The 54,620-nt window shown below is 66.8% G+C and carries 59 protein-coding genes (2 of these 59 running past the window's edge); 9 read left to right on the forward strand and 50 right to left on the reverse strand.

Annotation, left to right across the window (positions count from 1 at the left end; all coding sequences use genetic code 11):
- A protein-coding gene (locus CDA09_RS19230; protein ID WP_121430115.1) for a hypothetical protein crosses the window boundary here: on the forward strand, window positions 1-203 show its final stretch. Its footprint begins 628 nt before the window's first position; only the last 203 of its 831 coding nucleotides appear in the window; its start codon lies beyond the left edge, outside the window; its stop codon occupies window positions 201-203.
- Window positions 204-343: 140 nt separating this feature from the next.
- Here the strand turns inward: CDA09_RS19230 and CDA09_RS19235 are convergent, their stop codons facing one another.
- From CDA09_RS19235 to CDA09_RS19250, 4 genes are read right to left on the reverse strand one after another with little or no spacing between them, the layout of a single operon-like run.
- On the reverse strand, window positions 344-1,741 hold the full coding sequence (locus CDA09_RS19235; protein ID WP_121430116.1) for a sigma-54-dependent transcriptional regulator: 1,398 nt from the start codon (window positions 1,739-1,741) through the stop codon (window positions 344-346).
- Complete coding sequence (locus CDA09_RS19240) at window positions 1,738-3,306, reverse strand: sensor histidine kinase (protein ID WP_121430117.1); 1,569 nt, start codon at window positions 3,304-3,306, stop codon at window positions 1,738-1,740. Before CDA09_RS19240 ends, CDA09_RS19235 begins: the two co-directional genes overlap by 4 nt.
- Window positions 3,307-3,308: 2 nt before the next feature.
- Complete coding sequence (locus tag CDA09_RS19245; RefSeq protein WP_121430118.1) at window positions 3,309-3,563, reverse strand: PP0621 family protein; 255 nt, start codon at window positions 3,561-3,563, stop codon at window positions 3,309-3,311.
- 52 nt (window positions 3,564-3,615) lie between these two features.
- Complete coding sequence (locus tag CDA09_RS19250; RefSeq protein ID WP_121430119.1) at window positions 3,616-4,773, reverse strand: pyridoxal phosphate-dependent aminotransferase; 1,158 nt, start codon at window positions 4,771-4,773, stop codon at window positions 3,616-3,618.
- A 253-nt stretch (window positions 4,774-5,026) separates the two neighbouring features.
- Here CDA09_RS19250 and mtnA point away from each other — a divergent pair, with 253 nt between their 5' ends.
- Entirely contained in the window at window positions 5,027-6,094 is a 1,068-nt protein-coding gene (gene mtnA, locus CDA09_RS19255; protein ID WP_121430120.1) for an S-methyl-5-thioribose-1-phosphate isomerase, read from the forward strand.
- Window positions 6,091-6,744 (forward strand): class II aldolase/adducin family protein, encoded by a 654-nt coding sequence (locus CDA09_RS19260; RefSeq protein ID WP_121430121.1) that lies wholly within the window; start codon window positions 6,091-6,093, stop codon window positions 6,742-6,744. The genes mtnA and CDA09_RS19260 overlap by 4 nt, the downstream gene beginning before the upstream one ends.
- Before the next feature lie 145 nt (window positions 6,745-6,889).
- On the opposite strand, the gene CDA09_RS19265 is transcribed toward CDA09_RS19260, so the two are convergent.
- Entirely contained in the window at window positions 6,890-7,768 is an 879-nt protein-coding gene (locus tag CDA09_RS19265; protein WP_121430122.1) for an NAD(P)-dependent oxidoreductase, read from the reverse strand.
- On the reverse strand, window positions 7,768-8,652 hold the full coding sequence (locus CDA09_RS19270) for a 2-hydroxy-3-oxopropionate reductase (protein ID WP_121430123.1): 885 nt from the start codon (window positions 8,650-8,652) through the stop codon (window positions 7,768-7,770). The genes CDA09_RS19265 and CDA09_RS19270 overlap by 1 nt, the downstream gene beginning before the upstream one ends.
- Before the next feature lie 49 nt (window positions 8,653-8,701).
- Between CDA09_RS19270 and ybiB the strand changes: the two genes are divergently transcribed.
- Complete coding sequence (ybiB, locus tag CDA09_RS19275) at window positions 8,702-9,622, forward strand: DNA-binding protein YbiB (protein ID WP_121430124.1); 921 nt, start codon at window positions 8,702-8,704, stop codon at window positions 9,620-9,622.
- Between the two features lie 127 nt (window positions 9,623-9,749).
- On the opposite strand, the gene CDA09_RS19280 is transcribed toward ybiB, so the two are convergent.
- Together CDA09_RS19280 and CDA09_RS19285 are read right to left on the reverse strand one after the other, a co-directional pair.
- A complete protein-coding gene (locus CDA09_RS19280; protein WP_121430125.1) occupies window positions 9,750-10,643 on the reverse strand; it encodes a pirin family protein in 894 nt (297 codons plus the stop codon).
- Between the two features lie 101 nt (window positions 10,644-10,744).
- A complete protein-coding gene (locus tag CDA09_RS19285) occupies window positions 10,745-11,344 on the reverse strand; it encodes an FMN-dependent NADH-azoreductase (protein WP_121430126.1) in 600 nt (199 codons plus the stop codon).
- A gap of 248 nt (window positions 11,345-11,592) precedes the next feature.
- Here CDA09_RS19285 and CDA09_RS19290 point away from each other — a divergent pair, with 248 nt between their 5' ends.
- Window positions 11,593-12,096: a disulfide bond formation protein B gene (locus tag CDA09_RS19290; protein WP_502697096.1), complete on the forward strand. Its 504-nt coding sequence runs from the start codon at window positions 11,593-11,595 to the stop codon at window positions 12,094-12,096.
- Window positions 12,097-12,116: 20 nt separating this feature from the next.
- Here the strand turns inward: CDA09_RS19290 and CDA09_RS19295 are convergent, their stop codons facing one another.
- From CDA09_RS19295 to CDA09_RS19320, 6 genes are all read right to left on the reverse strand, one after another.
- Entirely contained in the window at window positions 12,117-12,428 is a 312-nt protein-coding gene (locus tag CDA09_RS19295) for a PilZ domain-containing protein (RefSeq protein ID WP_121430127.1), read from the reverse strand.
- A 99-nt stretch (window positions 12,429-12,527) separates the two neighbouring features.
- Window positions 12,528-12,752, reverse strand: coding sequence for a YgaP family membrane protein (locus tag CDA09_RS19300; protein ID WP_121430128.1), 225 nt, complete (start codon window positions 12,750-12,752; stop codon window positions 12,528-12,530).
- Complete coding sequence (locus CDA09_RS19305; RefSeq protein ID WP_121430129.1) at window positions 12,749-15,997, reverse strand: efflux RND transporter permease subunit; 3,249 nt, start codon at window positions 15,995-15,997, stop codon at window positions 12,749-12,751. Before CDA09_RS19305 ends, CDA09_RS19300 begins: the two co-directional genes overlap by 4 nt.
- Window positions 15,998-16,007: 10 nt before the next feature.
- The gene (locus tag CDA09_RS19310; RefSeq protein WP_121430130.1) at window positions 16,008-17,072 is read right to left on the reverse strand and encodes an efflux RND transporter periplasmic adaptor subunit; all 1,065 of its coding nucleotides are present in this window, start codon (window positions 17,070-17,072) and stop codon (window positions 16,008-16,010) included.
- A 54-nt stretch (window positions 17,073-17,126) separates the two neighbouring features.
- On the reverse strand, window positions 17,127-17,513 hold the full coding sequence (locus CDA09_RS19315) for a sirohydrochlorin chelatase (RefSeq protein WP_121430131.1): 387 nt from the start codon (window positions 17,511-17,513) through the stop codon (window positions 17,127-17,129).
- Window positions 17,510-18,331 carry a tRNA threonylcarbamoyladenosine dehydratase gene (locus tag CDA09_RS19320; protein ID WP_121430132.1) on the reverse strand — a complete coding sequence of 274 codons (822 nt, stop codon included), beginning with the start codon at window positions 18,329-18,331 and terminating at the stop codon, window positions 17,510-17,512. Before CDA09_RS19320 ends, CDA09_RS19315 begins: the two co-directional genes overlap by 4 nt.
- A gap of 102 nt (window positions 18,332-18,433) precedes the next feature.
- Between CDA09_RS19320 and CDA09_RS19325 the strand changes: the two genes are divergently transcribed.
- Window positions 18,434-19,099: a tetratricopeptide repeat protein gene (locus CDA09_RS19325; protein ID WP_121430133.1), complete on the forward strand. Its 666-nt coding sequence runs from the start codon at window positions 18,434-18,436 to the stop codon at window positions 19,097-19,099.
- Between the two features lie 7 nt (window positions 19,100-19,106).
- Here CDA09_RS19325 and CDA09_RS19330 read toward each other — a convergent pair whose 3' ends face one another.
- Window positions 19,107-20,072 (reverse strand): MBL fold metallo-hydrolase, encoded by a 966-nt coding sequence (locus tag CDA09_RS19330; RefSeq protein ID WP_121430134.1) that lies wholly within the window; start codon window positions 20,070-20,072, stop codon window positions 19,107-19,109.
- 114 nt (window positions 20,073-20,186) lie between these two features.
- Between CDA09_RS19330 and CDA09_RS19335 the strand changes: the two genes are divergently transcribed.
- Entirely contained in the window at window positions 20,187-21,356 is a 1,170-nt protein-coding gene (locus CDA09_RS19335) for a MalY/PatB family protein (RefSeq protein WP_121430135.1), read from the forward strand.
- Window positions 21,357-21,453: 97 nt separating this feature from the next.
- Here CDA09_RS19335 and CDA09_RS19340 read toward each other — a convergent pair whose 3' ends face one another.
- From CDA09_RS19340 to CDA09_RS19400, 13 genes are all read right to left on the reverse strand, one after another.
- Complete coding sequence (locus CDA09_RS19340) at window positions 21,454-23,499, reverse strand: sigma-54-dependent Fis family transcriptional regulator (protein WP_121430136.1); 2,046 nt, start codon at window positions 23,497-23,499, stop codon at window positions 21,454-21,456.
- A 363-nt stretch (window positions 23,500-23,862) separates the two neighbouring features.
- Window positions 23,863-24,510 (reverse strand): CoA transferase subunit B, encoded by a 648-nt coding sequence (locus CDA09_RS19345; protein ID WP_121430137.1) that lies wholly within the window; start codon window positions 24,508-24,510, stop codon window positions 23,863-23,865.
- Window positions 24,511-24,513: 3 nt separating this feature from the next.
- On the reverse strand, window positions 24,514-25,212 hold the full coding sequence (locus tag CDA09_RS19350; protein WP_121430138.1) for a CoA transferase subunit A: 699 nt from the start codon (window positions 25,210-25,212) through the stop codon (window positions 24,514-24,516).
- Window positions 25,213-25,234: 22 nt separating this feature from the next.
- Window positions 25,235-27,223, reverse strand: coding sequence for an AMP-binding protein (locus tag CDA09_RS19355; RefSeq protein WP_121430139.1), 1,989 nt, complete (start codon window positions 27,221-27,223; stop codon window positions 25,235-25,237).
- A 129-nt stretch (window positions 27,224-27,352) separates the two neighbouring features.
- Complete coding sequence (locus tag CDA09_RS19360; protein WP_121430140.1) at window positions 27,353-28,678, reverse strand: DUF1329 domain-containing protein; 1,326 nt, start codon at window positions 28,676-28,678, stop codon at window positions 27,353-27,355.
- Between the two features lie 21 nt (window positions 28,679-28,699).
- Entirely contained in the window at window positions 28,700-30,325 is a 1,626-nt protein-coding gene (locus tag CDA09_RS19365; RefSeq protein ID WP_121430141.1) for a DUF1302 family protein, read from the reverse strand.
- An 85-nt stretch (window positions 30,326-30,410) separates the two neighbouring features.
- A complete protein-coding gene (locus tag CDA09_RS19370; RefSeq protein ID WP_121430142.1) occupies window positions 30,411-32,786 on the reverse strand; it encodes an efflux RND transporter permease subunit in 2,376 nt (791 codons plus the stop codon).
- 10 nt (window positions 32,787-32,796) lie between these two features.
- Entirely contained in the window at window positions 32,797-33,816 is a 1,020-nt protein-coding gene (locus CDA09_RS19375; protein WP_121430143.1) for a WD40/YVTN/BNR-like repeat-containing protein, read from the reverse strand.
- Window positions 33,817-34,019: 203 nt separating this feature from the next.
- Window positions 34,020-34,526 (reverse strand): acetone carboxylase subunit gamma, encoded by a 507-nt coding sequence (locus CDA09_RS19380; protein ID WP_121430144.1) that lies wholly within the window; start codon window positions 34,524-34,526, stop codon window positions 34,020-34,022.
- Window positions 34,527-34,548: 22 nt separating this feature from the next.
- Window positions 34,549-36,873, reverse strand: a complete 2,325-nt coding sequence (locus CDA09_RS19385; protein WP_121430145.1) for a hydantoinase B/oxoprolinase family protein — start codon at window positions 36,871-36,873, stop codon at window positions 34,549-34,551.
- A gap of 11 nt (window positions 36,874-36,884) precedes the next feature.
- Entirely contained in the window at window positions 36,885-39,038 is a 2,154-nt protein-coding gene (locus CDA09_RS19390; RefSeq protein WP_121430146.1) for a hydantoinase/oxoprolinase family protein, read from the reverse strand.
- Between the two features lie 414 nt (window positions 39,039-39,452).
- On the reverse strand, window positions 39,453-39,935 hold the full coding sequence (gene ssb, locus CDA09_RS19395; RefSeq protein WP_121430147.1) for a single-stranded DNA-binding protein: 483 nt from the start codon (window positions 39,933-39,935) through the stop codon (window positions 39,453-39,455).
- A gap of 24 nt (window positions 39,936-39,959) precedes the next feature.
- Window positions 39,960-41,144: an MFS transporter gene (locus CDA09_RS19400; protein ID WP_121430148.1), complete on the reverse strand. Its 1,185-nt coding sequence runs from the start codon at window positions 41,142-41,144 to the stop codon at window positions 39,960-39,962.
- A 135-nt stretch (window positions 41,145-41,279) separates the two neighbouring features.
- Between CDA09_RS19400 and uvrA the strand changes: the two genes are divergently transcribed.
- The gene (gene uvrA / locus CDA09_RS19405; RefSeq protein ID WP_121430149.1) at window positions 41,280-44,114 is read left to right on the forward strand and encodes an excinuclease ABC subunit UvrA; all 2,835 of its coding nucleotides are present in this window, start codon (window positions 41,280-41,282) and stop codon (window positions 44,112-44,114) included.
- Between the two features lie 110 nt (window positions 44,115-44,224).
- Window positions 44,225-44,524: a hypothetical protein gene (locus tag CDA09_RS19410; protein WP_121430150.1), complete on the forward strand. Its 300-nt coding sequence runs from the start codon at window positions 44,225-44,227 to the stop codon at window positions 44,522-44,524.
- Window positions 44,525-44,683: 159 nt separating this feature from the next.
- Here the strand turns inward: CDA09_RS19410 and rplQ are convergent, their stop codons facing one another.
- From rplQ to rpsC, 22 genes are all read right to left on the reverse strand, one after another.
- The gene (rplQ, locus tag CDA09_RS19415; protein WP_121430151.1) at window positions 44,684-45,094 is read right to left on the reverse strand and encodes a 50S ribosomal protein L17; all 411 of its coding nucleotides are present in this window, start codon (window positions 45,092-45,094) and stop codon (window positions 44,684-44,686) included.
- 27 nt (window positions 45,095-45,121) lie between these two features.
- Complete coding sequence (locus tag CDA09_RS19420) at window positions 45,122-46,102, reverse strand: DNA-directed RNA polymerase subunit alpha (RefSeq protein ID WP_121430152.1); 981 nt, start codon at window positions 46,100-46,102, stop codon at window positions 45,122-45,124.
- 39 nt (window positions 46,103-46,141) lie between these two features.
- A complete protein-coding gene (rpsD, locus tag CDA09_RS19425; protein WP_121430153.1) occupies window positions 46,142-46,771 on the reverse strand; it encodes a 30S ribosomal protein S4 in 630 nt (209 codons plus the stop codon).
- 14 nt (window positions 46,772-46,785) lie between these two features.
- Window positions 46,786-47,175: a 30S ribosomal protein S11 gene (rpsK, locus tag CDA09_RS19430; RefSeq protein WP_121430154.1), complete on the reverse strand. Its 390-nt coding sequence runs from the start codon at window positions 47,173-47,175 to the stop codon at window positions 46,786-46,788.
- Between the two features lie 12 nt (window positions 47,176-47,187).
- Window positions 47,188-47,550: a 30S ribosomal protein S13 gene (gene rpsM, locus CDA09_RS19435; RefSeq protein WP_121430155.1), complete on the reverse strand. Its 363-nt coding sequence runs from the start codon at window positions 47,548-47,550 to the stop codon at window positions 47,188-47,190.
- 53 nt (window positions 47,551-47,603) lie between these two features.
- Window positions 47,604-47,717: a 50S ribosomal protein L36 gene (gene rpmJ / locus CDA09_RS19440; protein ID WP_076603157.1), complete on the reverse strand. Its 114-nt coding sequence runs from the start codon at window positions 47,715-47,717 to the stop codon at window positions 47,604-47,606.
- A 21-nt stretch (window positions 47,718-47,738) separates the two neighbouring features.
- Window positions 47,739-47,957: a translation initiation factor IF-1 gene (infA, locus tag CDA09_RS19445; protein WP_015437563.1), complete on the reverse strand. Its 219-nt coding sequence runs from the start codon at window positions 47,955-47,957 to the stop codon at window positions 47,739-47,741.
- 3 nt (window positions 47,958-47,960) lie between these two features.
- Window positions 47,961-49,286 carry a preprotein translocase subunit SecY gene (secY, locus tag CDA09_RS19450; protein ID WP_121430156.1) on the reverse strand — a complete coding sequence of 442 codons (1,326 nt, stop codon included), beginning with the start codon at window positions 49,284-49,286 and terminating at the stop codon, window positions 47,961-47,963.
- A 15-nt stretch (window positions 49,287-49,301) separates the two neighbouring features.
- Complete coding sequence (rplO, locus tag CDA09_RS19455; protein ID WP_121430157.1) at window positions 49,302-49,739, reverse strand: 50S ribosomal protein L15; 438 nt, start codon at window positions 49,737-49,739, stop codon at window positions 49,302-49,304.
- Between the two features lies 1 nt (window position 49,740).
- On the reverse strand, window positions 49,741-49,923 hold the full coding sequence (gene rpmD, locus CDA09_RS19460) for a 50S ribosomal protein L30 (RefSeq protein WP_015437566.1): 183 nt from the start codon (window positions 49,921-49,923) through the stop codon (window positions 49,741-49,743).
- 3 nt (window positions 49,924-49,926) lie between these two features.
- Window positions 49,927-50,451 carry a 30S ribosomal protein S5 gene (gene rpsE / locus CDA09_RS19465; RefSeq protein ID WP_121430158.1) on the reverse strand — a complete coding sequence of 175 codons (525 nt, stop codon included), beginning with the start codon at window positions 50,449-50,451 and terminating at the stop codon, window positions 49,927-49,929.
- A 12-nt stretch (window positions 50,452-50,463) separates the two neighbouring features.
- Complete coding sequence (rplR, locus tag CDA09_RS19470) at window positions 50,464-50,817, reverse strand: 50S ribosomal protein L18 (RefSeq protein ID WP_121430159.1); 354 nt, start codon at window positions 50,815-50,817, stop codon at window positions 50,464-50,466.
- Between the two features lie 12 nt (window positions 50,818-50,829).
- Window positions 50,830-51,363 (reverse strand): 50S ribosomal protein L6, encoded by a 534-nt coding sequence (rplF, locus tag CDA09_RS19475; protein ID WP_121430160.1) that lies wholly within the window; start codon window positions 51,361-51,363, stop codon window positions 50,830-50,832.
- A 9-nt stretch (window positions 51,364-51,372) separates the two neighbouring features.
- Window positions 51,373-51,768, reverse strand: a complete 396-nt coding sequence (gene rpsH / locus CDA09_RS19480; RefSeq protein ID WP_121430161.1) for a 30S ribosomal protein S8 — start codon at window positions 51,766-51,768, stop codon at window positions 51,373-51,375.
- Between the two features lie 12 nt (window positions 51,769-51,780).
- On the reverse strand, window positions 51,781-52,086 hold the full coding sequence (rpsN, locus tag CDA09_RS19485; protein ID WP_121430162.1) for a 30S ribosomal protein S14: 306 nt from the start codon (window positions 52,084-52,086) through the stop codon (window positions 51,781-51,783).
- Window positions 52,087-52,093: 7 nt separating this feature from the next.
- Complete coding sequence (gene rplE, locus CDA09_RS19490; protein WP_121430163.1) at window positions 52,094-52,633, reverse strand: 50S ribosomal protein L5; 540 nt, start codon at window positions 52,631-52,633, stop codon at window positions 52,094-52,096.
- A gap of 9 nt (window positions 52,634-52,642) precedes the next feature.
- Window positions 52,643-52,960, reverse strand: coding sequence for a 50S ribosomal protein L24 (gene rplX / locus CDA09_RS19495; protein ID WP_121430164.1), 318 nt, complete (start codon window positions 52,958-52,960; stop codon window positions 52,643-52,645).
- 12 nt (window positions 52,961-52,972) lie between these two features.
- The gene (gene rplN, locus CDA09_RS19500) at window positions 52,973-53,341 is read right to left on the reverse strand and encodes a 50S ribosomal protein L14 (RefSeq protein ID WP_121430165.1); all 369 of its coding nucleotides are present in this window, start codon (window positions 53,339-53,341) and stop codon (window positions 52,973-52,975) included.
- Between the two features lie 146 nt (window positions 53,342-53,487).
- The gene (gene rpsQ, locus CDA09_RS19505; protein ID WP_018987831.1) at window positions 53,488-53,757 is read right to left on the reverse strand and encodes a 30S ribosomal protein S17; all 270 of its coding nucleotides are present in this window, start codon (window positions 53,755-53,757) and stop codon (window positions 53,488-53,490) included.
- Window positions 53,754-53,948, reverse strand: a complete 195-nt coding sequence (gene rpmC, locus CDA09_RS19510) for a 50S ribosomal protein L29 (RefSeq protein WP_121430166.1) — start codon at window positions 53,946-53,948, stop codon at window positions 53,754-53,756. The genes rpsQ and rpmC overlap by 4 nt, the downstream gene beginning before the upstream one ends.
- A gap of 2 nt (window positions 53,949-53,950) precedes the next feature.
- Window positions 53,951-54,364: a 50S ribosomal protein L16 gene (rplP, locus tag CDA09_RS19515; protein ID WP_121430950.1), complete on the reverse strand. Its 414-nt coding sequence runs from the start codon at window positions 54,362-54,364 to the stop codon at window positions 53,951-53,953.
- Window positions 54,364-54,620, reverse strand: partial view of a 30S ribosomal protein S3 gene (gene rpsC / locus CDA09_RS19520; RefSeq protein WP_121430167.1) — the end only. 538 nt of this gene lie beyond the right edge of the window; only the last 257 of its 795 coding nucleotides appear in the window; its start codon lies beyond the right edge, outside the window — the gene reads right to left on this strand; its stop codon occupies window positions 54,364-54,366. The genes rplP and rpsC overlap by 1 nt, the downstream gene beginning before the upstream one ends.

Raw genomic sequence — 54,620 nt, forward strand, 5'->3', positions numbered from 1 at the left:
AAGCCGAACAGCGCGGGAACAGTGATGCCGCCGCACGCGCGGAGCGCGCGGAGAAGGCGGAGCGCCCGTCGCGTCCCGAGAAGGTCGAGCGCGTGGAGCGCGCAGAACGTGTGGAACGCCCCGAACGGCCGGAGCGCCCGGAAAGGATCGAGCGCCCGGAAAGGGTCGAGCGGCCCGAAAAAGTGGAACGCCCCACCCGTTGATGTGCCGCGGCGCGCACATGGAACAGGGAACGGGGCGCAGGAAACCCGTTCTCCTCACCCTCTGCGGGCGGACGTGCGCGCCCATGATTCGGTCCACCGCCTGTCGGGACGCTACGGCGCCCCCGGCACCATGAAGGCGGCTATTCCATCCCCCACTTCTGCAGCCGGTAGCGCAGCTGCCTGAGTGTCATCCCCAGGCGCCGCGCGGCCTCCGAACGGTTCCAGCGTGTGTCGTCGAGCATGCGCAGGACCCGGATGCGTTCGTCGTCGGTGGCACCGTCGGCATCCTCGTCGCCGTCGAACGACGGCTGTGCCGGACTCCCGTACGGCGAAGCGGGAAGGGGCCTGGCGGCATCCTCGCTGCGCTGGAGGTCGATGTCGCCGATGCCGATCTCGTCGCCGTCGCACAGCGCGCAGGCGCGCTCGAGCAGGTTCTCCAGCTCGCGGACGTTGCCCGGAAAGGGATGGCGGGACAGCGCCGCCGTGGCCTCGGGCGACAGGCGGTGCGGCGGCACGCGGTCGCGCTCGGCGAGCCGGGCGAGGACGTGCGTGGCGAGGCTGGCGATGTCCTCGGGCCGCTCGCGCAGTGGCGGCACGCGCAGGGTGATGACGTTGATGCGGAAATAGAGGTCCTGGCGGAACTTGCCTTCGGCGACCAGTTGCGCGAGGTCGCGATGCGAGGCCGAGAGGATGCGCACGTCGACCGATTCCTCGGCGTGGGCGCCGACCGGGCGCACGGCGCGCTCCTGGATCGCGCGCAGCAGCTTCACCTGCATCGCCAGCGGCAGGTCGGCGACTTCGTCGAGGAACAGGGTGCCGCCGCGCGCGGCCTGGAAGAGGCCGTCCTTGTCGAACACGGCGCCGGTGAAGGCGCCCTTGCGGTGGCCGAAGAATTCGCTTTCCATGAGTTCGGGCGGAATCGCGCCGCAGTTCACCGGCACGAAGGGCGCGGCGGCGCGCGGGCCGAGCTCGTGGATCAGGCGGGCGATGACTTCCTTGCCGGTGCCGGATTCGCCCTGGATGAAGACCGGCGCCTGGTTGCGTGCGAGCTTGGCGATCTGGGTGCGCAGGTGTTCGAGGGCAGGCGAGTTGCCGATGAGCGGGCGCGTGCCGTTGCCGTTGCCCGGCGCGGGCGCGCTGGGCGCCTGGAGTTTCAGGGCGTGATTGACGAGTTCGCGCAGGGCCTTGAGTTCGACCGGCTTGGTGACGAAATCGAAGGCGCCGCATTTCAGCGCGCGGATCGCGGTCTCGATGCTGCCGAAAGCGGTGATCACCGCGACCGGCAGGCCGGGCGCGTGCGACTGGATGTGCGCGACGAGCTCGAGTCCGTCGCCGTCGGGCAGGCGCATGTCGGTGAGGCACAGGCGGTAGGTCTTCTCGCCGAGCAGGCGGCGCGCTTCCTCGACGGTCCCGGCGGTGTCGCAGGCGAGGCCCATGCGCAGCAGCGAGAGTTCCAGAACTTCGCGAATGTCTTCCTCGTCGTCGATGACGAGGACGTCGACACCGGCGGGGCGGCTGCGTCGTTCGGATGTGTTCATGGCTGACTCCGTCCGGTGAGCACGAAATGGGCGCCGGGCGCATTGTCGCGCAATTCGAGCGTCGCGCCGTTGGCCTCGGCCAGCTCGCGCGAGATGTAGAGGCCCAGCCCGGTGCCCTTGGGGTGCGTCGTGAAGAAGGGTTCGAACATGCGCGGGAGATCCGATTCGGCGATGCCGGGGCCGTCGTCGCTGATATGCACGGCCGTTCGTCCGCCTGGCTCGACGCTGGCGAGCACGCGCACCGAACCGGGACCGCCGGAGCAGTAACGCCGCGCGTTGGTGATCAGATTGTCGAGGATCTGGTGCATGTGCGCGCGGTCGATCGCGAAAGTGACGTCGTCGGGAATGTCGATCGCAAAAATCGCGCGCTCGGCGCCGCCGCGCAGCGCGAACTCGTCGATCAGGCCGCCAGCGAAGGACGCCAGCGGCAGCGCCTCGGGCAAGGTTTCGTCGCGACGGCCCAGGGCAAGCACGTCCCGGATCATGCGTTCGATCCGGCGGGCGTTGTCGTTGATGATGCGCACGAGGCGCAGCTGCAGGTCACCGCGCTTTTCCTCGGTGAGCAGTTCCGCGGCCTGCGTCACCGCCGACAGCGGGTTGCGGATCTCGTGCGCCATGCTCGCCGTGAGGCGCCCCAGCGCGGCGAGCTTGAGCTGCTGGATGTGAGTCTGGATTTCCTCGAAATCGGTCAGATAGACGAGCGTCTCGCACGCCGCCGCGCCCGGTCCGCCGCCTTCGCCCGGCGCCCCCACCGCCCGGCAGCGCAGCAGTTTGCCGCCCGGCCCGAGGCGGCGCAGGCTGCCTTCCGGGCCGCTGCAGCACACCGGCACGTCGGCAAAATTCTCATCGACGTCGATCAGGCGCAGGCCGTCCACGCTCATCAGCCCGAGCAGTTCGGCCGCGCGCGGATTGGCCTGGCGGACGATGCCGTCGGCCCCGACCACCAGCACGCCGTCCTGCATGTCGCGGATGATGCGCTCGTTGACCGCCTGCTGCTTGACGAGCGCCTCGCCGCGCTGCACCGCGAGAAATTCGTTCGCCTTGGCGCGCAGTGCGAGAAAGCGCGCCGTGATCGCGATGCCGAAAAAGGCCGTGCAGACGAAGGCGACCTGCACGAAATCCGCCGACCGACCGCCGGTGACCAGGCGCCAGACGTTCTCCGCCAGGACCGCGACGGTCGCGAGCGCGGCGTAGAACAGCACCATGCGCCCTTCGGCGACGAGGCCAGCGCCCGCGAGCACGACCATCATCAGCACCGGCAGGCCGCTGCGATAGCCGCCGCTCGCCCACATCATCACCGTGAGGACGGCGATGTCGATGACGGCCTGGGCAGTGATGACGCGATCGATACCGAAACGCCGCGCCGCATCGGGAAAACCCAGCGCCAGCACGGCGGCGAGATAGGCGAAGGCAGCGGCATTGAAGACTTTCGGCGCGTCCCCGCCGAGGTTGAGCTCAAGCCCCGCGACGACGAAAAGCCCCGCGAGGATCAGGCGAAAGAGGTTCAGGTAGCGCAGCGGGCCCCGGCGCGCCAGGTTGCGTCTCTCGTCCGCATCGGCGCGCATCCTCAGGATTCCCGGCGCTGTACGCCCAGACGGCGGTGCTCCTCGCAGCAGAAGAACCGGTCGCCGTCGCGCACGCCCTCGCTCTCGGGCACGTGGATGCCGCAGTGGTCGCAGCCGACCATGCGTTCAGGCGAATTGCCGCGACCCGCACCGCGCCCCCCGCCCGCGGTGTCGCCCCCGTCGCTTGGGCGGTTCAGGGCGCGTCGCACCCACCAGATGCCGATCAGGACGAGGACGAATAAGAGCAGGTTGCGCACGATGGACGATGTAGGCGGTATATCAGCCGCAGGAGTTTAGCACGTGCCGGTGTCACACCTGCCGCAGACGCTCGCACGCGGCCGCGAGCGTCGCTTCGTTCTTGGCGAAGCAGAAGCGGATCACCCGCTCGTCGCGGCCGTCGGCGAAGAAGGCCGACACGGGAATCGCCGCGACGCCCGTCTCGCGCGTGAGCCGCTGCACGAAGGCGGTATCGGCCTCGTCGGAGATCGCGCCGTAGCGCGCGAGCTGGAAATAGGTACCCGACGACGGCAGCAGCTCGAAGCGCGAGCCGGCGAGCGCACTGCGGAAGAAGTCGCGCTTCGCCTGATAGAAGGTCGCGAGCCCCTCGTGGCGGGACGCATCCGCCATGTAGTCCGCCAGCGCGAGCTGCACCGGCGTATTCACCGTGAACACGTTGAACTGGTGCACCTTGCGGAACTCCGCCATCAGCTCGCGCGGCCCGACGACGTAGCCGACTTTCCAGCCGGTGATGTGATAGGTCTTGCCGAAGCTCGACACGATCAGGCTGCGCGCGGCGAGTTCGGGGTGGCGGGCGCAGCTTTCGTGGCGCAGACCGTCGAAGACGATGTGCTCATAGACTTCGTCCGACACGATCACGATGCCGGTGCCGTGCGTCAGCGCCGCCAGTCGCGCCATGTCGCCGGCCGTCCACACCGTCGCGGTGGGATTGTGCGGACTGTTGATCATGATCATGCGCGTGCGCGGCGTGATCGCCTCGGCCACCGCGCCCCAGTCCGGCCGGTAGTCCGGCGCCGTCAGCTGCATGCGCACGACGCGCCCGCCCTGCAGCTCGATCGCGGGCGCATACGAGTCGTATACCGGCTCGAACACGATGACCTCGTCGCCGGGATGCACCAGGGCGGCGATCGCCGTGAACAGCGCCTGCGTCGCGCCGGCCGTCACCGTGATCTCGGTTTCGGCATCGTAGTCCGCGCCGTACAGGCCGGAGACCTTGCGCGCGATCGCCTCGCGCAGCGGCGCCACACCCCCCATCGGCGCGTACTGGTTGTGGCCCGCGCGCATCCAGTGCGCGACGCGTTCGAACAGCACGTCCTCGGCGTTGAAGTCCGGGAAACCCTGCGACAGGTTGATCGCCCCGCACTCCTGCGCGAGGCGCGACATCACGGTGAAGATCGTCGTGCCGACATGCGGCAGGCGGGATTCGAACGGGGCGGGGAAATGCGGCATGGCTTCAGGCTCTGGTTCGGCGAATCGGGGCATTCTGGCAGAGCCCGTCACATTCACCAATCAAGCCACACATGCAGCTTGGCACGCGGCTTACCCGTGGGGGCGCGTTTGTCCGCGGGGCTGTCCGCGAGCGCCTGCCCGGCGGACAAACGCGCCCCCGCGTCGGGAACGGTTCCGCGAACGCGGACACCTTCCGGCGTGCGGGAGATCCCGGACTCAACAGTCGCACCGCCCGCCCGGCTAAAATACCCCGATGTTTACCCAGCCCATTGCCACGATCCGCCGCGACGGCGACGCCGTCGTGATCCTCGACCAGACCCTGCTGCCGCACGCGTGCGAGCTACGCCGCCTGGGCACGCTCGACGAAGTCGCGACGGCGATCCATTCGATGCAGGTGCGCGGCGCCCCGCTCATCGGGGCGACCGCCGCGTACGGCGTCGCGATCGCGCTCGCCACCGATGCCAGTGACGCCCGCCTCGATCAGGCGCTGACGACCCTCGCCGCGACCCGCCCGACTGCCGTGAACCTGCACTGGGCCCTCGGCCGGATGCGCGACCGCCTGCGCCCGCTGCCCGCCAGCGAACGTCCCGCGGCGGCATGGCGCGAAGCCGAGGCGATCCACCGCGACGACGCCGAAATGTGCGCGGCGATCGGAGCGCACGGCTTCGCGATCCTCGAACGCCTCGCCGCCGGACTCGACCGCCCGCTGCGCGTGATGACCCACTGCAACGCCGGCTGGCTCGCCACCTGCGGCGCCGGCACGGCGCTCGCGCCCGTGTATGCGGCGCAGGCGCGCGGCCTCGCGGTCGAGGTGTGGGTCAGCGAGACGCGGCCGCGCAATCAGGGCCTCCTCACTGCGTGGGAACTGCGCGAAGCCGGCGTGCCGCTGCGCCTCATCGCCGACAACGCGGCGGGCATCCTGCTCGCACGCGGCGAAGTCGACGTCGTGATCACCGGTGCCGACCGTGTCGCGGCCAACGGTGACGCGGCGAACAAGGTCGGCACCTACCTGAAGGCGCTCGCCGCGCGCGAGCATGGCGTGCCCTTCTACATCGCGGCGCCGTTCTCGACCGTCGATTTCGGTTGCGCCGACGGCAGCGCGATCCCGATCGAGGACCGCGGCCCGGCCGAGGTCTGTACAGTGATCGGGCAAGACGGCGACGGCGCCGTGAAGACGCTGCGCCTCGCGCCCGAAGCCACCGCCGCGGCCAACCCCGCCTTCGACGTGACGCCCGCCGGCTGCATCACCGGCCTCATCACCGAACGCGGCGTGTGTGCGCCGGACCGGCTGCACGACCTGTACCCGGAAGCGGCGCGATGAGCCTCACGGTCGATTCGGGGCTGCGCGAAAGACTCCTCGCGACCGCGCACGCGATGAGCGCCGCCGGGCTCAACACCGGCACCGCGGGCAATGTCAGCGTGCGCATAGCCGGCGGCATGCTGATCACCCCCAGCGGCATGCCGCCCGCCGCCTGCACGCCCGACAACATGGTGATCGTCGCGGAGGACGGCACGGCCACGGGACGCCTCGCGCCGTCGAGCGAATGGCGCTTCCACCACGACCTCTACGCGCAACGTCCGGAAGCCGGCGCGATCCTGCACGCGCACGCGCCGTTCGCGACCTCGCTCGCGTGCCAGCGCATCGAGATCCCGCCCTTCCACTACATGATCGCGCGCTTCGGCGGCAACACCGTGCGCTGCGCGCGCTACGCGACCTTCGGCACGCAGGCGCTCTCGGACCACATCGTCGCCGCGATGGAGGGCCGCTCCGCCTGCCTGATGGCGAACCACGGCATGCTCGTGTTCGGGCGCGATCTCGACAACGCGCTCGATCTCGCGATCGAATTCGAGACGCTGTGCGAACAGTACTGGCGCAGCTGCCAGATGGGCGAGCCGGTGCTGCTGTCGGAGGCGGAGATGGCCGAGGTGGTCGAGCGCTTCCGCTGGTACGGCAAGCCGAGGGCGAGCTAATACGCGATTAGCAGGTTCCTTCCCCTTCAAGGGGGCGAGGGCGGGGTTTCGCGCATGGGTTTCTTACAGGCGCAGTGGAGTCCCCCCATCCCTACCCCAACCGGGAGCCTGCGCTTCGCCCCACTCCCCTCGCTTCGTGTGCGCCTTATGATCGTCTGCCCGCGCTCACCTCCAACACGCGCAACAGGCTCGACGTGTCGTCGTGCGCCCCGCCTTGCGACATCAGCGCGTTGAGCTGCTGCCACACCTGTGCCGCGACCGGCAGCGGCGTGCCCAGACGCGCCGCCTCGTCCATCAGGATGCCGAAATCCTTGTGATGCAGACGCGCCTCGATGCCGGCGGCGAAGTCGCGCCGGATCATGCGATCCCCCATCATGTCGAGCATGCGCGACGACGCCGAGCCGCCCATCAGGGCCTCGCGTACGCGCGACGCATCGACGCCATGCGCCTGCGCGAGCAGCATCGCCTCGGCGCAGGCCTGGATCGCCGCGACCATGATCATCTGGTTGCACGCCTTCGCGACCTCGCCTGCGCCGTTGTCGCCGACATGCACGATCGCCTTGGTGAAGCACGCGAGCAGCGGGCGCACGCGCTCGAGCACCGCCGCGTCGCCGCCGACCATCATCGCGACCGTCCCGGCTTCCGCCGCGACCGAGCCGCCCGACACCGGCGCATCAAGCATCGCCGCGCCACGTCCGGCCAGCGCGGCGGCGATCCGGCGCGTCGTGCCCGGCGCGATCGTGCTCATGTCGATATGCACCCAACCCGGCCGCGCGCCTTCGACGAAGCCACCTTCGCCCAGCGCGACGCGCTCGACGTCCGCGCTGGTCGTGATGATCGTGAAGGCGGCGTCCGTTGCGGCGGCAAGCTCGCCCGGCGTCGCATGCACGACCGCATCCGTGCCTGCGAAGGGCGCGACGCTCTCCGGACGCCGCGCCCACAGGTGCAGGCGATGGCCGGCGCGCTGCAGGTGCTGCGCCATCGGGCGCCCCATCGCGCCCAGGCCGACGAATCCAACCTCCATCAGTCCTGCCCCTCGCCGCCGCTCATGCGTTCGAGGAGCTTCAGCATCGCGATCGAGTCGTTCTCGCCCAGCCCGCTGCCGACCATCGCGTTGAGCATCTGCGCGGTCGCGGCCGAGGTGGGCAGCGCGAGGCCGAGGCGGTGCGCCTCTTCCATGACGATGCGCAGGTCCTTCTGGTGCATCCACGCCTTGAAGCCGGGCTTGAAGTTGCGGTCGAGCATGCGCTGGCCGTGGTTTTCCAGCACGCGCGAATAGGCGAAGCCGCCGAGCAGCGCCTCGCGCACCTTCGCGGCATCGACACCACTCTTCTGCGCGAAGTTCATCGCCTCGGCCACCGCCGCGACGCCGACGCCGGTGAGGATCTGGTTGCACGCCTTGGCGACCTGGCCCGCGCCGCTCGCGCCGATCAGCGACACGGTCTTGCCCATCGCCTCGAAAAGCGGCTTCACGCGCGCGAAGGCGGCCGCATCGCCGCCGACCATGATCGTCAGCGTCGCGTTGATCGCGCCGATCTCGCCGCCCGACACCGGCGCGTCCAGCATCTCGATGCCGCGCGCCTTGAGCTTCGCGGCGATGGCCTGCGCCGCCGCCGGGGCGATGGTGCTCATGTCGACGAAGATCAGGCCGGGACGCGCGCCGTCCGCGACGCCCTGCGGCCCCAGCGCGACGTGCTCGACGTCGGGCGCGTCCGCGACCATGCTGATGACGACCTCGGCACGCGAGGCGACCTCTGCCGCGCTCGCGCAAGCGCCCGCGCCCGCGTCGAGCAGCGGCTGCATCGACTCGCGCCGGCGGCTCCACACCTGCACCTTGTGCCCGGCCTTCATCAGGTTCAGCGCCATCGGGCGCCCCATCAGGCCGAGGCCGACGAATCCGACTTCCATTTCGATTCTCCTGTGGCTGGAACGCACATGGCGACGCATAATCGTCACCATGACCTACGCCCCCATCATCAAGGAAATCGGCCGTGGCGCCAAGGGCGCGCGCGACCTCGACGCCGCGCAGGCGGAGCAGCTCTTCGGCGACATGCTGGACGGCAAGGTGCCGGACCTGGAGCTCGGCGCGATCGTCGTGTCGCTGCGCCTCAAGGGCGAGTCACGCGACGAACTCCTCGGCTTCAAGCGCGCGATCGACGCGCGCTGCCCGCAGCTCGCGGTGCCGCCGGGCCCGCGCTGCGTGATCCTGCCGACCTACAACGGCGCGCGCCGCCAGGCCAACCTGATGCCGCTGGTCGCGCTGCTGCTCGCGCGCGCAGGCGTGCCGGTGCTGATCCAGGGGCGGCACGACTTCGAGTCGCGCGTGAGCCCGTTCGAACTGCTTGCGGCACTCGACATCCATCCGGCGCTTGGCATCGGCGATGCACACCGCGAGCTCGCCGAAAAGCGCATCGCCTGCCTGCGCCTCGACGAGCTGCTGCCGGGGCTCGATCGCCTGCTGAGCCTGCGCCTGCGCCTGGGCGTGCGCGGCAGCGGCCACACGATGGCGAAACTGGTCGACCCGTGCCTCGGGCGCAGCGTGCGCGTCGTCGCGGTCACGCACCCGGAGTACCTCGAGCGCATGAACGAATTTCTCGTCGCGGACGGCGGACGGGCAATGCTGATGCGTGGCACCGAAGGCGAAGCCTACGCGAACCCGCGGCGGCGGCCGGCGATGCAGGTGTTCCGCGATGGCGTCGCGGAACTCGGCTGGCCCGCGGCGGAAGGGGGTGCCCCGCCGGTCGAAGGGCTGCCCGACACACCGGGCGTGGAGGAGAACGCGGCGCTGATCCGCGCGATGCTCGCCGGCAAGGTCGCGTTGCCGCAGCCGGTGCTCGATCAGGCCGCGCTGCTGGTGCGGCTGGCGACCGAAGCCTGAACCCGCATCGACAAAATCCTGCGCCCGACAGGAGAGACCTCAACCACGGCGAGAGCTCAGGGAGGGGAAACTCCCGCCGTGGCTAAAGCCTCTCCTGTCGGGCGCAGGATCGGTTTGCGAAGCGAAATCAGCTGGCGATCGGGGCGAACCGCCCGTCGCGATAATCGGCCAGGGCCTCGTGGATCTCGGCCTGAGTGTTCATCACGAAGGGGCCGTATTGCGCGATCGGCTCGCCGAGCGGCCGGCCTGCGACCAGCAGCACGCGCGCCGGGGCCTCGCCCGCTTCGATCACGACGCCATCCGCGGCCGCCTCGTTCGCAAGAATCGCCATGCGCTGCACCGCCACCGGCGTACCGGCGACCGTGACGGCGCCGCGATACACGTAGAGGAAGGCGTTGTGCCCCGCCGCCAGGGTCTGCGCGAAGCGGGCCCCCGCTGGCAGATGGATGTCGAGGTACAGCGGCGCCGTCGCGTCGCGCGTCACCGCGCCGGCAACGCCGTGGCTCCCGCCGGCGATCACGGTCACCTCGGCGCCCGCCTCGGTCGTGAAGGACGGCAGATCGCCTGCGCCGAAGTCCCGGTACCACGGCGCGCACATCTTGTCGCGTCCCGGCAGGTTGAGCCACAGCTGGAAGCCTTCCATCACGCCCTCTTCCTGCTCGGGCAGCTCCGAATGGATCACGCCGCGGCCGGCCGTCATCCACTGCACGCCGCCATTCTCGAGCAGGCCTTCGTGGCCGGCGCTGTCGCGGTGGCGCATGCGCCCGGCAATCATGTAGGTGATGGTTTCGAAGCCGCGGTGCGGGTGATCCGGGAAGCCGGCGAGGTAGTCGTCAGGGTCGTTGCTGCCGAAGGCGTCGAGCATCAGGAAGGGATCGAGCCGGCGCTGCAGCGGCTGGGTCAGCACGCGGGTGAGCTTCACCCCCGCCCCGTCGGACGTGGCCTGCCCGGCCACGAGCCGCTCGACGCTGCGCGAGCGGGCGACGGCTTCACTGCGGCGTTGTTGATGCTTGTCGGACATGGTCCTGTCCTCCGTGTTGGGGTCGGGGGGCTCTCTGTATGTTCTTGCCCGGCGGCCGGATCCATCGTCCGGCCGTCCGGGTGTGCGAGGTCGCGGGACGCTTACGCGAACGCCGCCTCGATGTCGCGTTGGGCTTCGGCGAAGCCCTGTTGTTCCGCTTCCGGGCCCATCGCCAAGCCTTCGGCGAAGACGAAGCTGATGTCGGTCATGCCGAGGAAGCCGAGCACGGTCTTCAGGTACGGCACCTGCGAGTCGCCTTCCGTGCCACGATAGCGGCCGCCACGTGCAAACGCGACATACACTTTCTTGCCCTTCAGCAGGCCTTCGGGACCGTTCGCGGTGTACCGGAAGGTCACATTGGCGCGGGCGATCGCGTCGATCCAATTCTTGAGCTGTGCCGGCACGCCAAAGTTGTACATCGGCACACCCAGCACGACGGCGTCGGCGGCCTGGATTTCGGCGATCAGTGCGTCGTCGAGCGCGACACGGGCAGCCTGCGCCGGCGTGCGCTGCTCGGCGGGGGTGAAGAGTGCGCCCAGCGCGGCTTCGTCGAGGACGGGATGCGGGGTGCTCGAGAGGTCGCGGACGGCCAGGGTGGCACCGGGGTTCTGGGCGCGCAGGCGCTCGACGATGCTGTTGGCGACGCGGGAGGAAGCGGAAGCGGCGGCACGGGCGCTGGAATTGACTTGCAGGATTTTCATCTGGCTCTCCATCGATGTGGTTTGTCGATGGGGTGACTTTAGGGGAAGCATTGTTGCGGAAAAATCCGGAAAGCTGCACAACACTATTGCTCGATCCGCATCAAATGACTTTTTCCCTTTTTCCTATGCATTTCGCCGGCATTTCATCCGGGCCGACCGGCACGCGCCACTGAACTTTTCCGCGCCGCAGCGGACGAATGCGCCGGACTGACCTACAATCGCGCCAAGTTCACCCTGCCATGCCCATGATGAATTCATTTGCACCATCCTCCCGCACACTCTTCCTCGGCCTGTTCGCCGCCTGCGTCGGCCTGCTCGGATTCGGCCTGTACCTGCAGCATGTGGTCGGCCTGGAGCCCTGCCCGATGTGCATCATGCAGCGCTATGCCTTCGTCGCGGTCGCGCTCATCGCCCTCGTCGGCGGCCTGCACAACCCGGGGCGCACCGGCACGCGCGCGTATTCCGCGCTGATCCTCATTGCCGCGCTGGTGGGCGCGGGCGTGGCTGCGCGCCAGACGTGGATCCAGATCTATCCGCCGGAAGTGGCCGAATGCGGCCCCGACCTCGAGTTCATGCTCGACAGCTTCCCGCTGGCCGACGCGCTGCCGATGATCTTCCAGGGAGCGGGCGACTGCTCGAAGGTCGACTGGAGCCTCCTGGGACTGTCGATCGCGAACTGGTCGCTGCTGACGCTGACGCTGATCGCGATCGGCGCGATCGTGCTGATCGTGCGCGGAAAGCTCCGCGGCTGAAATGCCCGGCGGCTCGCGCGTCAGCCGACGACGCGCACCGTCGTGCCGCCGATCTCGTACAGGCCCTGCCCCAGCGCGTGGCAGCGCTTGACTGCCAGCCTGGCGACGAGCGGCGGGCGCGCGACCGATCCGCTGCCGGGCACGGCGACCATCACTTCGAGCACCTCGGCCTCGCCCGGCACGTAGGGCGCGCGCAGCGTCATCCCGCCGACGCCGATCTCCACGCATTCCCCGCGAATCGTCTCGCCCGTCTTCAGGCGGATCACCGCCGGACAGCCGAGCGGAATGCGGCGGTCGAGCCGGCGGTCGATATGGGATGCGCGATCGTTCATGGGCCGGACGGGCGGCGAGGTCGATGACAGGCCGATTGTAGCCCTCCGCCGTCATCGGCGCCGGGCCTTTTGCCGCACCGACTGCGGCGCCGAAGCGGCTCAGCGACAGCCCGCGCTGTCCTGCACGCCGGCCTTGCGCAGGAAGATCTCCAGCGGGCAGAAGCGCGTGAAACCGCTCTGGAACAGGTTGGCGCCGACGAAGGCGGTGAACCACAGGAAGTTCTTGCTCACGAACAGCGGCGAGCCCTCCACGCCGAGCGCGAGCGAGATCAGCACGAAGGCGCCGGCGAAGATGCGGACGAACTGGTTGACGGTCAGCGTCATGGTGTTTCTCCTTGCAGTTGCGCGATACGGCCCCGCATCGCGGCGAAATACAGCACCGGGATGACCACCAACGTCAGCACGGTGGACACGAAAATGCCGAAGATCAGGCTGATCGCCAGCCCGTTGAAAATGGGGTCGCCGAGGATGAAGAGCGCGCCGATCATCGCCGCGAGCGCGGTGAGGCCGATCGGCTTGGCGCGCACGGCAGCGGCGCGGATCACCGCCTCGCCCAGCTCGACACCCGCGCGCACCTGGTGATTGACGAAATCGACGAGCAGGATCGAGTTCCTCACGATGATGCCGGCGAGCGCGATCATGCCGATCATCGAGGTCGCGGTGAAATGCGCGCCCAGCAGGGCGTGGCCGGGCATCACGCCGATGATCGTGAGCGGGATCGGCGCCATGATGATGAGCGGCACGCGGTAGCTCCTGAACTGGCCCACGACCAGCAGGTAGATCAGGATCAAACCGACCGCGTAGGCCGCGCCCATGTCGCGGAAAGTCTCGTAGGTGACCTGCCACTCGCCGTCCCACTTCACGCTGTAGCCGGCGTAGGCGTCCTTCGGCGCGCGGATGAACCATTCGCCCAACGTCCCGGCGAGCCCCGCGGCACCGGCGAGCGGCATGCCGTTGATCTGCGAACGGATGTCGAACATGCCGTAGAGCGGCGAATCGAGCCGCCCGCCCATGTCGCCGGTGACGTACACGACGGGCAGCAGGTCCTTGCGGTAGATCACCTGCTCGCGCGTGATGTCCTGCACCGTGACGAGCTCGGACACCGACACCAGCGTGCCGTCGCGCGCGCGCACCTTCAGCGCGAGCAGCGCATCGACGCTCGACTGGCGCTCCGACGGCAGCTGGATGCGCACCGGGATCTCGTACTTGTTGTCGCCGCCGTGGATCGGCGTGACGTTCTCCCCCGCGAGCCCCAGGCGCACCACCTCGACGATGTCCGCCTGCGCGACGCCCATGCGCGCGGCCTTCGCCTGATCGACGCGCAGCACCTGCTTCGGTGCCGCCTCATCGACGGTGTCGTCGACGTCGACGATGTCCGCGGCCCCCTCGAACGCCGCGCGCACCTTGCCCGCGACGGCCGTCTGCCCGGCGTAGTCCGGCCCATACACTTCGGCGACGATCGGCGACAGCACCGGCGGCCCCGGCGGCACTTCGACGGTCTTCGCGTTGCCGCCCGCGGCGCGCGCGATGCGCGCGACTTCGGCCCGCACGGCGGTGGCGATCTCGTGGCTCTTGCGGTGGCGATGCTTCTTGTCGACGAGGTTCACCTGGATGTCGCCGACCTCCGGGGCACTGCGCAAGTAGTACTGGCGCACCAGGCCGTTGAAGTTGATCGGGCTCGCGGTGCCGGCATAGGCCTGCCAGTCGCTGACCTCCTCGACCGTGCCGAGGTAGGTGCCGACCTCGCGCAGCACGCGCGCAGTCTCCTCGACCGGCGTGCCGACCGGCATGTCGAGCACGACCTGGAACTCGCTCTTGTTGTCGAAGGGCAGCATCTTCAGCACGACCAGCTGGAACACCGGCAGCGCGACCGACGCGCCGATCAGCGCGAACACCACGAGCCACAACTTCAGGCGCGCGCGAGCGCCGCGCACCGGGTCGAGCATCGGCGTCATCGTGCGGCGGAAGACACGGTCGAGGCGCGCCGTGAGCTTGTCCTCGCCCTCGTGGTGATGCGCGTCGACGGACTTCAGCAAGCGCTGCGCGAACCACGGCGTGACGACGAAAGCGACCGCGAGCGAGATGAACATGCCCATCGACGCGTTGATCGGGATCGGGCTCATGTACGGGCCCATCAGGCCGGTCACGAAAGCCATCGGCAGCAGCGCCGCGATCACCGTGAAAGTCGCGAGGATCGTCGGCCCGCCGACCTCGTCGACGGCACGCGGGATCAGCTGCCACAGCGGCGTGTCGGGCTCCAGCGTGTGCCAGCGGTGGATGTTCTCGACCACCACGATGGCGTCGTCGACGAGGATGCCGATCGAGAAGATCAGCGCGAAGAGGCTCACGCGGTTCAAGGTGAAGCCCCACGCCCACGACGCGAACAGCGTCGCCGCGAGCGTGAGGCCCACCGCGACGCCGACGATCAGCGCCTCGCGCCGGCCGAGCGCGAAGAACACCAGCAGCACGACCGCCGAGGTCGCGAACACGAGCTTGCCGATCAGCGTGTTGGCCTTGTCGTTGGCGGTCTTGCCGTAGTTGCGCGTGACAGTGAAATTCACGCCCTCGGGGATCAGTTCGCCGCGCAGCGCCTCGGCGCGCGCGAGCACCGCATCGGCGACGTCGGCGGCGTTGGCGCCGGGCTTCTTCGACACGGACAGCGTCACCGCGGGGAACACGCCGTTCTCCGCGATGCCGGCCTGCGCGGCCGCCGCGCCGGTGCCGAACCACACGTACTGCGACGCCTGATCGGGGCCGTCCTCGATGCGCGCGACGTCGCGCATGTACACCGGCTTGCCGCCGGTCGCCCCGACGACGAGGCTGCGCACGTCGTCGGCCGATTCGAGATAGGTGCCGGTCTGCACCAGCACCTCGCGGTTGCCGGCGACGAGGCTGCCGGCGGGCTGCGACGCGTTCGCGAGCTGCAGCGCGGCGCGCACGTCCTGCGCAGTCACGCTGTGCGCGTTCATGCGCTGCGTATCCATCAGCACGCGCACGACGTGCCCCGGCCCGCCGATGGTCGTGACGTCGCGCGTGCCCGCGATGCGCTTGATCTCGAGCTCCACCGCGCGCGACACCTGCTGCATCGCGAAGCCGCTGCGCTCGGTGTCCGCGGTCCAGAAGGTCAGGCTGACGATGGGCACGTCGTCGATGCCCTTGGGCTTGACGATGGGCTCGCCGACGCCCAGCTGCGGGCTCAGCCAGTCCTTGTTCGAATGCACCGTGTCGTAGAGGCGCACCAGCGCTGTCTGGTTCGGCACGCCGACCTCGAACTGCACCGTGATCACCGCCATGCCCGGCCGCGACACCGAATAGACATGCTCGACACCCGCGATGCGCGACAGCACCTGCTCGCCGGGGCGCGCCACCAGCGCCTCGACGTCGCGCGCCGAGGCGCCCGGGAAGGGCACCAGCACGTTCGCCATCGTCACGTCGATCTGCGGCTCTTCCTCCTTGGGCGTCACGAGCGTCGCGAACACGCCCATCAGCAGCAGGATCAGCGCGAGGAGCGGCGTCAGCGCGTTGCGCTGGAAGGTGCCGGCAATGCGGCCGGAGATGCCGAGGCTCATCGATGCCCCCTCAGCGCGCGCCGTTGCGGGCGACAGGGTTGCGGGCGAGCTGCGCGACGATGCCCGCCTGCACCGGGTCGAGCGCGACCTCCTCGCCGCCGGCAAGCCCCGCCAGCACCTCGATGCTGCCATCCGCAAGCGCCTCGCCGGCACGGATCTGGCGCAGCGCAAAACCGCCCTTGCCGTCACCGACATACACCCCGGTCAGCTCGCCACGCCGCAGGATCGCGCCGGCCGGGACGGCAATGCGTGTGCCCTCGCCGGTCACGAAATGCACGCGCGCGAAAGTCCCCGGCACCAGCCCTTCGGCATTCGCCGGCAGGTCCACGCGCACGCGCACCGTGTGCGTGCGCGGATCGGCGGCGGGCAGCACCGTGACGCTCGCGGCATCGAGCCAGCGCCCCGAGTCGGGGAGCTCGACGCGCGCCCGGATCTGGCCCGATGTCAGGCCGGCGAGGCGCTGCTGCGGCACATCGACCACGGCACGCATCGCGGCCGGGTCATACACGGTCACGAGCTGCCGCCCCGGCTGGGCCATCTCGCCCGGTTCGACGTGGCGCGCCGCGACCAGCCCCGACAGTGGCGCGACGATCGTCGTGTAGCCCTGTACCGTCGCCGCCTGGCCGCGCCCCGCACGCGCCGCGCGCAACTGGGCTTCGGCCGCATCAAAGGACGCCTTCGCCTGGTCGAGTGCCGACTGGCTGACGAACTTGCGCTCGACGAGGCTCCGCGTGCGCTCGTAGGTCGCCTTCGCGTTGATCTGGTTGGCCTGCGCCTGCGCGATGCCGGCCTCGGCCCCCGCCACGGCCTGGCTCGCCTCCGCCGCGTCGATGCGCAGCAGCACCTGCCCCTTGGTGACGCGGTCGCCCGCATCGACCTTGAGCTCGACGATGCGCCCCGCCACCTGCGCCGCGAGCGTCGCCTGGTGCACCGCCTCCAGCGTGGCCTCGGCCGGATGCGTCAGGCCGACCGCGCGCGCCTCGATGCGCTGCGTCGGCACCTCGGCTTGCGCCAGGGTTGCAACGGCCAGCGCGAACGCAGGCAAAACGATCCGGATGATGGAATATGTCGTCATGAATATAAGTTTATTCTTATATTCAAGCGAGTCAAGGGCTCGGGCCGGAAATGCTCAGCCCGAAGACACTCCGCCGAAACTCAGCGCGTAGTCCGCCATCGCGGCGATCACCCCGTCCGCCTCGCCCACCGCGGGCGCGAGCGTGATCGCGCAGCCGGCATGACGCGCCATCGCGGCACCGACGAGGCGGGGCAGGTCGCTCTTCAGGTGCCCGCCCTGCGCGATGAACATCGGCACAACGGCAATCTGTCGGAAACCGTCGCGCACCAGCGTGTCGACGGCTTCCTCCAGCGTCGGCGTCATGAACTCGAGGAAGGCCAGCTCGACGCGCAACCCGGGCGCTTGCGCACGCAACTGGTCGCGCGTGCGCTGCATCGGCTGCGCCCACTCGGGATCGCGGGCGCCGTGCCCGAACAGCACCACTGCATGCGCTTCGCTCATGACTCGCCCTCGGCAGTCTCCGGACTGGCGTCGACCGGCGGCGCCAGCAGACGTTCGATCGCCCGCGCCGCCGCGAACATCCCGACCGAGGCCGTCACCGCGACGCTCGACCCGTAACCCGCGCACGCGAGCCCCTGCGGCCCGTGCGGCAGGTCGCACGCGAGGTCGTCGAGGCGCAGCGGCTCGCACGAATACACCGCCTCGATGCCGAAAGGCCGCTTGGGGTTGCGCGGAAAGCCGTGCTCGCTGCGCAGGCGCTTCCGCACCTTGGCGAGCAGCGGATCCTGTTCGGTGCGCGACAGGTCATCGACGCGGATGCGCCCCGGATCGGTCTTGCCCCCGGCTCCGCCGGCGACGATCAACGGGATGCGCCGCCGCCGGCACGCCAGCACGATCGCGACCTTCGCACGCACGTTGTCGATCGCATCCACGACGACGTCGAAGCCGTGCAACAGCTCCATCGCGTTATCCGGCGTGACGAAATCCTCGACCACGTCCACGCGCGCATGCGGGTTGATCGCACGGATGCGCTCGGCCATCGCCAGCACCTTGGCCTGCCCCAGCGTCGGATCCAGTGCGTGGATCTGGCGATTGATGTTCGACTCGGCCACGTGGTCGAGATCGATCAGCGTGATGCGCCCGACCGCGCTGCGCGCGAGCGCTTCGGCCACCCACGAGCCGACGCCTCCCACGCCGATCACGCACGCATGCGCGGCCTCCAGGCGCACGGGCGCATCGGCCCCATACAGGCGCGCAATGCCGCCGAAGCGGCGCTCGCGATCGACTTCGACAGGGGATTCGGGACTCGGGCCGGACATGATGGTGACGCTTGCACGAAGAAGGCCGGATGTTACCGCAGCGCGAGCGTGATGAACTCGTCCGCGCAGGTCCGCTCCAATGGGCCATTGGAGGAACCACGAATGCGCCATCTGGCATGCCGCACGATGCTGGCCGCCGGCCTGCTCGCCGCCGCTTACGCACACGCCGACTACACCCCCCCCGCCGCCGTGGCGCAGAGCGCGGTGGGCGCCTACGAGGCGGGACGGCTCGACGAGGCGGCGCAACTTTTCGAGCGCGCCGCCCGCGCCGGCAACCGCCTCGCCCAGTACAACCTCGCCATGATGCTGTTCCGCAAGGAAGCCGTGGAACGCGAACCGGACGCCGCGTGGCGCTGGTTGCGTCGCGCGGCCGGCGCCGGCCTCGCCCAGGCGCAATTCAACTTCGCGCTGCTCTACGACCACGGCAGCGGGGTCGCGCAATCGCTGACGACGGCCGCCGAGTGGTACCGCCGCGCCGCCGAACAGGGCCACACCGAAGCGCAGGTCAATCTCGCGACCATGTACTTCGTCGGACAGGGCGTTCCGAAAGACTCCGCCGAGGCCGCCCGCTGGTACCTCGCCGCCGCGCGCGCGGGGCACGTCGGCGCGCAGTACATCGTCGCGTCGATGTACGAATCGGGCGAAGGAGTCGCCCCCGATGCCGCGCAGGCCGAACGCTGGTATGCGCAGGCCGCCCTGCAGGGCGACCCCGCCGCCCGCGCGAAATATGAGGAGCTGCGCGCCCGCCACGATGGCACGGGCCAGTAAGCGCGGCTCAGGCGGGACTGAGCTCCCGCAGCGCGCACTCGTCGAGCCAGAATCCCAGCCCCTGCGCATTGAGCTCGAGGTCGGTCCGCAGGATGCGGAAGATCTCCTCCTCCGGCAAAGTCCAGCCTTGCCGCTCCGCCTCTTCGCGCACGATCTGTTCCAGCCCGGCGAGGATCTCGACGTGCCGCGCCACGCCCTCGCCGCGCGCCGCGCGCGCCACCGCGACCTGCGTGTCGATCAGGCGGTGCAGGTCCGCGGCCAGCCGCTCCACCCCCGTCACCCGACTGAAGTGGGTCAGATACATCGCCTCCGGGCGATAGCTCATCAGGCGGTCGATGGATGCATGCAGCGCATCGGGATCGAACTGCGTCGGCGTCGTCGTCGGGAACACCGACGGACGGCCCTCGACGTCGAACTCGCGGTACGACAGCCCGAAGGTGTCGCCGGTGAAGAACGCGCGCGCGGTTTCGTCCCAGATGCAGACGTGGTGCTTCGCATGCCCCGGCGTCTGCAGGATGCGCAGCGTGCGCCCGCCCAGATCGAGTTCCAGCCCCTCCTCGGCCGCGACGATGCGCTCGGCCTCGATCGGCGCGAGCCGCCCGTACAGCGCGAAAGCGCGCTCGGCGCCATACACCGCGGAGGTGCCCTCCCACAGCTTGGCCGGATCGACCATGTGGCGCACGCCGCGCGGATGGACCACGAGCTTCGCGTTCGGAAGCGCGCACATCAGGCTGCCGGCGCCGCCGGCGTGATCGAGATGGATATGCGTCAGGATCACCCACTGCACCATGCCGGGCTCGATGCCGGCCGCGGCCAGCGCCGCGAGCACACGCGGCACCGACGCGTTGGTGCCGGTGTCCACGATGGCCGCACGGCCCCGGTGGATGAGCAGGTGAATGGCCGCCACGCCCGGACCGCAGTAACCGGAATCCACGGCCAGGATCCCGTCGGGGTGGGCCGTCAGGGTTTGCACGATTGTCTTTCCTCCAACTCGATCGGCTGATTTTGTGTAATTGTATCCCGCCTGCCGTCGCGACCCGGCAAGCCTCAAGGAACCCGTCTCATGCCACAGCAACCCTCTGACCCGATGCCTGCCGCTCCGTTCGATTTCGACAACGTTCCCGACCGCCGCTCGGTCCCGGGCGAAAAGTGGGAGCGCTATGCCGGTCGCGACGTCCTGCCGCTGTGGGTCGCCGACATGGACTTCCCCGCCCCGTCCGCCGTCCTCGACGCGATCCGCACGCGCCTCGACCACCGCGTGTTCGGCTATACGGACGCCTGGCCCGGCCTCGTCGACGCGGTGATCGACGGTATCGTCCGCGATCACGCGTGGCGCATCGAACCCGACTGGCTCGTGTGGCTGCCCGGCGTCGTCACCGGCTTCAATCTCGCCTGCCGCGCGACGGGCGAAGCCGGCGACGAGGTGTTCACCGCCACGCCCGTCTACCCGCCCTTCCTCACCGCCCCCGGCAACAGCGACCGGCGCCTCGTCACGCGTCCGCTGAAGCTGTACGACGGCCGCTGGGGCTGGGACCGTGAAGAGGTCGAGAACGCCATCACCGCGCGCACCCGCCTGCTGATGCTGTGCAACCCGCACAACCCGGTCGGCCGCGTGTTCGACCGCGACGAACTCCAGTGGCTCGCCGGCCTCGCCGAACGGCACGACCTGACGATCTGCTCCGACGAGATCCACTGCGGCCTCGTGCTCGATCCCGCGACCCCGCACATCCCGATCGCCGCGCTCGGCGAGGACGTCGCGCGCCGCACCATCACGCTGATGGCGCCGTCCAAGACCTGGAACATCCCCGCGCTCTACTGCGCCTTCGCGATCATCCCCGACCCCGCGCTGCGCCGGCGCTTCCGTCACCAGATGCGCGGCATCGTCCCCCACACCAACCTGCTCGGCATGGTCGCGGCCGAAGCCGCCTACCGCGACGGCGGCCCGTGGCGCGCTGCCCTCCTCGACTACCTGCGCGGCAACCTCGACCTCGTGATGGACGCCGTCGCGACCATGCCCGGCCTCGCAACGACGCGCCCGGAGGCAACCTACCTCGCGTGGATCGACTGCCGCGGCGCCGGCCTCGAAGACCCCATGCGTTTCTTCGAAGACGCCGGCGTCGGCCTGTCCGACGGTGCGCCCTTCGGCATGCCCGGCTTCGTGCGCCTGAACTTCGGCTGCCCGCGCGCGCTGCTCGGCGAGGCACTGCGGCGCATGCAGGCCGCACTGCACGCCCACGACGCGGCGCGGGCCAACTAAGTACGACCGTCCGCTCTGAGCCTGTCGAAGAGCATGCACAGGGCTTCGATAGGCTCAGAGCGGACGGTATTCAGGGGCAGGATTGCAAACGGCGCCCTCAGCCGGCGCGCACCCGCCCGATATCGCGCTCCAGCCCGTACAGCTTCACCTTCTGGTAGAGCGTGCTCTTCGCGATGTCGAGCTCGCGCGCGGCGCGCGTGAGGTTGCCGTGGGTCGCAGCGATCGCGCGGCGGATGAGTTCCGCCTCGCCTTCCGCCATGCTGCCGACCGGCCCCTTGGTCGCGAGCACGCCGAGGGCGGTCGCGACCGGCGCGCTGACCGGCGCGTCGGCCATGCCGAGCAGCTCCGGCGGCAAGGCGTCCACGCCGACGCACTCGCCGTCGCTCATCAGCAGCACGCTCTCGACGACGTTCCGCAGCTCGCGCACGTTGCCCGGCCAGCCGTAGCTTTCGAGCCGTGCGAGCACTTCCTCGTCGAGACGGCGCGGACCGAGCCCATGCTGTTTCGAGAAGCGTTCGACGAAGTGCCGGACGAGCTCCCGCACATCGCCGACGCGGGCACGCAACGGCGGAATCGAGATCGAGGTCACCGCGACGCGGTAGAAGAAGTCCATGCGGAAGCGGCCGTCGGCGACTTCCTTGCGCAGGTCGCGGTGGGTGGCAGCGATGAGGCGGAAGCCGACCTTGCGCGGCACGTTCTCGCCCAGGCGGTAGATCTCGCTCTGTTCGAGCACGCGCAGCAGATGTGGCTGCAGGTCGAGCGGCATCTCGCCGATCTCGTCGAGGAACAGCGTGCCGCCGTTGGCCGCTTCGATCTTGCCGACCATGCCGCCGCGCCGCGCGCCGGTGAAGGCGCCGTCGACGTAGCCGAAGAGCTCGCTGGCGAGGAGTTCGCGCGACAGGCCGCCACAGTTCAGCGCGACATAGGGGCCGTCGCGGAAAGGACTGGCCTTGTGCAGGCCCTGCGCGAATTCCTCCTTGCCCACGCCCGTCTCGCCCAGCAGCAGCACGGGGACCTTGGAGCGCGCGAGCTGGTCGGCCTTGCGCACGGCTTCGCGCAGCGCCGGGTCGCGGGTGATGATGGCGCCGAAACCGGAAGGCATGTCGCTCGCGGCCACGGCCGGCTCGCGGGCGAGCCGGCGCGCGCCTTCGCCGGAGATGGCACGGCCGAGGCGCGGCAAGGGCAGCACCAGCAGCGTGCCGAGACGCTGGCCCTGCGCGTCGCGCACCGGCTCCAGCCAGTCGGGCTGCAGCCACAGCGGCAGCGCGGGGCTGCGCACGAGTTGGCCATCTTCGCCGACCGCCAGCGCGGTGACGCGGCGCGGCGCGGAAAGGTCGAGGTCGGCGCCCAGCGAAGTCATTGCCGCCTGGGCGATCTCGTTGGCACGCACCGGGTAACCGCGGCGGTCGAACAGCACCAGGCCGTCGGTGCCGTTCGACCAGCGCTGCAGCGAGGCTTCCAGCAGGCGGTAGCGCCGCTCCATCTCGCGCATCGCGATCTTGTTCTCGATGCGGCTCGCAGTCGTCACCACCAGCGCGAGACTCTGGCGGCTGTAGCTCTCGGACAGGCCCGAGACGTCGACGACGCCGATGATCTCGCCGTCGTGAGGGTGACGGATCACCGTCGCCGAACAGGTCCAGCGCTTGATGCCGGCGCAGTAGTGCTCGGCCGAGTGGATCTGCACCGGTTCGCCGACCGCCAGCGCCGTACCGATCGCGTTGGTGCCGCAGATCCGTTCGCTCCAGGACACGCCGGGCAGCAGATGGATGCTCTCGGCGGTCCCGATCGTCGGGTTGTCGCCCTCCATCGTGAGGATCGTGCAGCTCGTGTCGGCCAGCGCCATGACGGTGCCGGTTTCCGCGAGGAAGTCACGCGCGCAGGCCATGATCGGCGCGCTGGCCTGCAGCAGCTCGCCGTGGTGTTCCTTCATCGACGCCAGCATCGACTCGTTGACCGGCGGCGGCGCGCTGCGCTTGTCGGGATCGACGTTGTGCTGCTGGCAGCGCTGCCACGACCGGTCGACGAGTGTGCGCAACGAATCGGACGGACGGCTGGCGCCGTCGAGAAAGCGTTCCCACGCCGTCGTCACGGCGGCGTCGCTACCCGGGTCGGAAAACATCTGCCCTTCGGGCACCCGTGTCATCAAGTCTCTCCTCCTTTTGCGCCGACCGCTGCGAGCCGCGTCATGCGCGGCCGAATTGGACTGGTCCTGTAGGTTCTGCAGGCGACAGCGCGTTGTATGTGTTTTGCGGTGCGTGAACACTCCGGCGAATGCGCGTGCAACGAAGTGCTCGCGTGTAAGAAGAATAGCAAACGAGGTGCCAGGATCAGGGCTTACTAAAGTTATATTTTCGCCTGCTCGGCGGAATGCGGTCGCGGGCGAAGTGCCCCGATCCCGGCGGGGAGGGACTGCCCCACCCGGCGGCATTCGTCTTGCTACGACCGTACGATTTCCGGACGCCTCCGTCCGGGTCGCGTTCGAAAATCGTACGCTTGACCGGACGACTCAGCCGGGCACCAGTTCGCCCGCCTCGATCGGGGCGCCGGTGCAGGCGAGCACGTCGCCGACGTCGACGCCCGGTGCGGTCTCGACGAGGCGCAGTCCGTCCGGCGTGACGTCGAGCACGCACAGATCCGTGATGATGCGATTGACAACGCCGACGCCGGTGAGCGGCAGCTCGCAGCGGCGCAAGATCTTGGGCGCGCCGTCCTTGCTGCAATGTTCCATCATCACGATGACGCGGCGCACGCCGGCGACGAGGTCCATCGCGCCGCCCATGCCTTTCACGAGCTTGCCCGGGATCATCCAGTTGGCGAGATCGCCGTGCTCGCTGACCTGCATCGCGCCGAGGATCGCGAGATCGATGTGGCCGCCGCGGATCATCGCGAAGGAGTCGGCGCTGCTGAAGATGCTGCTTCCGGCGAGCGTCGTGACGGTCTGCTTGCCGGCGTTGATGAGGTCGGCGTCGACCTCGGCTTCGGTCGGGAAGGGGCCGATGCCCAAGAGGCCGTTTTCCGACTGCAGCCACACGTCCATGCCGGGCGGAATGTGGTTGGCGACCAGGGTCGGCATGCCGATGCCGAGGTTCACGTAGAAGCCATCCTGCAGTTCCTGTGCGGCGCGGCGCGCCATTTCGTTGCGTGTCCAGGCCATGATTCACTCCTGCCGTGTCGTGCGTTGTTCGATGTGCTTCGCCGGGCGCGGATTGACGACGATGCGCTGGACAAAGACGCCGGGGGTGTGGATGTGGTCGGGGTCGAGGGTGCCGGTTTCGACCAGTTCCTCGACTTCGGCGACGGTGATGCGGCCGGCCGTGGCGACGACCGGGTTGAAGTTGCGCGCGGTCTTGCGATACACGAGGTTGCCGGCGCGGTCGGCCTTCCACGCTTTCACGAGCGCGATGTCGGCGGTGAGGGAACGCTCCAGGAGATAGCGCTTGCCGTCGATGTCGCGCTCTTCCTTGCCTTCGGCGACCAGGGTGCCGACACCGGTGCGGGTGTAGAAGGCCGGGATGCCGGCGCCGCCCGCGCGCAGCTTCTCGGCGAGGGTGCCTTGCGGCGTGAGTTCGACTTCGAGTTCACCCGACAGCAGCTGGCGCTCGAACTCGGCGTTCTCGCCGACGTAGGACGCGACCATCTTGCGGATCTGGCGCGTGCCGAGCAGCAGGCCGAGGCCGATGCCGTCGACGCCGGCGTTGTTGCTGATGACCGTGAGGTCGCGCGCGTTCGAGTCGCGCAGGCCGTGGATCAGCATTTCGGGGATGCCGCACAGGCCGAAGCCGCCGACGGCGACGGTCTGGCCGTCGCGCACGACATCGGCCAGGGCGGTCGTCGCGTCCGGATAGAGTTTGCTCATGGATGTTCTCCTCAGGTGGGAATCAGGTGGGGAGCGCGTCGGCGGCGGGAACGGGCCGATTCACGCCCAGTCCGGCGACGGCGGCGATGGCGTCAGGGTTCTCCAGGGCGGACAGGTCGCCGAGAGCGGTGCCGAGATAGGCTGCGCGCATCACGCGGCGCACCGTCTTGCCGTTGCGCGTTTTCGGGATCGCGGCGACGCGATGCACGCGCGACGGGCGCAGCGGCTTGCCGAGCAGGCGGCCGACGTGTTCGACGAGCTCGGCTTCGCAGTCGTCCCACGATCGTTGTGCGAGCGGTGCGGAGTCGGCGACGGTGACGAAGCACACGACGGCTTCGCCCTTGAGTGCGTCGGGCACGCCGACGGCGACCGCCTCGACGACCAGCGGGTGCGACACGAGCGCGGACTCGAAGTCGGCGGGGCCGACGCGCTTGCCGGCGACCTTGATCGTGTCGTCGCTGCGCCCGTGCACGAACCAGTGGCCGTCCTCGTCGACGCGTGCCCAGTCGCCGTGCGCCCAGATCTCCGGCCACACCGACCAGTAGGCCTCCTGGTAGCGCGCGGCGTCGCGCCAGAAGCCGTTCGTCATGCCCGGCCAAGGCTGGCGGATCGCGAGTTCGCCGACCGTGCCGCGCAGCGGCTGGCCTGAGGGATCGAGTACGTCGGCGGCGACGCCGGGGATCGGGCCATTGAAGGAACCGGGCTTCTGCGGCAGGCCGGGGAAGCAGGCGAGGATGCCGCCGCCGATCTCGGTGCCGCCGGAGTAGTTGATGATGGGGCGGCGCGAGCGGCCGGCGTCCTCGAACAGCCAGCGCCACGGCGCCTCGTTCCACGCCTCGCCGGTCGAGCCGAACAGGCGCAGCGTCGCGATCGCGCGCGGGGCCGGGAGGCTGCCTTCGCGGGCCATCAGCAGGCGCACGAGCGTCGGCGACAGGCCCAGATGCGTGACGCCGTGGCGCGCGACGACTTCCCACAGGCGCCCGGCGTCGGGGTGGTCGGGCGTGCCTTCGAAGAACACCAGGGTCGCGCCGAGCATCAGGCCGCCGTAGACCATCCACGGCCCCATCAGCCAGCCCATGTCGGTGACCCACATCAGCGTGTCGTCGGCGCGCAGGTCGAAAGCCATCAGCAGGTCCTGCGCGGCCTTCACCGGGAAGCCGGCGTGCGTGTGCACGACGCCCTTGGGCTTGCCGGTGGTGCCCGACGTGTAGATCAGCATCAGCGTCTGGTCGGCGGGAAAGGCCGTGAGCGGGCAGCTCGACACGGTCACCGGCAGGCGGCGGTAGTCGAACTCGATGCAGTCGCCGGAGCCGCCTGCTTCCGGGGAGATGCCGCTACCGAGCCGATCGACGACGACGAGCTGGCGCAGCGACGGGCATTGGCGCACCGTCGCGCGCGCGTCCGCCAGCATGTCGACGCGTTTTCCGCGGCGGTAATAGCCGTTCGCGCACACCAGCAGCCGCGCGTCGCAGTCCTGCACGCGCTGCGCGACGGAGTCGGCGCCGTAGCCGGAGAAGAACGGAATGAAGATCGCGCCGATACGCGTCGCGGCGAGCATCATCACGGCGGCTTCGGGGATCATCGGCAGGTAGAGCGCGATGCGGTCGCCCTCGCCCACCCCCAGCGCGCGCAGGCCGGCGGCGACGCGCTCGACCTCGGCGGCGAGTTCCGCGTAGCTGATCGTGCGCAGCTCGCCACGGTCGCCTTCCCAGCGCAGCGCGATCTTCGTCGGCGTCGCCCGGGCGTGCTTGCCGACGAGGTTGTCGACGAGATCGAGGCGCCCGCCGACGAACCATTTCGGCCACATCACGCCGTCCGACAAGTCCAGCGTCTGCCGGTAGGGCGTGATCCAGCGCAGGCCGATCGCGTCGAGGACCTGGCCCCAGAAACGCTCGGGCTCGCGGGCGGCGCGCTCGCGCAGCGCGTCGAGGTCCGCATCGCCGTGGCGTCGCATGAAGCGCGCAAGCTGCGTGGAGCCCCAGTCGCAACCCGTCGCGGTGTAGGTGTTCATGGCAGGGTTCTCCGTCTTGTGGTCCTGCTGCTGCGGCGCGCCGCCCCCCGGGAAAAGCGTCCGCCCCGAAACTGACGGGGGCGGACCAAGGGGGGAGACTGCGGAGTCGGCGCGCTCGCGGCGGCAAAGTCAGCGACCGGCGCCGGTCGCGACCTCCTCGAGGACGTTGAGGGACACGTCGGAGTCCTTCACGCCTTTCGGGTTCGATTTCATGTTCGACGACCAGTTGGTCGCGTGGCCGCGCTTGACGTCGATGATGTGGCCGACCACCGGCATCACTGCCTTGTAGCCGTCGTCGCCCGTATCGGGGCGGTTCTGGAAGATGAACATCTTCCAGAATTCACCCTTGCGGTCGAGCGCGTACCCCAGGTAGGGGCGCGGGAAATCGACTTCGATGTAGGCGACCTTCTTGCTGTACGGATGCTCCGCAGGGGGCGTGCCTTCGACGACGTACACCTCGCGCGGCTCCCATTCAACGTCCTTCGCCGGGTTGCAGAACGGCGGCTCGGCCATGTTGATGCGCGGAAAGCGCTTCTGCGGCTCGCTCCAGGGTTGGGCAGTGTCGACACTGACCTCCGGGCTGTGTGCGATCGCGAACACCCAGCGCTTCTCGACGAGCTTGTTCTGCGTATACTTGGTCGGCCACGCGTCCCAGATGTCCCAGTCGTCGTAGAGCTGGTCGGTGCCTCCGATCGGGTCCATCCACGCACCGCCGGACAGCCGCCGAGTGCGGCGCACGGACTTCAGGTAGGCGAAGGAGTCGTCGGGCTTGGCCGAATTGGGCTGGTTGTAGCGCACCGAGAAGGTGCCGAGACCGCGGATGTCCTGCGGGTAGTGCGCGACGAAGTAGGTCTTCTGCGCGATGTCGCCGTCGCCGACCGAGATCGGGCCGCCGTCGAGCCGCCCTTCCATGTAGTAGCGCCGCGACTGGAAGGCCTGCACACGCTCGTAGCCCTTCTTCGCGTCGAGGAACACCCAGGCGATGTCGCGCAGGTCCATCGTCGCACCGTAGGTCGCCGCGCGCAGGTTCCAGATCACCTTGTCGCCGGCGTTCGGGTCGTCCATTTTGATCGTCTCAGGGGGGAAAGGCATGCCCGCCTTCCAGCCGCTGAGCGTGCGGTCCGCCGGATTGAACTTCACGTCCTTCGACCACTTCTTCGTCGCCTCGACGTACTTCGGGTCCATCTCGATCTTCTTCGAGTGCGCGATCTTGATGGTCAGCCCATAGTTCGTGATCATCCATTCAAGCTTCTCGGGGATCATGCTGGCGATGGTCTTGCCCTCGAAAGTGTCGTCCTTGACGCTGGCGAGGTTGTCCTTGGTGATCACGAAGCCGGGCTCGAGCACCTTGGCGTTGGCGCCGTGGGCCGCGAACAGCGCCACGAGAGCCAGACCGGTACTTGCTGCAAGGTGCCGAACCAACGGATGGACGGCACAGGTGGGTTTTTTCTGCATGGTGGTGTCTCCTCTCTTTTTTCAGAACTGCCGGGTCAAGCGGAAAACGAGCTGGCTGGCTTTGTCGAAGTAGCCGAAGAGCTGGGAACGCTGGCCGCTGAAGGCAACCTTGTTCGAATGACCGCCGCTCCAGAAAAGGTCGGCCTCGACGCGCGCGAGCCATTTGTCATCAAGCGTCAGCGCAATGCTCGGGATCGCGAAGCCGCCGCCGTGACTGAGATCGAAGCCGACCGCGAAGCCCGGGTTGATCGTGTCGTTGCGGTAGTTCAGCGTCGTAAACGCCGTGAGGATGGTGTTGTGCTCGGTGAGCGGCGTGCCGTACGCGAACAGGCGCACGAGGTCGTCGGACTCCTTGAAGCTCAGTACCTGCGTGTCGAACAACTGGATCGACGAGAACGAGGGTCGCGATGTGCCGAAGATGCCTTCCAGGTTGAGGTCCTTGTCGATGCGCAGCATCGTCGTCAGCGTGTCCTTGAGCTTCACGCCGCCCAGGCCGATGCCTACGTTGCCGGGCACCGTCGGGTCGAGGAAGGCGCCCGTGCCGATGTTGTAGGGCTGGTCCTTCGTGTAGGCCATCTCCGCGCTGAGCACCGCGCCGAGGGTCGCGCTGTAGCCGCTCACGGTCATGCCGTACACGTCGATCTGGGGATGGATACGGTCGAACACCGCGCCCTGCGGGGCCTTCTTGTAGGGCTTGAAGGCCGAGTTCGCGACCGGGTCGGCCGAGAAGGTCGTCAGCCACGCGAACGAGTAGTTCAGGCCGAAGGCTTCGCCTGACCAGCGCACACCGCCGGTGACGTCGCGGTAGTCACCGGACGGATGATTGCAGTCCTTCTTGGTGACGGCCGTGAGGTCGAAGCCGCGATAGGGCTGGAAGAACCAGCGCCCCCCCTGGATGTCGTAGGTGTTGCCGATGTCCTCGCAGGAGTCGGCGCCCGGCCGGACATAGGCGGCGAGCATCCCGTTCACCTCCGGCACACGGATCTTGGTCGAGATCAGTGTCAGCGGCTTGCGCCACTCCTCGTTCTCGCCCTCGAAGAACAGCCGCCACGACAAATCGTAGCCATGCACGAGGTCCATCGCGTGGAAGAAGTCCGACTCGCCCCACACCAGCTGCTGTTTGCCGGCCTTGACCGTAACGCGCTCGCCGATCGGGAGCTCGGCCCAGAATTCGCGCACTTCACCGCGGTTATAGTTGTCCAGGATGCTGTGCGAATCGCCGCCGTGGTCCGTGCCGTTGGTCGTGCGCAGGCGCTCGAGATCCTTCAGATAGTCGGTCTTGTATTCGCGGTCGACGCGGCCGATCGCCTTCCACTTCACCGCCCCGGTCGTCGCGTCGGCGTCGAGCAGCAGCGAGCCGCGCACCATCGACAGCTTGCCCTTGCTCTTCGCGCCGATGGCCTTGAGTTCCGGCTGATCCTGCAGGTTCATCGACACCCAGCCGCGCGCGTAGCCCGACAGGTTGAAGCTGAAATCGTCGGCGGCCCAGGACTTCATCGCTCCGTCGCCAGCGCCCAGGGCCGCGACCTCGTAGTTGCCCTGGCTGTCGACCGCCCGTGCGGGACCCGCCGCCAGCCCGGCACAGGCGGCGGCCACCGCCAGCGCCAGCGCGCGTGCCCTGGTCTTCGTTACTCCCTTGCTTCTCATCTCCTCGCTCCTTTTGGTTTTGTCACTGCTCTGAAGGCGTCATACGCGGGCGCCGCGGCAACTCCGCCGCGCCCGCGGGGGTGGATCAGCCGACCAGCACGGGTTCGGCCTGCTCGATGGGATGGCGCTTGCTGCCGACGATGAATTCCGGGCGGAAGACATAGACGAGGGCCGGCATGATGAAGAGCGCGCTGAAGGCCGAGATGAACAGCCACAGCGCGATCAGCACGCCCATGTCGGCCTGCAGGCGCAGCGACGAGAAGTGCCACAGCACGACGCTGGTGATGAGCGTCATCGCGGTGATCAGCACACCCTTGCCCGGCCCCGTCAGGGCCTGGACGATGGCACGCTCGACGTTGTGCGAGCGGTGCAGGTTCTCGCGGATGCCATCGACGATGTAGAAGGTGTAATCGACCCCCAGGCCGATCCCCAGCGCGACCACCGGCAGGGTGTTGATGTTCATGCCGATGCCCTGCCACGCCATGTAGCTGAAGGTGATCGTGTTCGACAGCAGCACGGGGATCATGAAGAACACGCCGGCGACCGTGGAGCGGTAGGTGACCGTGCAGCACACGACCAGCACCAGCAGCGCGAGCGCGATGGCCTCGATCTGGCCGGCGAGGATCACTTCGTTCACCGCCGCCAGCACGCCGACGAGACCGCCGGCGAGCAGGTAGTCCGCGCCCTTCACCGCGTTATGCTCGACGTAATCGCGCACCCGCGCCACCGCGGTGCGGATTGTCTCGCCCTGGTGGTCGCGGAAGAACAGCGTCACCGCGCCGTTCTTCGCGTCGGCATCGGCGTAGCGGTCCATGTCGCCCGGATCGGAACCGGACACGAACATGTACATCAGCTCGGCATTCTCGTCCGCGGTCTTGCCAAGTTCCTGGTACATCGGATTGCCTTCGCGCAGCACGCGGTTCACCTGCGGCAGCACATCGGCGAGCGAGATGCTGCCGCCGACCTCCGGCTGGGCCTCCATGTACTTCTGGAAGCGCATCATGCTGGAGAGCACTTCCGGTTCGCGCAGCGCTCCCGCCTCCTTGCCCGCGACGACGACGAACATGCGGTCCGAGCCCTGGAACTGGCGGTTGATTTCGGCCGCGTCGCGGTTGTAGCTCGAATCCGGCCACAGAATCGGCGAACCGGGATTGGCGTCCCCCACCTTCAGCTTGAACGCGTACAGGCCCGACACGGCAAACACTCCCACCGCTGCGACCAGCACCGCGTAGCGCCAGCGCGTCGTGACGATGGCCGAGCACAACCCAAGGATGCGCATCAGCAGCGGGTCGATGTTCAACGGATGGATGAAGCGCCGGCGCGTGCCGACCCATGACAACATCACCGGAGTGAGGATCAGCGCGCTGATCGCGATCGTGAGCACCCACACTGTGCCGATGAAGGAAATCTTCTGCAGCAGAGGGATCGGCGTCAGCGCCACAACCAGCACGCAGCCGGCATCCGCGACGATCGCGAGCATGCTGGGTTTGAACAGGTTGCGCGCGCTCGCCCGTGCCGCAGCGGCCGCGCTGGGCGTACCCTGGCGCGTCTCGTCGTCGAAACGCGCGATGAGCTGCACCGAGTTCGAGATCGCCTGCGCGGTGATCAGGAAAGCCACGACGACGACCAGCGGGTCGAGGTGGAAGCCCATCAGGCGCGCGGCGCCGAGTGCCCAGGTTGCGCTGACGAGGCCTGCCAGCAACGGCAGGGCGGTGCCGTGCCAGGTGCGCGTGATCAGGCACAGCAGCACCACCAGCGCACCGACCGCGGCGAAGAAGATCGTCAGCGTTTCGTGCAGGTAGTGGTTCACCCAGCCGTACAGTACCGGCTCGCCGACGATGCGCGCTTCGACGCCGTCACCGCGCGCTTCGTCCACCAGTTTCATGAGCTGATTGAAGGCGCGCGTGTAGTCCATGTTGCCGTCGCTGAAGTCGACCGTAACGAGCGTCGCCTTCAGGTCGGTCGACACGTAAGGGCCGTACACCAGCGGGTTATTAAGCACGGCGGCCTTCAGCGCGGCCAGCTCGGCCGCTCCTTGCGGCAGGTCCGGCCACATCAGCGGCCGTGACTCGACCCCTTCGGTGGAAGCGCGCACCTCCTTGATCTTCTTCGACGCGAGGGAAACGATCTGGTAGGTATCGACGCCCTCGACCTGCTGCAGGTCGACGGTGAGCTTCTGCAGCCTGCCCAGCACGACCGGGTTGAAAATGTCGCCCTGCTCCACCTCGAGCATGATGCTGACCATGTTCGAGCCGCCGAAGGTCTTGCTGAAGCGCTGGTTCACCTCCACGTAGGGATGATTGCGCGGCAAGAGATCGCTGAAGACCGTCTTCACTTCGATGTGGCTCGCCTGCCAGCCCATCGCCAGCGTCACGAGGGCGACCGCAGCAACCACCAGCGAGCGGAAGCGGATGAGGAAGGCGAAGGCCGCGTCGACCTTGCCGAAAGTCGAGTTCTTCATCGCGACGCCCTCACATGCGTTGGTGACCGGCGACGCTCAGCGCGCCATCGTCGAGCACGGCGAGGTTGCTGCCGGCAAGGAAGTAGCGCGATCCGGCACGGGCGACCTGCGTGCGCCATGACACGTCGCCTTCGGCCACGCGCCCGAGCTGCCACTGCGCGGCGTCCGCTTCGGCGCTCGCCATCACGCCCTTGTCGCCCACCGCCAGCCAGCGCACCTCATCCCACACCACGCTGTAGAAGTGCTCACGCGTCAGCGCCGGCACCTGCCGCCAGCTCTCGCCCCCGTCGGCAGTCACGAGCAGCGTGCCGGCGAGTCCGACGGCGACGCCGTTGCGCTCGTCGCGGAAGGCCACGCTCATCAGACTGACCTTGTTCGGCATCTCGACGTGAGACCACGTCGCCCCGCCGTCGCTGCTCCTCATCAGCGCACCGAACTCACCGACCACCCAGCCGGCGTCGCCGACGAAGGCGATGTCATTCCACGCGCGATCCTTTTCGGGCAGCACGCGCGCCCAAGTCACGCCGCGGTCGTCCGAGCGCAGCAACGCACCGAATTCCCCCACCGCCCACGCCGCACCATTGGCGATGCGCACGCGAAAGAGCTTGTTCGGATTGCTGCTCGCGGGAATCCCGGCCCGCGTCCAGGTTGCGCCTGCATCGTTCGTGACGACGATCACGCCATCGTTGCCGACCGCGACCGCCGCCTGGTCGTCCCAAGCCGCGATCCCCTGCAGATTGACGTCCGTGCCCGAGACTTGGCGCGTCCAGGAGCGGCCGCCGTCTTCACTGCGCACGATCTTGCCGCCGGAGCCGGCCGCCCACACCACGCGCTCGTCAGGGACAGCAACCGCATAGAAGCTGTCGCGCCGCTCGATCGCCGGCGGCTCGACCTTCTGCACCACCGCTTCGGCCTTGACGAACAAACCGGCATACAGCAGCCCGCCGACGATCACCAGCGGCGCGGACGACGTCATCAACGTGACCGCGCCGCGGGCGCCGCCTCCATATTTCCTCAATCGACGCAGCATCACTCTCTCCTCCACGCCGTGGATCGGCGCGCGACTTTCGTTTTTTTGCGTAGCCGAGGCCCTGCAGGGCTCGCGCTCCGCATGGGTGTCGGTGAATTCGGGAAAATGTCGGGGCCTGACCGGCCCCGGGTGCCCCGGCCGGCACCTCCCCGCAGGGAGGCACCGGCCCGCAGGCGCCGGGCCTACCGCCCGGCAGTGACGGCTCAGGCCGCTTTTTCAGGGACGGGCAGACCCACCCATTCCTTGTAGAACGCCTCGATGTCCGGCTCGAAGTCGTGGATCACCGGGTACCACGGGGTCGGCGCCTCGACATCGTGCATCGTGCCGCAGGTCGGGCAGTAGTACTCGCGATACACCTGCCACTGCGTGTCCGGCGCCATCAGCTTGGGATACACCTCGGTCATCGCCTCCTCGGTGTCGCGCACGTAGATCGCCGCGTTCAGCTTCCAGTTCTCGCGGTAATCGCCGAAGTCGTGGCCGCAGTCGCACATCGTGACCCACTGCTTGGTCTTCGCGTCCTGCACGATGTAAAGATGCGGCCCCAGCGGCAGGACGATCTTGTGGGGGAACGAGACCTTGGCCTGCAGCGCCTTCAGGTACTGCTCGAAGCGGCTGTTGTCCTTGGGCATCGACAGCATGCGGAAGGTGGTTTCCCAGTCGAGCGAGCCCTCGACGAGGTGTGCGACCTGCTCATTGGTGTAGGTAGTCATTTCCGGCTCCTTGATTCGGGGATCACTCTTCGACCTGGACGACGGTCGTGACGTCGGGCAGCAGCGACAGGTCCATGCGGTGCTTGGCGCCGTAGGACGGCACGCCCAGCTCGGACTCCAGCAGCTGCCAGTCGGCCGGCAGGCTCCAGAACGCCTTGAACTCGTTCGTGAATTTCTCGGACAGCGCGAAGCTGGTCGCGAACATGTGCTGCACCTGCACCGCCGCGTGCTTGCTGACGATGCGTTCGCGCTCCTCCTTCATCCACTCGCGGGTCGGCAGCGCACGGGCGAGGCGCTCCTTGCGCATCTCCGCACGGCGGGCCTGGGTCTTCGCGGGATCCACCGCGAACACGCCCTTCGCGTCCTGCGTGAACACCGCGCCATAGACCTTCTGCGCGTATTCCGGCAGCAGGAACTTCTGGTTCAGGTCGTTCTCGATCGCCTTCGGGTCACGGTCGATCGGGTCGCCGAAGCCGGGGCCGCCGCGCAGGTAGTTCAGGTACAGGTCGTGGTTGTCGTAGCAGTCCTCGGTCGTCATGCACTGCTTGTCGCGCTTGACGGTCGCGGTCGCGTCGATGTGGCGCTCGTAGTCCGGGGCAGAGGGGTCGAGATCGCCACCCAGGGGCAGCGAGTCGCCGACCGCGATGCGCTGCTCAAGCCCGGTCTTGTGCGCCTCGAAACGGTAACCGGTCGCCGACGGGTAGCCGCCCATCATCCCCCAGTCGCTGTTCATGAAACCGTTGCCCATGAAGAACATCGTCCAGTCCTGGGCGTTCCACACCATGCGCAGCGTCTCGAAGCCGCAGCCACCGCGATACTTGCCATAGCCGCCGGAGTTGGCCTTGACGTTGCGCCCGAGGTACAGGAGCGGCTCGGCCATCTCCCAGATCTCGATGTCGCCCATGTCGCCTTCCGGGTTCCAGATCGCGGCGGCGTGGTTCAGGCCGTCCTTCACCGCGCACGCGCCGGTGCCGCAGCTCGAAGCTTCGAAGCTATTCACCGCGTGGATCTCGCCGTCCTGGTTGATGCCGCCGCCCTGCAGCCAGTTGGAGGTGTTGGCGTTGCCGGCATTGACCTCTTCCAGATAGCCGCGGCTGAAGTAGGACTGCGAGAGGCCGCGCCACAGCGCCGCCCAGCCGGACACGAGGAAGTGCCAGGCGTAGGCGTGGCCGGTGCGGCGGTCGTCCGGGTTGCACCACGTGCCCTTGGGCAGGCGGAACTCGGTCGCGTAATAGGCGCCGTCGTTGATGCGCTGCGTGGGCACCAGGGTCTGGCACATCATCACCCAGATGCCCGACGTGAAGGCCACCTGGTGCGCGTTGAAGGTATGCCAGCCCCAGCGGCTCGCGCCCTCGAAGTCGAGGCGCCACTTGCCATCCGGCTTGATCGTCATCTCGCACGGCGAGTGCATGATCGAGTCGAGCTTGGCGAAGGCGTTCGACACCTGCACGTCCTCGTGCTTGTACGGCACATCGACGAAGGACACCTTGCGGTACTTGCCCGGCAGCGTCATCGCCTTGATGCGGCTCATCAGGCCGCGGCGGCCCTCCTCGATGACTTCGAAGGCGAACTTCTCGTAGGCCTCGATGCCGTCGGCGCGGATCACGTCCTCGACCAGCTCGCGGATCATGTGGCAGCCGGCGATGCGCGTCTTCTCGTCGAGGATCCAGTACTTGGGCGTGCGCACCGAACGCTGCGATTCGTGCAGCCAGTCGCGCAGCGGCTCGTCATTCACCCCGGTCTTGCGGCAGGTGATCATGTAGCCGTCGCCGAAGCGCTGGGTCTGGCCGGTGGACATGGAGCCCGGCGTCACCGCGCCGGTGTCGATCACGTGCGTCACGCCGCCCACCCAGCCGATCAGCCGGCCTTCCCAGAAGATCGGGACGATGGTCGCGATGTCGCACGGGTGCACGTTGCCGATCGCGCAGTCATTGGTCGTGAACATGTCACCGGGGTTGATGCCGGGGTTGCCTTCCCAGTTGTTCTCGATCATGTACTTGATCGCCGCGCCCATCGTGCCGACGTGGATGATGATGCCGGTCGAGGTCAGCACGCAGTCGCCCGCGGCGTTGTACAGCGTGAAGCACAGCTCGCCTTCCTGCTCGACGATCGGGCTCGCGGCGATCTTCTTCGCCGTTTCGCGGGCATGCACGAGGCCGCCACGCAGCTTCGAGAAGAGCTTCTCGTAGCCGATCGGGTCGCTGTCGCGGAACTCCAGCTTTTCCTGGCCGTTGTAGCAGCCGGTGGCCTTGGTGCGCTCGATGATGCCATCGCGGAACTGCTTCAGCGTCTGGCCGTTCTTCAGCAGGTCGGCGAAGCCGATTTCCTGTTTTGTCATCATGTTCATGTCGTGTCTCCTCACTTCACTTCTTTCAGATGGAACAGGCGGTGCTTGTCGACCGTCGTCTCGAAGCCGTCGGGGACGACGAAGGTCGTCGCGTCGGATTCGATGATCGCGGGACCGACGATGTGGTTACCGGCCTTGAGCGACTCCATCTTCCACAGCGCCGCATCGACCCACTTCTTGTGGCGGTAGAAGGGACGGGTGCCGAGGTAGGCTTCCTTCGGCGGCGTCGGACCGCAGTCCGGGTCTTCCGGCAACACCGGTTTCTGCGTCACGACCATGCCGCGCAGGATCGCGCCGGTGATCGAGAAGCCCAGCTCCGGCGAACGCGCCGAATTGGCATAGACGCGGCCGTAGGTGTTCTCGAAGGTCTCGATGATCTTGTTCCAGTCGGCGGCCGTCGCAGCGCTGGACACCGGCGAGACGATCTCCAGATCGTTCAACTGGCCCATGTACTGCATCTTGTAGCCGGGGATCAGGATGACGTCTTCGGGCTTGTAGCCATTGAGCACGAACTCGTCGATGACCTTCACGGCGAGCTCCTCCCAGGCCTGCTGCAGCGTCTGACACGCGGTGGCCTTGTCGGCGTCGGGCGCGAGCTGCGCCACACCGAGGTCGACCGACTTGTCGTAGCGATACTCGAAGTCCGCGCACGCGCAGCCGAAGGCCGAGAAGCCGGCAGCCCATGCGGGCACGACGACGTCCTTGAAGCCGACACCTTCCGTGTAGCCATAGGTATGCACCGGACCGGCGCCACCGTAAGAGAAGCACGTGAACTCAGCCGGGTTGTAGCCCTTGGCGCTGATGTTCGCGCGCAGGTACTCCGAGAGCGTCAGATCGAGCAGCTCGATCACCCCCGCTGCCGCATCCTCGACCGAAAGGCCCAGCGGGTCCGCGATCTGTGCCTTGATGTGGTCGCGCGCGCGCTGCACATCCAGCTTGATCGCGCCACCGAGGAAGTTGTCGGGGTTGAGGTAGCCGAGCACGACGTGGCAATCGGAGACTGACACGGTGTCGAGGCCGCTTTCCGGCCAGCAGGTGCCGACGCGGTAACCGGCACTGTCCGGACCCAACTTGATCGACTTGCTGTACGGGTCGAGGCGCACGAAGCTGCCTGCGCCGGCACCAACCGAGTCCATCGCCACCAGCGGCAGCGACAGCACCAGCCGAGCCATGTCCGGGTCGGACTTGATCGCGAAGTTACCCTTGGTGATCAGCGCGACGTCGAAACTGGTGCCGCCGATGTCCGAGCACGCGATGTTCTCGTCGCCCAGGCACTCGCCCAGCAGCTTGGAGCCGATCACGCCGCCGATCGGGCCGGAAACAATGGTACGCGCCAGCTCTTTCGCCTTCCAACTGATCGTGCCGCCGTGTGTGGCCATCACGCGCAGGTCGAACTTCGCGCCGTGCTTCTTGAAACGGTCGCTGACCTTCTTCAGCGTCTGGCGCGAGGGCTCCGCACCGTAGGCCTCGAGGATGGTCGTGTTCATGCGGTGGCTTTCCTTGCGCGACGGGTAGTAGTCCACCGACGCGAACACCGGGATGTCGACTTTCAGCTTCTTCAGCTCGTCGCGGACGATATCGCGCGCGCGCAGCTCGCTCGCCTCGTTCTTGTGCGACTGCAGCAGGCAGATCACCACCGCCTGCGAACCGGCTTCGACCAGCTCGCGCGCAGCCTGGCGGACCTCGCCCTCGCGCAGCGGGATCACCACCTTGCCCTGCACATCGGTGCGCTCGGTCACGCCGCGGGTGCGCGACACCGGCACCAGCGGCTCGTCGTAGCGGTGAGTGTTGAGATGGATGCGGTCTTCCAGCGCGTAGCCAAGATAGCTCTGCAGCGCACGACCCATCGAGTGGATCTGCTCGAAACCCTTGTTGCAGATCAGGCCGACGTCGAGGCCCTTGCGCATCAGGATGCGGTTGAGCATCGCAGTGCCGGAATAGACGCAGGTGACGAGCTCGGGATAGACGTCGTCGACGTCGCGCCCCCAGTGCCCGAGGGCGTCCTGCGAGGAGTTGAAGATCGCGAGCGATTCGTCGCCGGGGTTGCTCTGCGCCTTGCCGACGACGAAACGGCCGTCGGCGCGTACGAAGAAGGTATCGGTCATCGTGCCGCCGGCATCGATGCCCATCACCTGCACCTGTGATGCTGCCTGTTGGACTTCCATGTTTGTCTCCATCATCTCCTGGATTGTCGAGTCGCCGCTGCTGCCGGCCCCCGGGAGTCCTGTTGCAGCGACCGTGCCAGATTCCGTCCACTGCAGCGCAGCAGACGGATGAACCAGAGAATGGAGGAAAATCGCCGCACGCCTTTCGCATTGCAGCAGGAAGCCACATGCACGGCGTACGACCAGAAAATGGAGGCTGTCCGGAAATCAAACGGACGCCCGGCCGCCGCTCAGGGCCTTCGAACGGGGCGAAGCGGGAACCGCCCGCGGGAAAGGACGTGGCTCATGCGCACAGACCGAAGGAGCACGACACCCGGCGGACACTGCATACGACACACACAAAAAAAAAGCGAAGCCACCAGGGCTTCGCGTCGGGTAATGCACGCGTCGGGGGCGACGCGTCAAACAGCCAAATCAGAACGGGATATCGTCGTCGAAATCCCCGAATCCGCCACTCCCCGACTGGCTCGGCGCCTTCTGGGCCGGCGCCTGCTGCGGCGCCGGGCGGGCGGGCGCGGAAGGCGCCTCGTAACCGCCCATCGGTGCGTCGCCACCCCCGCCCTGGCGCGACCCCAGCATCTTCATTTCGTCACCGCGGATCTCGGTCGTGTAGCGGTCCTGGCCGTCCTTGTCCTGCCATTTGCGCGTCTGCAGGCGCCCCTCGACATAGACCTGGCTGCCCTTGCGCAGGTACTGCGCGGCGATCTCCGCGAGGCGGCCGAAGAACACCACGCGGTGCCACTCGGTCGCTTCCTTGCGCTCACCGCTTTGCTTGTCCTTCCACGTTTCGGTGGTCGCCACGGTGATGTTGCAGATCGCGTCACCGCTCGGCGCGTAGCGGGTTTCCGGATCGCGCCCCAGGTTGCCGATCAGGATGACTTTGTTCAGGGAAGCCATGAGGTTCTCCTCGGATGTTTCAGGTTAGTGTGCCGCCGACGCCGGCGTCGCGCGGCGGGCGGGCGGATTCATTGAGACTGCGAGCAGCAGCCAGATCACGGCGAGCGCGCCGCACACCAGGTTTACCGCGCCGCTGCCGTAGTGTTCGGCCAGCCATCCCCCGAGCATGCCGCCGAGGAACAATCCGATCGACTGCAGCGTGTTGTACAGACCGAGGGCCGTGCCCTTCGCGTGCACCGGCGCCACCTTCGAAATCCACGACGGCAGGATCGCCTCGAGCACGTTGAACGCAACAAAGAAGAGCGTCAACCACAGGCCCAGCGTCACGACGTTCCGGCCGAAGGCGAACAGGCCGGCCTGCACGATCACGAGTAACACGATCGCCCCCCCGAACACCTGCTTCATGCGGTTGCGCCGCTCTGCCGCGATCACCGCTGGCACCATCGCCGCGAACGACAACACGACGGCTGGCAGGTAGACCTTCCAGTGCTCCGGCAGTGGCAGGTTCGCCCCGCTCACCAGCGCCGCCGGCACCGTCACCCACATCGCCGTCTGGATCAGGTGCAGCGCGAACACGCCAACGTTCAGCCGCATCAACTGGCCGTCGCGGATCACCTCGCCGAACAGCCCGGTTGGTGCACGCGGCACCGGCGGCGCCGCCGGCACGACATACACGACCACACCGATCGCCGCCGCCGCGAGCACGGCCGTCAGCCAGAAGATCCCGTTCATGCCAATCGCATTATACAGGATCGGCGCCGCGACCATCGACAGCGCGAACACGAGGCCGATGCTCGACCCGATCATCGCCATCACCTTGGTACGATGCTGGTCGCGCGTCAGATCTGCAGCGAGCGCGGTCACTGCCGCGGAGATCGCCCCCGCCCCCTGCAGCACACGCCCCGCGATCACGGTTTCGATATTGCCGGCGAGCGCCGCAACGGCGCTGCCGATCGCGAACAGCACGAGGCCGAAGACGATCACCGGCTTGCGCCCGAAACGGTCCGACGCCACGCCATAGGGCATCTGCAGGAAGGCCTGCGTCAGCCCGTAGGCACCGATCGCCAGCCCCACCAAGGTCAGGTTGTCCCCGCCCGGGAGATGATGCGCGTGCACCGAAAAGACCGGCAGGATCAGGAACAGCCCGAGCATGCGCAGCGCGAAGATCGCGGCGAGGCTCGCGCCAGCCCGGCGTTCGGCAGGGGTCATCGGATCATGCTCGGGTCGGGACATTGGCGTCGGCGCGTGGAGAAAACGGCGATTCTAGCACTGGCCGCCCACCGGTTTGGCTTGCGCCGGCGTTCTCTCGTATAGTGGCACGTTACCCTGTCGTCAGCCCGGCCCATGGACGAAATCCGCATTCGCGGCGCCCGCACCCACAACCTCAAGAACATCAGCCTCGAGCTGCCGCGCAACCGGCTCACCGTGATCACCGGTCTGTCCGGCTCGGGCAAGTCCTCGCTCGCCTTCGACACCCTCTACGCCGAAGGCCAGCGTCGCTACGTCGAGTCGCTGTCGGCCTACGCGCGCCAGTTCCTGCAGCTGATGGAAAAGCCCGACGTCGACCTGATCGAGGGCCTCTCGCCAGCGATCTCGATCGAGCAGAAAGCCACCAGCCACAACCCGCGCTCGACCGTCGGCACGATCACCGAGATCCACGACTACCTGCGCCTGCTCTACGCCCGCGCCGGCGCGCCGCACTGCCCCGACCACCCCGAACATGCACTCGAGGCGCAGACCGTTTCGCAGATGGTCGACCACGTCCTCGCGCTGCCCGAAGACACGCGCCTGATGATCCTCGCGCCGGTCGTCGCACACCGCAAGGGCGAGCAGAGCGACCTGTTCGCCGACCTGCGTGCACAAGGCTTCGTGCGCGTACGCGTCGACGGCCAGATCGCCGAGCTGGACGCCATGCCGGCACTGGAAAAGGGGCGGCGGCACACCGTCGAAGTCGTCATCGACCGCCTCAAGGTGCGCGGCGACCAGCGCGGACGCATCGCCGAATCCTTCGAGACCGCCCTCACGCACGCCGACGGCCGTGCCATCGCGGTCGAGATGGACAGCGGCACCGAGCACCTCTTTTCCGCACGCTTCGCCTGCCCGGTGTGCAGCTATGCGCTTGCCGAGCTCGAACCGCGCCTCTTTTCGTTCAACAACCCGGCCGGCGCCTGCCCCAAGTGCGACGGCCTCGGCCAGGTCGAATTCTTCGACCCCGCGCGCGTCGTCGCCCATCCCGAACTCTCGCTCGCAGCCGGTGCGATCCGCGGCTGGGACCGGCGCAACCAGTTCTACTTCCAGATGCTCGCGAGCCTCGCCGACCACTACGGCTTCGACATCGACACCCCGTTCGGCGAGCTGCCCGACGAAGTCCGGCAAGTCGTCCTGCACGGCTCCGGCCGCCACAAGATCGCCTTCCGCTACCTCTCCGACGGCGGGCGCATGGTCGCCAAGGAACACCCGTTCGAAGGCATCGTCCCCAACCTCGAACGCCGCTACCGCGAGACCGACTCCACCGCGGTGCGCGAGGAACTCGCGAAGCTGCGCGCGACACAGGCCTGCCCGAGCTGCCGCGGTACGCGCCTGCGCACCGAGGCGCGCCATGTGCTCATCGGCGACCGCTCGCTGCATGACGTGAGCCGCATGCCGCTGGGCGAATGCAAGGCCTTCTTCGACGGCCTCGCGCTCACCGGCCACCGCGGCCTCGTCGCCGCCAAGATCGTCAAGGAAATCTCCGACCGCCTCAGTTTCCTCATCAACGTCGGTCTCGACTATCTCTCCCTCGACCGCTCCGCCGACACCCTGTCGGGCGGCGAAGCCCAGCGCATCCGCCTCGCCAGCCAGATCGGCTCGGGCCTCACCGGCGTCATGTATGTGCTCGACGAACCCTCCATCGGCCTGCACCAGCGCGACAACGACCGCCTCCTCGGCACTCTGCGCCAGCTGCGCGACCTCGGCAACACGGTGATCGTGGTCGAGCACGACGAGGACGCGATCCGCTGCGCCGACTACGTCGTCGACATGGGCCCCGGCGCCGGCGTGCACGGCGGCGAAATCGTCGCGCGCGGCACCCCGGCCGAGATCGTCGCCAGCGACGACTCGCTCACCGGCGCCTACCTCGCCGGGCGCTACACCATCCCCATCCCGGCGCGCCGCACCGCCCCCGACCCCGAGCGCCAGCTGCGCCTCGAAGGCTGCAGCGGCAACAACCTCAAGAACGTCGAACTCACCATCCCCGTGGGCCTGCTCACCTGCATCACCGGGGTATCCGGGTCGGGCAAGTCGACCCTCATCAACGACACCCTGTACGCACTCACCGCCCGGCACCTGTACGGCTCGGCGGCGGAGCCCGCACCGTTTTCGGCCGCACACGGACTCGACCAGTTCGACAAGGTCATCAACGTCGACCAAAGTCCCATCGGCCGCACGCCGCGCTCCAACCCGGCGACCTACACCGGCCTGCTGACGCCGGTACGCGAGCTGTTTGCCGGCGTCCCCGACGCCCGCGCGCGCGGCTACGGCCCCGGGCGCTTCTCCTTCAACGTCAAGGGCGGCCGCTGCGAAGCCTGCCAGGGCGACGGCATGATCAAGGTGGAAATGCACTTCCTGCCCGACATGTACGTCCCCTGCGACGTCTGCCACGGCCGGCGCTACAACCGCGAAACGCTGGAAATCCGCTACAAGGGCCGGACCATCGACGAAGTCCTCGCCCTGACCGTCGAGAATGCCCTCGACTTCTTCCGGGCCGTCCCCGCGATCGCGCGCAAACTCGAAACACTGATGGATGTCGGACTCGGCTACATCCGCCTGGGCCAAAGCGCCACCACGCTCTCGGGCGGCGAAGCGCAGCGCGTGAAGCTCGCACTCGAACTCTCCAAACGCGATACCGGCCGCACCCTCTACATTCTCGACGAACCGACCACCGGCCTGCACTTCCGCGACATCGAGCTCCTGCTCGGCGTACTCCACCGCCTGCGCGACCATGGCAACACCATCGTCGTCATCGAACACAACCTCGACGTCATCAAGACCGCGGACTGGCTCATCGACCTCGGCCCCGAAGGCGGCGACCGCGGCGGCCGCATCCTGTGCAGCGGCCCGCCCGAACTCATCGCCGCCCACCCGGACAGCCACACCGGCCGCTACCTGAAGCGCCTGCTCGGCCCCGTCGCCGAAACGTAAGCGGAAAAACTCCTCATGCACGCTTACAATTCGAAGCAGATCGTCTTCGACTATTCTGGAGAATACGGCAGCCCCCGCGCAGCACCGCTCACACCATTCAGGAGAACCTCATGCCGGAAGTTCCAGGCGACGTCCAAAGCGTCTTTCTCGATCGCATCGAACGGCGCGTCAAGATCCTCAAGACCCTGCTCGATGCGGGCTTGGGCGTTTATCAGGCGGCCGAGGAGGACAAGCGCAAGCGCGCGGTCGAAACGGTCGTGCGCATGACCGCCCGAACGAGCGAACTGCCTCAACTCAAACCCGAAACCCTCGCCAAGGCATGCCACATCGTCGCGAGCCACCTGGATGCGATGCAGAAAGTCCTTCCTCACGACGTCCAGTACCGCAACCGCGTGCGCAAGGCGTGGTGATTCGCAGGCGCGCCAGCTCGCTCCCATCCGACCCCGCCCGCCACCAACACCGCACCCATAACCCAAGCCGCCCTCTTCAAGCGACACTGGGGCGGCCGCCAAAAAAATGGGCCGCATAGCGGCCCATTTTCCATGACACGAAGGTAGCGACGCGAATTCTTACGCCGCAGCGGCTTCCTTCGTTTCACCAGCCACGTCGCCCTCGACGTCAGCCGCGCGATCCAGCAGTTCGACCAGCGCCATCGGCGCATTGTCGCCGTCGCGGAAACCGAACTTCAGGATGCGCAGATAGCCGCCGTTGCGGGCCGAAAAACGCGGGCCCAGTTCGTCGAAGAGTTTCACGACCATGTCGCGGTCGCGCAGGCGGCTGAACGCCAGACGACGGTTCGACAGACTGGGTTTCTTGCCCAGGGTGATCAGCGGCTCGACCACGCGGCGCAGTTCCTTGGCCTTGGGCAGCGTCGTCTTGATGACTTCGTGACGCAGCAGCGAATTCGCCATGTTGCGGAACATCGCCTGACGATGCGCGCTGGTACGGTTAAGCTTGCGAAGACCGTTGCGGTGACGCATTTCTATTCCTCACTCAACTGCGCCGACTCAACCGAGCTTCTCGAGCCCGGCCGGCGGCCAGTTTTCCAGTTTCATGCCGAGCGTAAGCCCACGCGAGGCCAACACTTCCTTGATTTCGTTCAGCGACTTGCGGCCGAGGTTCGGGGTCTTCAGCAGCTCGGTTTCCGTACGCTGGATCAGATCGCCGATGTAGTAGATGTTCTCGGCCTTCAGGCAGTTGGCCGACCGCACGGTCAGCTCGAGATCATCGACCGGGCGCAGCAGCACCGGATCGATCACCTGTGCTGCAGCGACTTCCGCCACCGGCGCCGTACCTTCCAGATCCGCAAACACCGACAACTGATCCATCAGCACGCGGGCCGCATAGCGAATCGCCTCTTCGGGGTCCACCGCACCGTTGGTCTCGATGTCGATCACGAGCCGATCCAGGTCGGTGCGCTGTTCGACGCGGGCGCTCTCGACCAGGTAGCTCACTCGACGCACCGGGCTGAACGAGGCGTCCAGCACGATGTGACCGATGCTCTTGCTTTCACCCGTTGCCGGGCGCACGTTGCCAGGAACGTAACCGCGGCCCTCCTCCACTTTGATCTGCATGTCCAGCTTGCCGCCCGGGGCAAGGTGCGCGATCACGTGATCAGGATTGATGATTTCGACATCGTGGCCGGCTTCGATATCACGTGCGGTGACAACGCCGTCACCGGACTTCGAAAGACGCAGCGTCGCCTCACCGCGGTTATGCAGCTTCAGTACCACGCCTTTGAGGTTCAACAGCAGGTCGACGATATCCTCGCGCACCCCGTCCAGGGTCGAGTACTCGTGCAGCACCCCCTCAATCGCGACTTCCGTCGGAGCATAGCCCGGCAGCGAGGAAAGGAGGATGCGCCGCAGCGCATTCCCCAGGGTATGACCGAAACCGCGTTCGAACGGCTCCATCGTCACGCGCGCCTGAACAGGCGACACGGATTGGACGTCGATGATGCGCGGTTTCAGCAGTGAATTGCTTTGCATCAGCAGTTCCTCGGATCAGTGAGTCTTCAGGCGAACCCGTTAGCGGGAGTACAGTTCGACGACGAGACCTTCATTGATCGTCGGCGGCAGCTCCGAACGCTGCGGATAGGCCTTGAACACACCCTTGCCCGCCTTGGCATCGACTTCCAGCCACTCAGGGAACCCGCGAGCCGCTGCTGCCTCCAGCGCTGCCTTCACGCGCAACTGGCCGCGCGCAGCTTCGGTAAGCTCGACCACTTCGCCCGGACGCACGACGTACGACGGGATGTTGACGCGCTTGCCATTCACGAGAATGCTGTTGTGCCGAACCAGCTGGCGTGCTTCCGCGCGCGAGCCGCCGAAGCCCATGCGGTAGACGACGGAGTCCAGACGGCCTTCGAGCAACTGCAGCAGGTTTTCGCCCGTCTGACCGCGGCGGCGGTCAGCTTCGGCATACACCTTGCGGAACTGCGCTTCGAGCACGCCGTAGAGACGGCGGATCTTCTGCTTTTCACGCAGCTGAACGCCATACCCGGACAGCCGCTGACCGGAGCGCTGGCCATGCTGGCCAGGGGCATACGACCGGCGCTCGATCGCGCACTTGTCGGTAAAGCATTTTTCAGCCTTCAGAAACAGCTTCTCGCCTTCGCGACGGCACTGACGGCATTTGGGATCCAGATTACGAGCCACGTTTCAACTCCTTGTCAGATGCGACGCTTCTTCGGCGGACGGCAGCCGTTGTGCGGGATCGGCGTGATGTCGGTAATGCTGGAGATCTTCATGCCCAGCGCGTTCAGGGCGCGAACGGCAGACTCGCGGCCGGGGCCGGGGCCCTTGATGCGCACTTCGAGATTCTTCACGCCGCATTCCTGGGCGGCCTTGCCAGCCGCCTCGGCCGCGACCTGAGCAGCGAACGGCGTGCTCTTGCGCGAGCCCTTGAAGCCCGCGCCGCCCGACGTCGCCCACGACAGGGCGTTGCCCTGACGGTCGGTAATCGTGATGATCGTGTTGTTGAAGCTCGCGTGAACGTGAGCGATGCCTTCGGCAACGTTCTTCTTGACTTTCTTGCGAACTTTCGTTGCGGTTTTAGCCATTATCAGTCCTTATTACTTCTTGCCGGCGATCGCCTTGCGCGGTCCCTTGCGGGTGCGGGCGTTGGTCCGGGTCCTCTGACCGCGCAGCGGAAGACCGCGGCGGTGACGGACACCTCGATAGCAGCCCAGGTCCATCAGGCGCTTGATATTCATCGTCACTTCACGGCGAAGATCGCCTTCGACGACAAATCTGGCCACCTCATCGCGCAGGCGCTCCATATCCGACTCGGTAAGATCCTTCACCTTGACGGAACGCACGATATTGGCAGCGTCACAGATCTTCTGAGCACGCGAACGGCCAATTCCATAGATGGCGGTCAGCGCAATCTCGGCATGCTTGTGATTGGGAATGTTTACCCCAGCAATACGGGCCATTCGATTACCCCAAAAAGCTAAACATTAAATGTTAATCCCTCAACGCCCGAATATCAACCCTGGCGCTGCTTGTGCCGCGGGTCCGCGCAGATGACACGAACCACACCCTTGCGACGAACGATCTTGCAGTTGCGGCACAGCCGCTTGACCGAAGCCTGAACTCTCATTTCCTTGCTCCTGTTTCTTGATTACTTGGTCCGGAACACGATCCGGGCCTTGGTCAGGTCGTAGGGCGTCAACTGCACTGTGACCTTGTCGCCGGGGAGAATGCGGATGTAGTGCATGCGCATTTTTCCGGAGATGTACCCGAGGACCATGTGTCCGTTTTCGAGTCGGACGCGGAACGTTGCATTGGGAAGGTTCTCGGTCACCTCCCCCTGCATCTCGATGACGTCTTCCTTCGCCATAACTTACCGGATTGGAAGCCCCGCCCCCTTGAAATTCGCTTTCTTCAGCAGGCTTTCGTACTGATGCGACATCACGTATGCCTGGACCTGCGCCATGAAGTCCATCGTCACCACCACGATGATCAGCAGCGAGGTCCCCCCGAAATAGAACGGCACGTTCCATTTCAGGATCAGGAATTCCGGAAGCAGACACACCAGCGTGATGTACACCGCCCCCACCAGCGTGAGCCGGGTGAGGATCTTGTCGATGTACCGGGCCGTCTGGTCACCCGGACGGATGCCCGGAACGAATGCCCCGCTCTTCTTCAGGTTGTCCGCCGTCTCCCGTGCGTTGAACACGAGGGCGGTGTAGAAGAAGCAGAAGAACACGATCGCCAGCGCGTACAGCATCACGTAGATCGGCTGACCGGGAGCGAGTTTGGCCGAAAGATCCCGCAGCCAGATCATGCTCTCCGACGAACCGAACCACTGACCCAGCGTCGCAGGGAACAGGATGATGCTCGACGCGAAGATCGGCGGAATCACACCGGACATGTTGAGCTTCAGCGGCAGATGCGAGCTCTGTCCGCCATAGATCTTGTTGCCCACCTGCCGTTTGGCGTAATTCACCAGGATCTTGCGCTGCCCACGCTCGACGAACACCACGAACGCGGTCACCAGCACGACCAGCACACAGATCAGCAGCGCCGTGAAGGGATGCATCGCCCCCGTGCGCACCAGTTCGAACAGCCCGGCGATGGAGCCCGGCAACCCCGCTGCGATACCACCGAAGATGATCAGCGAGATCCCGTTGCCCAGCCCGCGTTCCGTGATCTGCTCACCCAGCCACATCAGGAACATCGTACCCGTGACCAGCGTTGCCACAGTCACGAACCGAAACGTAAGACCCGGATCGAGCACAAGCCCCGCCTGCCCCTCAAGCGCTATTGCGATGCCAAGGGACTGAGCAAGAGCCAGTACAAGGGTGCCGGCGCGCGTGTACTGCGTGATCTTCCGCCGACCGGCTTCGCCTTCCTTCTTCAGAGCTTCGAGCGACGGCACCGCAACGGTCATCAGCTGCATGATGATCGACGCCGAGATATACGGCATGATCCCCAGCGCGAAGATCGTGAAACGCGACAGCGCACCACCCGAAAACAGGTTGAAGACCCCGAGAATCCCCCCCGATTGCGACTGGAACAACTCAGCCAGCCGATTGGGGTCGATTCCGGGCACGGGAATATGCGCACCGATGCGGTAAACGATCAGCGCGCCGACCAAGAACATCAGTCGGCGCTTCAGATCGCCAAAGCGACCGGGCGTACCCAACGTGGCAGCAGGATTGGCCACAGCTCGGTTCCTTGCTTATTCGGCGACGACGGAACCGCCGGCAGCCTCGATGGCAGCCAGCGCACCCTTCGTGGCGCTCACGCCACGCAGGGTCACCTTGCGCCCGATCGAACCGGACAGCACGACCTTCGCGGACAGCGTATCGCTTGGCACCACACCGGCCTGCATCAGCACGAGCAGATCGATCTCGTCCACCGGGAGCTTGTCCACTTCGGACAGACGCACCTCGGCGTTACGTGAACCGGTGAGCGAGACGAAGCCACGCTTCGGCAGGCGACGCTGCAGCGGCATCTGACCGCCTTCAAAGCCGACCTTGTGGAAACCGCCCGAGCGGGACTTCTGCCCCTTGTGGCCACGGCCGCAAGTCTTGCCGAGGCCGCTGCCGATGCCGCGCCCTACGCGCTTGCCGGCGGCCTTCGAGCCCGCCGCGGGTTTAATCGTATTCAGACGCATCTCAACCCTCACACTTCACCAGGTAGGACACCTTGTTCACCATGCCGCGAACTTCCGGGGTGTCCTGGAGTTCAACGGTATGGTTCAGGCGGCGCAGACCGAGTCCGCGCACCGTCGCACGGTGCGACTGTTTGGTACCGATAACGCTCTTGACCAGCGTAACCTTGATCGTTTTCTCGGCCATGGCTTACCCCAGAATCTCTTCGACGCTCTTGCCACGCTTTGCAGCAATCTCCGCCGGCGTATTGACCGCCAGGAGGCCGTTCAGCGTTGCACGCACGACGTTGTATGGATTCGACGAGCCGATGCACTTGCACGTCACGTCGGTCACACCCATGACCTCGAAGACGGCGCGCATCGGACCGCCGGCGATGATGCCGGTACCGCTCGGTGCCGGCTGCATCAGGACCGAAGAGGCGCCGTGCTTGCCGATGACCGAATGCTGCAGCGTGCCGTTCTTCAGCGAGATCTTGACCATCTTGCGGCGCGCTTCATCCATGGCTTTCTGCACCGCCACCGGGACTTCGCGGGACTTGCCCTTGCCCATGCCGATGCCGCCATCGCCGTCGCCAACCACCGTCAGCGCCGCGAAACCGAGGATACGACCGCCCTTCACGACCTTGGTGACACGGTTGATGGCGACCATCTTCTCGCGCAGGCCGTCGTCACGCTCCTCGGAAGCCTGCGGACGCTTGCTTTGTTGCTTAGCCATACGTTTCCTCGCTTAGAACTTGAGACCGCCTTCGCGGGCGGCCTCGGCCAGCGCCTTGACGCGACCGTGATACTGGAAGCCGGCGCGATCGAACGCGACAGACTCGATACCCGCGGCCTTCGCACGCTCGGCAATCAGCTTGCCGACCACCGCCGCGGCGGCAGCGTTGCCGCCATGGGCCAGTTGCGAACGCACGTCAGCCTCGACCGTGGAGGCCGCTGCAAGCACCCGCGCGCCGGAACCGTCGATGATCTGGGCGTAGATATGGGAATTGGAACGGAACACAGTCAGACGAACCGCCTTCAGTTCCGCGATTTTGGCTCGGGTTTTACGAGCACGACGCAGACGAACCACTTTCTTGTTCATATCGAACCGCCCTTACTTCTTCTTGGTTTCCTTGAGCACGACCACTTCGTCCGCGTAACGGACGCCCTTGCCCTTGTAGGGTTCGGGAGCGCGGTATGCACGCACTTCGGCCGCCACCTGGCCAACCTGCTGCTTGTCGATGCCCTTGATGACGATCTCGGTCTGGGAAGGCGTTTCCACCTTCACGCCTACCGGCATCTGATGCACGACCGGATGCGAGAAACCGAGCGTCAGGTTGAGCTTGTCGCCCTGAGCCTGAGCACGATAACCCACGCCGACGAGGGTCAGCTTGCGCTCGAAGCCCTTGGTCACGCCGGTAACCATGTTGTTCACCAGCGCACGGACGGTACCCGACATCGCACGGCCATTCGCCGCACCAGCAACCGCAGCGAACAGCAGCGCATCGCCTTCGCGCTGAACCGACACGGCATTGCCGATGTATTGCTTGACGGTACCCAGCGGCCCCTTCACGGAGACTTCGCCGCCCGCGACCGTCACATCGACGCCGCCGGGGATTGCCACCGGATTTTTAGCTACACGAGACATGAGACCCCCTTAAGCGACGTAACAGATGACTTCGCCGCCCACGCGTCCGGCGCGCGCCGCACGGTCGGTCATGACGCCACGCGGCGTGGAAACAATCGCCACACCCAGGCCGTTCATGACGCGCGGAAGATCGTCACTGCCCTTGTAAACACGCAGGCCGGGACGGCTGACGCGTTCGATGCGCTCGATGACCGGGCGACCGGCGTAGTACTTCAGCACCACGTCCAGCTGAACCTTGCCTTCGGCATCACGCACTGCATAACCGTCGATGTAACCTTCATCCTGCAGCACCTTGGCGATCGCGACTTTCAGCTTTGAGCTGGGCATCGACACGCTCTGCTTCTGAGCCTGTTGGCCATTGCGGATGCGGGTCAGCATATCGGCGATCGGATCGGACATACTCATTCGATAATCTCCTTACCAGCTCGCCTTGGTCATGCCCGGCACTTCGCCGCGGAACGCGAGGTCGCGCAGCTTGTTCCGGCAAAGACCGAACTTACGGAAAACGCCCCGCGGACGCCCCGTCAGGGCGCAGCGATTGCGCTCGCGAACCGGGCTTGCATTGCGCGGAAGCTGCTGCAGCTTCAGACGAGCAGCCATGCGCTCTTCTTCAGGCAACTTGAAATCGTTGATCTGAGCGATCAGCGCTGCACGCTTGGCGGCGAATTTCTCGACCGTCTTGCGGCGCTTCTCTTCTCGATTGATCAGAGCCAGTTTTGCCATAACACCCTCAATTCTTGAACGGGAACTTGAACGCCGCGAGCAGAGCCCGAGCTTCCTGATCGGTCTTGGCCGTCGTCGTGATGCTGATGTTCATCCCCCGCAGAGCATCGATCTTGTCGTACTCGATTTCCGGGAAAATGATCTGTTCCTTGACACCCAGGTTGTAATTGCCGCGACCGTCGAAGCCCTTGCCGGCGATCCCGCGGAAGTCGCGGATACGCGGCATCGCGATCGTCACGAGACGATCGAGAAACTCGAACATCTTCTCGCCGCGCAGGGTCACCATGCAGCCGATCGGATAACCATCACGGATCTTGAAACCCGCGATCGACTTGCGCGCCTTCGTCACGACCGGCTTTTGACCAGCGATCTTCTGCATGTCGCCAACGGCATGCTCGAGGATCTTCTTGTCACCGACCGCCTCACCGACACCCATGTTCAGCGTGATCTTCGTGATGCGAGGCACTTCCATCACGGACTTGTACCCGAACTGCTTGAGCAACTCGGGAGAAATCGTTTCTTTGTAGTACTGCTGCAAGCGCGCCATCACCGCTCCTTACGCGTCGACCAGTTCGCCATTCGACTTGAAGAAGCGCACCTTGCGACCATCCTCAAGCACCCGGATACCCACGCGATCACCCTTCTGGGCCGCGGAGTTGAACAAAGCGACGTTCGAGATATGGAGCGGCATTTCCTTTTCGACGATACCACCCACCTCACCCTTGAGCGGGTTCGGACGCACGTGCTTCTTCGCGCGATTCACACCCTCGACCACGAGATGCTCATCACCAACCCGACGCAGCACGACACCGCGACGACCGCGGTCCTTGCCTGCCAGGACAACAACCTCATCACCTTTGCGGATCTTGTTCATCTCGACAACTCCTTAGAGCACTTCAGGCGCCAGCGAGACGATCTTCATGAACCGCTCGGTACGCAGCTCGCGCGTCACCGGCCCGAAGATACGGGTACCAATCGGCTCGAGCTTGTTATTCAGCAACACAGCGGCATTGCCATCGAACTTGACAAGCGAACCGTCGGGACGGCGCACGCCTTTCGCGGTACGCACCACAACGGCACTGTAGATGTCGCCTTTCTTGACGCGACCGCGCGGCGCTGCATCCTTGACGGTTACCTTGATGATGTCGCCAATGCTGGCATAGCGACGCTTCGAGCCACCAAGCACCTTGATGCACATCACCGAACGCGCGCCCGTATTGTCGGCGACGTCCAGAATGGACTGCATTTGAATCATGAATTTATCTCCAACTTGCCCCGCTACAGCGGTCAGTCTTGGAACCCGTACGGGTAGGGAGCCCCGAAGAGCGAAAAGCAAAGAAAGAAAATTATAACAGCTTGGCAGTTACCTGCCAAGCTGTCCGCTGATAAACCGTACTTTTATCAGATAACGCGTGCTTTCTCGAGCACCTTTGCGACGCGCCAGGACTTGGTCTTGGAAATCGGACGGCATTCCTCGATCTCAACCAGGTCGCCGGCAGCGGCGATGCCGCCTTCGACGTGTGCATGATACTTCGCCGACCGCGTAATCACCTTGCCGTACAGTTCGTGCTTGACGCGACGCTCGACCAGCACGGTCACCGTGTTCTGCATCTTGTCGCTGACGACACGGCCGACAAGGGCGCGACGCACTTTTTCGATTTGTTCGCTCATTTCTGCCCTGCCTTTTCACGCAGAAGGGTACGCACGCGAGCGATGTCGCGACGAACCTTTCCGAGTTGGCTCGTGTTGCCGAGCTGCTGCGTAGCCAGCTGCATGCGCAGCGAGAACTGCGCCTTCAGCAGCTCAAGCAGTTCCTGATTCAATTCACCGGCGCTCTTTGCGCGGAGTTCACTCGCTTTCATGATTACCCCAACTGACGGTGAACAAACACGGTCTCGAGCGGCAGCTTCGCAGCAGCGAGGCGGAACGCTTCGCGCGCCAGCGCTTCGTCGACACCGTCCATCTCGTACAGCACTTTGCCCGGCTGGATCTCGGCGACCCAGTACTCAGGGTTACCCTTGCCGTTACCCATACGGACTTCCGCAGGCTTCTTCGAGATCGGCTTGTCCGGGAAGATACGGATCCAGATGCGACCGCCACGTTTGATGTGACGGGTCATCGCACGGCGCGCCGACTCGATCTGGCGCGCGGTAAGACGGCCGCGGCCGATAGCCTTGAGACCGTACTCGCCGAAGCTGACCTTCGCACCGCGCGTCGCGACGCCGGTGTTGCGCCCCTTCTGCTCCTTACGATATTTCCTTCTCGTCGGCTGCAGCATCATTCACCCCTGCTATCTTGCGGCTGCTTGGCCTGGCCTTCGGCTCCACCCCTGCGAGCAGGACGGCGGCCGGGACGGCCCTCGCCACCTTCGGCACCACGCGGAGCACCGCGACGGCCACGGCGAGCCTCGTTTTCGTTCTCGACGACGACCGGACGCTCATTGCGGCCGAGCATCTCGCCCTTGTAGACCCAAACCTTGATGCCGATGATGCCGTAGGTCGTGCTCGCTTCCGACACGCCATAGTCGATGTCGG

The organism is Azoarcus sp. DN11 (assembly GCF_003628555.1).
Taxonomy (GTDB): Bacteria; Pseudomonadota; Gammaproteobacteria; order Burkholderiales; family Rhodocyclaceae; genus Aromatoleum.

Bases quoted from the DNA above. Each gene is read 5' to 3' on its own strand.
- CDA09_RS19235 (WP_121430116.1), bottom strand. From the start codon at position 1,741: ATGAACACATCCGAACGACGCAGCCGCCCCGCCGGTGTCGACGTCCTC.
- CDA09_RS19240 (WP_121430117.1), bottom strand. From the start codon at position 3,306: ATGCGCGCCGATGCGGACGAGAGACGCAACCTGGCGCGCCGGGGCCCG.
- CDA09_RS19250 (WP_121430119.1), bottom strand. From the start codon at position 4,773: ATGCCGCATTTCCCCGCCCCGTTCGAATCCCGCCTGCCGCATGTCGGC.
- mtnA (WP_121430120.1), top strand. From the start codon at position 5,027: ATGTTTACCCAGCCCATTGCCACGATCCGCCGCGACGGCGACGCCGTC.
- CDA09_RS19260 (WP_121430121.1), top strand. From the start codon at position 6,091: ATGAGCCTCACGGTCGATTCGGGGCTGCGCGAAAGACTCCTCGCGACC.
- CDA09_RS19265 (WP_121430122.1), bottom strand. From the start codon at position 7,768: ATGGAGGTTGGATTCGTCGGCCTGGGCGCGATGGGGCGCCCGATGGCG.
- CDA09_RS19270 (WP_121430123.1), bottom strand. From the start codon at position 8,652: ATGGAAGTCGGATTCGTCGGCCTCGGCCTGATGGGGCGCCCGATGGCG.
- ybiB (WP_121430124.1), top strand. From the start codon at position 8,702: ATGACCTACGCCCCCATCATCAAGGAAATCGGCCGTGGCGCCAAGGGC.
- CDA09_RS19280 (WP_121430125.1), bottom strand. From the start codon at position 10,643: ATGTCCGACAAGCATCAACAACGCCGCAGTGAAGCCGTCGCCCGCTCG.
- CDA09_RS19285 (WP_121430126.1), bottom strand. From the start codon at position 11,344: ATGAAAATCCTGCAAGTCAATTCCAGCGCCCGTGCCGCCGCTTCCGCT.
- CDA09_RS19290 (WP_502697096.1), top strand. From the start codon at position 11,593: ATGAATTCATTTGCACCATCCTCCCGCACACTCTTCCTCGGCCTGTTC.
- CDA09_RS19295 (WP_121430127.1), bottom strand. From the start codon at position 12,428: ATGAACGATCGCGCATCCCATATCGACCGCCGGCTCGACCGCCGCATT.
- CDA09_RS19300 (WP_121430128.1), bottom strand. From the start codon at position 12,752: ATGACGCTGACCGTCAACCAGTTCGTCCGCATCTTCGCCGGCGCCTTC.
- CDA09_RS19305 (WP_121430129.1), bottom strand. From the start codon at position 15,997: ATGAGCCTCGGCATCTCCGGCCGCATTGCCGGCACCTTCCAGCGCAAC.
- CDA09_RS19310 (WP_121430130.1), bottom strand. From the start codon at position 17,072: ATGACGACATATTCCATCATCCGGATCGTTTTGCCTGCGTTCGCGCTG.
- CDA09_RS19315 (WP_121430131.1), bottom strand. From the start codon at position 17,513: ATGAGCGAAGCGCATGCAGTGGTGCTGTTCGGGCACGGCGCCCGCGAT.
- CDA09_RS19320 (WP_121430132.1), bottom strand. From the start codon at position 18,331: ATGTCCGGCCCGAGTCCCGAATCCCCTGTCGAAGTCGATCGCGAGCGC.
- CDA09_RS19325 (WP_121430133.1), top strand. From the start codon at position 18,434: ATGCGCCATCTGGCATGCCGCACGATGCTGGCCGCCGGCCTGCTCGCC.
- CDA09_RS19335 (WP_121430135.1), top strand. From the start codon at position 20,187: ATGCCTGCCGCTCCGTTCGATTTCGACAACGTTCCCGACCGCCGCTCG.
- CDA09_RS19340 (WP_121430136.1), bottom strand. From the start codon at position 23,499: ATGACACGGGTGCCCGAAGGGCAGATGTTTTCCGACCCGGGTAGCGAC.
- CDA09_RS19345 (WP_121430137.1), bottom strand. From the start codon at position 24,510: ATGGCCTGGACACGCAACGAAATGGCGCGCCGCGCCGCACAGGAACTG.
- CDA09_RS19350 (WP_121430138.1), bottom strand. From the start codon at position 25,212: ATGAGCAAACTCTATCCGGACGCGACGACCGCCCTGGCCGATGTCGTG.
- CDA09_RS19355 (WP_121430139.1), bottom strand. From the start codon at position 27,223: ATGAACACCTACACCGCGACGGGTTGCGACTGGGGCTCCACGCAGCTT.
- CDA09_RS19360 (WP_121430140.1), bottom strand. From the start codon at position 28,678: ATGCAGAAAAAACCCACCTGTGCCGTCCATCCGTTGGTTCGGCACCTT.
- CDA09_RS19365 (WP_121430141.1), bottom strand. From the start codon at position 30,325: ATGAGAAGCAAGGGAGTAACGAAGACCAGGGCACGCGCGCTGGCGCTG.
- CDA09_RS19370 (WP_121430142.1), bottom strand. From the start codon at position 32,786: ATGAAGAACTCGACTTTCGGCAAGGTCGACGCGGCCTTCGCCTTCCTC.
- CDA09_RS19375 (WP_121430143.1), bottom strand. From the start codon at position 33,816: ATGCTGCGTCGATTGAGGAAATATGGAGGCGGCGCCCGCGGCGCGGTC.
- CDA09_RS19380 (WP_121430144.1), bottom strand. From the start codon at position 34,526: ATGACTACCTACACCAATGAGCAGGTCGCACACCTCGTCGAGGGCTCG.
- CDA09_RS19385 (WP_121430145.1), bottom strand. From the start codon at position 36,873: ATGAACATGATGACAAAACAGGAAATCGGCTTCGCCGACCTGCTGAAG.
- CDA09_RS19390 (WP_121430146.1), bottom strand. From the start codon at position 39,038: ATGGAAGTCCAACAGGCAGCATCACAGGTGCAGGTGATGGGCATCGAT.
- ssb (WP_121430147.1), bottom strand. From the start codon at position 39,935: ATGGCTTCCCTGAACAAAGTCATCCTGATCGGCAACCTGGGGCGCGAT.
- CDA09_RS19400 (WP_121430148.1), bottom strand. From the start codon at position 41,144: ATGACCCCTGCCGAACGCCGGGCTGGCGCGAGCCTCGCCGCGATCTTC.
- uvrA (WP_121430149.1), top strand. From the start codon at position 41,280: ATGGACGAAATCCGCATTCGCGGCGCCCGCACCCACAACCTCAAGAAC.
- CDA09_RS19410 (WP_121430150.1), top strand. From the start codon at position 44,225: ATGCCGGAAGTTCCAGGCGACGTCCAAAGCGTCTTTCTCGATCGCATC.
- rplQ (WP_121430151.1), bottom strand. From the start codon at position 45,094: ATGCGTCACCGCAACGGTCTTCGCAAGCTTAACCGTACCAGCGCGCAT.
- CDA09_RS19420 (WP_121430152.1), bottom strand. From the start codon at position 46,102: ATGCAAAGCAATTCACTGCTGAAACCGCGCATCATCGACGTCCAATCC.
- rpsK (WP_121430154.1), bottom strand. From the start codon at position 47,175: ATGGCTAAAACCGCAACGAAAGTTCGCAAGAAAGTCAAGAAGAACGTT.
- rpsM (WP_121430155.1), bottom strand. From the start codon at position 47,550: ATGGCCCGTATTGCTGGGGTAAACATTCCCAATCACAAGCATGCCGAG.
- rpmJ (WP_076603157.1), bottom strand. From the start codon at position 47,717: ATGAGAGTTCAGGCTTCGGTCAAGCGGCTGTGCCGCAACTGCAAGATC.
- infA (WP_015437563.1), bottom strand. From the start codon at position 47,957: ATGGCGAAGGAAGACGTCATCGAGATGCAGGGGGAGGTGACCGAGAAC.
- rplO (WP_121430157.1), bottom strand. From the start codon at position 49,739: ATGCGTCTGAATACGATTAAACCCGCGGCGGGCTCGAAGGCCGCCGGC.
- rpmD (WP_015437566.1), bottom strand. From the start codon at position 49,923: ATGGCCGAGAAAACGATCAAGGTTACGCTGGTCAAGAGCGTTATCGGT.
- rpsE (WP_121430158.1), bottom strand. From the start codon at position 50,451: ATGGCTAAGCAACAAAGCAAGCGTCCGCAGGCTTCCGAGGAGCGTGAC.
- rplR (WP_121430159.1), bottom strand. From the start codon at position 50,817: ATGAACAAGAAAGTGGTTCGTCTGCGTCGTGCTCGTAAAACCCGAGCC.
- rplF (WP_121430160.1), bottom strand. From the start codon at position 51,363: ATGTCTCGTGTAGCTAAAAATCCGGTGGCAATCCCCGGCGGCGTCGAT.
- rpsH (WP_121430161.1), bottom strand. From the start codon at position 51,768: ATGAGTATGTCCGATCCGATCGCCGATATGCTGACCCGCATCCGCAAT.
- rpsN (WP_121430162.1), bottom strand. From the start codon at position 52,086: ATGGCAAAACTGGCTCTGATCAATCGAGAAGAGAAGCGCCGCAAGACG.
- rplE (WP_121430163.1), bottom strand. From the start codon at position 52,633: ATGGCGCGCTTGCAGCAGTACTACAAAGAAACGATTTCTCCCGAGTTG.
- rplX (WP_121430164.1), bottom strand. From the start codon at position 52,960: ATGAACAAGATCCGCAAAGGTGATGAGGTTGTTGTCCTGGCAGGCAAG.
- rplN (WP_121430165.1), bottom strand. From the start codon at position 53,341: ATGATTCAAATGCAGTCCATTCTGGACGTCGCCGACAATACGGGCGCG.
- rpsQ (WP_018987831.1), bottom strand. From the start codon at position 53,757: ATGAGCGAACAAATCGAAAAAGTGCGTCGCGCCCTTGTCGGCCGTGTC.
- rpmC (WP_121430166.1), bottom strand. From the start codon at position 53,948: ATGAAAGCGAGTGAACTCCGCGCAAAGAGCGCCGGTGAATTGAATCAG.
- rplP (WP_121430950.1), bottom strand. From the start codon at position 54,364: ATGCTGCAGCCGACGAGAAGGAAATATCGTAAGGAGCAGAAGGGGCGC.